The organism is Actinomadura luzonensis, from assembly GCF_022664455.2.
In the GTDB taxonomy this organism is placed as follows: Bacteria; Actinomycetota; Actinomycetes; order Streptosporangiales; family Streptosporangiaceae; genus Nonomuraea; species Nonomuraea luzonensis.
The window spans coordinates 680656-738326 of record NZ_JAKRKC020000003.1 but is presented as its reverse complement, the minus strand read 5'-3'; the positions used below and the strand labels follow the sequence as shown (position 1 = coordinate 738326).

Genomic DNA, 57671 nt, shown 5'->3' with positions numbered 1-57671 from the left:
TCGATCCCGGACGAGGAGATGGCCCTGCTCACCCCCGAGCAGGAGGCCATCATGCAGCTCTGCAGGACGTTCCGGTCGGTCGCCGAGATCTCGGCCCTGCTCCGCGTCCCGCTGGGCGTGGCGAGGGTGCTCGTGGCGGACATGTCCGACGAAGGACTCGTCCGCCTGCACCAGCCACGCCTCCAGCAGGGACAGCCAGACCTAACCATGCTCGAAAGGGTGCTCAGTGGACTACGCAGGCTCTAGCCCCGGCCTCACCTCGACGAAGATCGTGGTGGCCGGGGGGTTCGGCGTCGGTAAGACCACGTTCGTGGGGGCGGTGTCCGAGATTCTCCCGCTCACCACGGAAGCGGTCATGACCGACGCGTCCGCGGGCATCGACGACCTGGGGATGACCCCCAACAAGCAGACCACGACCGTGGCGATGGACTTCGGCCGGCTCTCGCTGGACCGGGACCTCATCCTGTACCTGTTCGGCACGCCCGGGCAGCACCGGTTCTGGTTCATGTGGGACGACCTGGTCCGCGGCGCGATCGGCGCGGTGGTGCTGGTGGACACCCGCCGGCTGGCCGACAGCTTCCCGGCCATCGACTACTTCGAAGAGGCCAAGCTGCCGTTCGTCATCGGCATCAACGGCTGGGACGGCCAGTTCCTGCACTCCGACCAGGAGGTCAGGGAGGCGCTGGCGCTCTCGCCGCACACGCCGATCGTGCGCACCGACGCCCGCAGCCGCGAGTCGGTGAAGGCGACGCTGATCGCGCTCGTCGAGCACGTCGTACGCCTGCGCGCCGCCCCGGTCCACTAGCCGCCGTCAGCGGTCGAGCCGCTGGTAGCGGCGGACCGACAGGGTGAGGAACACGGCGGTGATCGCCAGCGGCCACGCCACGGCCAGGAGCACCGGGTGCTGGGCCGCCCAGGAGTCGCCGCCCCAGCCCGGGTTGCCGAAGAGCTGCCGGGCCGCCGCCGCCGTCGACGACAGCGGGTTCCACTCGGCGATCGCGCCGAGCCAGCCCGGCATGGTGTCCGGGGCGACGAAGGCGTTCGACAGGAAGCCGATCGGGAACTCCAGCGTCTGGACGGCCACCACCGCGCCGGGGTCCCGGGTCAGCAGCCCCAGGTACATCCCGGCCCAGAGCAGCGAGAAGCGCAGGAGCAGCAGCAGACCGGCCGCGCCGAGCGCCCCGCCCGCCGAGGCCGGTCGCCAGCCGACCGCGAGGCCGCAGGCCATCAGCCCGGCCAGGACGAGCACCGAGTGCAGCAGGTCGGCGACCGCGCGGCCGGCGAGCACGGCCCCGGGCGTCATGGGCAACGAGCGGAAGCGGTCGGTGACGCCCTTGGCGGCGTCCGTGGCCACGGCGATCATGGTGGCGCTCAGGCCGAAGAGCATGGTCATGCCGTACATGCCGGGCATGAGGAAGGCGAAGTAGTCCGCGCCCTCCGGCACCTTCACCGCGCCGCCGAACAGGTAGCCGAAGGCCAGCGTGATCATGATCGGGAAGGCGATCCCGAACACCACCGTCATCGGCTGGTTGCGCCAGTGGATCAGGTCGCGCCGGGCGACGCTCCATCCGTCGGCGAGGGCCCATCGCACCGTCGTCACGCCCGCTCTCCCTCGGTCAGGGTCAGGAAGACCTCGTCCAGCGTCGGCCGCCGCAGCGCGACGTCCTCGATCTCGATCCCGGCGGCCGCCAACGTCGCCAGCACGCCGGTGAGCGCCTTGACCCGCTCGCCCACCGGCGCGGAGACGCGGCGGGTGTCGGGGTCGGTCTCGACCGGGCCGGTGGCGGCGCGAGCGGCGATCGCGGCGGCCTCCGCCAGCCGCCCGTGGTCGTGGACCACCACGTCCAGCCGGTCGCCGCCGAGCTTGGTCTTCAGCTCGTCGGGCGTGCCCTCGGCCACCGCCCGGCCGGCGTCCACGACCGTGACGCGGTCGGCGAGCTGGTCGGCCTCCTCCAGGTACTGCGTGGTGAGCAGCACGGTGGTGCCGTCCGCGACCAGCTCGCGCACCGCGCGCCAGATCTCCGCGCGGCTGCGCGGGTCGAGGCCGGTGGTCGGCTCGTCGAGGAACAGCACGGGCGGCGCCAGGATCAGGCTCGCCGCGAGGTCGAGCCGGCGCCGCATGCCGCCGGAGTACTCCTTCGCCGGCCCCTCGTGCTCCAGCCCGAACCGCCGCAGCAGCTCCTCGGCCCGCCGCCGGGCCGCCGCCGCTGTCAGGTGGTGGAGGCGGCCGAACAGCTCCAGGTTCTGCCGGCCGGTCAGCAGCTCGTCCACGGCGGTGTGCTGGCCGACCAGGCCGAGGTTGCGGCGCGCCTCGCGGGGCCGCCGCGTCACGTCGTGCCCGGCCACCTCCGCCCGGCCGCCGTCCGGCCGCAGGAGCGTCGTGAGGATGCGCACGGCCGTGGTCTTGCCCGCGCCGTTCGGCCCGAGCAGGCCGCACACCGTGCCCTCGCCCACGTCCAGGTCGAGGCCGTCCAGCGCGGCCCTGCCGCCGTACGTCTTGCGCAGCCCGCGCGCGAGCACCGCCGTCATCCCGCTCTCCCTTCGAAACGTACGCCGTACCGTACACAATACGGGTCCAGTCGGCAACCGTACGGTGTACCGTACGAAGGTGACCGTCGAACACCCGGGCAAGGGCGACCCCGCGCGCAGCCTCGCCCTCCTCTGGCGCACCAGCGAGCGGGCCAGCCGCAAGGGCAAGCCGGAGCTGAGCGTCGAGCGCATCGTGCGCGCCGCGATCGAGGTGGCCGACGCCGAAGGGCTCCAGGCCCTGTCGATGCGGCGGGTGGCCGAGAAGCTGGGCGTCGGCACCATGTCGCTCTACACGTACGTCCCGGGCAAACCGGAGCTGTTCGACGTCATGCTCGACACCGTCTACGGCGAGACCGCCCGCCCCGAGGACGTCCCCGGCGGCTGGCGGGGCCGCCTGGAGCAGATCGCCCGCGAGAACCGGGCCCTCTACCTGCGCCACCCCTGGCTGCTCCAGGTGGCCGCCAGCCGCCCGGTGCTCGGCCCCAACGTCACCGCCAAGTACGACTACGAGCTGCGCGCCGTGGACGGCATCGGCCTGAGCGACCTGGAGATGGACGCCGTGATCACCCTGATCACCGGCTTCGTGCACGGCACGGCCCGGGGCGCGGTGGAGGCGGCCCAGGTCGAGAGCCAGAGCGGCCTGACCGACGAGCAGTGGTGGGCCGCGCACGCGCCCTTCTTCGCCCGCATCGCCGACGCCGAGCGCTGGCCGGTCGCCAGCCGCGTCGGGCAGGCCGCGGGCGAGGCCATGAACGCCGCCTACAGCCCCGAGCACGCCTTCGAGTTCGGCCTGCAACGTGTGCTCGACGGCATCGAGGCGCTCGTCGGGCGGCGCGCTAGGTAGCCCGGTAGAACTCCACCGGCTCGGGCGGCAGCGGGGTGTCGCCGCGGATGAGGTCGGCCGACTTCTCGGCCAGCATCATGACCGGCGCGTAGATGTTGCCGTTGGTGACGTAGGGCATGGCCGAGGCGTCCACCACGCGCAGCCCGTCGAGGCCGTGCACCCGCATCGTGTCCGGGTCCAGCACCGCGAGGTCGCCGGTGCCCATCCTGCACGTGCACGACGGGTGCAGGGCGGTCTCGGCGTCCCTCGCCACCCAGGCCAGGATCTCCTCGTCGGTCTCGACCCCGGGGCCGGGGGAGAGCTCGCCGCCGTCCAGGTCCGCCCAGGCGGGCTGGGCCAGGATGTGCCGGGCGTGCCTGATCGCCTCCACCCACTCGCGGCGGTCCTGGTCGGTGGACAGGTAGTTGAAGCGCAGGGCGGGCTTGACACGCGGGTCGGCCGAGGTGACCCGGACCGAGCCGCGCGCGTCGGAGTACATCGGGCCGATGTGCACCTGGTAGCCGTGCCCGCCGGCCGGGGCCGAGCCGTCGTAGCGGACGGCGAGCGGCAGGAAGTGGAACATGAGGTTGGGGTAGGCGACGTCGTCGTTGGAGCGGATGAAGCCGCCCGCCTCGAAGTGGTTGGTGGCGCCGGGGCCGCGCCGCAGGAACAGCCAGCTCGCGCCGATGAACGGCCGCCGCCACAGCGCCAGCGACGGCTGCTGCGAGACCGGCCGGGTGCAGGCGTGCTGCACGTAGACCTCCAGGTGGTCCTGGAGGTTCTCGCCCACGCCCGGCAGGTCGTGCACCACGTCGATGCCGAGGGGCTCCAGCAGGGCGCGCGGGCCGACGCCCGAGACCTGGAGGAGCTGCGGGGTGTTGATCGCGCCGCCGCACAGGATCACCTCCCCGGCCTCGATCCGCTCGCCGCCCGCCCGCACGCCGACCGCCCGGTTCCCGCGGAAGAGCACCTGCTCCACGAAGGTGCGGGTGCGGACGGTGAGGTTGCGGCGGTGGCGCACCGGGTGCAGGTACGCGCGGGCGGCGCTGAGCCGGCGGCCCCGGTGCACGTTGCGGTCGAAGGCGGCGAAGCCCTCCTGGCGGTAGCCGTTCACGTCGTCGGTGAGCGGGTGCCCGGCCTGCTGCACGGCGGCGAAGAACGCCTCGAACAGCGGCCCCTCGGCCGGCCCGCGCTCCAGCCTCAGCGGGCCGTCGCCGCCCCGGAAGTCCGTGCCGGGGCCGGCCAGGCAGGTCTCCATGCGCTTGAAGTAGGGCAGGCAGTGGGCGTAGTCCCAGTTCTTCATGCCAGGGTCGGCCGCCCACCGCTCGTAGTCCAGCGGGTTGCCCCGCTGGAAGATCATGCCGTTGATGCTGCTGGAGCCGCCGAGGACCTTGCCGCGCGCGTGGTAGACGCGCCGGCCGGCCAGGTGCGGCTCCGGCTCCGACTCGTACTTCCAGTCGTAGCGGGCGTTGCCGATGGGGAACATCAGCGCGGCCGGCATGTGGATGAAGACGTCCCACAGGCTGTCCGGCCGCCCGGCCTCCAGCACCAGCACCGACGTCGAGGGGTCGGCGCTGAGCCGGTTGGCCAGGGCGCAGCCGGCCGAGCCGCCGCCCACGATGACGAAGTCGAACCTCAACGGGGGATCCAGTCCTTCCACACGATCTTGTTGTCCGCCACCCACTCGGCGGCGGCCTGCTCGGCGCTCTTCCGGTCGTTGATCATGGCGCTGGCGACCCGGTTCTGGTCGTCGTTGGTCCAGGAGAAGTTGCGGACCAGCTCGTAGGCCTTGCCGCCCTTCTCCGCGAAGCTCCGGCTGACGATCTTGTCCAGCAGGTAAGGCGGATAGTCGCAGGCGACCTTGGCGGCGTCCGCGTCGCATCCGACGGCGTAGGCGGGCAGCGCGACCTTGACGAGTTTCACCTTGGTGAACAGCCATTGCGGCTCGTAGAAATACATGAGCAGCGGCGTCCGGTTCTTGGTGGCGTCCTCGGCCGCCTTGATCAACGCGTCCTCGCTGCCGGAGTAGACGACCTTGTAATTCAGGCCGAGGTTGCGCACCAGGGCCTCGTCATTCGTGACGAACGTCGGATCGCCGTCGAGGAGCTGCCCGGCGTTTCCGGTTTTGGCGGTCCGGAAGAGGCTCGCGTACTTATTGAGGTTTCGGTAGTCCGTAATGTCGGGATATTTCTTGGCCATCCACTCGGGGACGTACCAGCCGATCACGCCCTTGTTCCCGGTGAGCCCGGCCGACAACGCCACCTTCTTCTGCTCGATGAACTCCTTCTTCAGCTCGGGATGGCCCCAGTTCTCGATGATCACATCGACCTTGCCGGTGCCGAGGTCCCGCCAGGACTGGTCCTCCTTCATCTTCCGGGTGCGCACCGTGTAACCCAGCTCGTGCTCCAGCAGGTAGGCGAGCACGGCCGCCTGGGCCTCGTAGCCGACCCAGGCGTGGATGTCGAGGTTGACGGTCTTGCTGGCGCCGGTAGCGGCGCCGGGCTCCTCGGCGGAGCAGGCCGTCAGGAGCAGGGCGGCCGCGACCAGCGGCCCGACGAACGTCTTCAAGCGTCGCATGAGGGGTCTCCGGGGCCGCGGCCCGCGCGGGGGCCGCGGCCGAGAGGGGTCACTTGGGGATCCAGGCCTGCCATTTGGCGGTGTTGGCCTCGACCCACTTCTTGGCGGCCTGCTCACCGGTCATGCCGTTGTTGGTCATGTCGTCGGCGACGGCGTTCTGGTCCTCGTTCGTCCAGTTGAAGTTCTTCACCAGCTCGTACGCCTTGCCGCCGGTGTCCGCGAACCTCTTGCTGACGATCTTGTCGAGGTCCATCTCCGGGTAGTCGCAGGCGACCTTCTTCGGGTCGGCGTCGCAGCCCTCGGTGTACGGAGGCAGCTTCACGCGCACCAGCTCGGTCTTGCTGAACAGCCAGTGCGGGTCCCAGAAGTAGAACAGCAGCGGCTTCTGCTGCGCCTGCGCCTGCTGGGCGCCCTGGATGAGGGCCGCCTCGCTGCCGCCCACCACCACCTTGTAGTTCAGCTTGAGGTTCTTGATCAGGGCTTCCTCGTTGCTGACGTACGACGGGTCGCCGAACAGCAGCTGGCCCTTGCCGCCCGACTCGGAGGTCTTGAACAGGTCGGCGTACTTGTTGAGGTTCTTGTAGTCGGTGATGTCGGGGTACTTGTCGGCCATCCACTTCGGGATGTACCAGCCGATGACGCCCTTGTTGCCGGTGGAGCCGGCCTCGACCGCGACCTTCTTCTGCTCGATGAACTTCTTCTTCAGGTCGGGGTGACCCCAGTTCTCGATGATGACGTCCACGTCGCCGGTCTCGAAGCCCTCCCAGGCGAGCTGCTCCTTGATCTCGGGCAGCTCGACGGTGTAGCCGAGCTCGTTCTTCAGCAGGTACGCCACCACGTTCGCGCTGGCCTCGTACCCGACCCACGGGTTGATCGCGATCTTGACGGTGCCCGCCGCGCTGCCCGGGCCGCCGCTCTTCGGGGCGGCGGCCGAGGCGCTGGGCGAGGTCTCGACCTTGGCCCCGCCGCAGCCGGCGGCGGCGATGCCGAGCGCGAGCAGGCCTGCGAGCAGGCAAATCTTCATCTGGTCTTCCTTCTTCGGGGGGACGGGCGCCGGTCCGCGCCCTGCGTGATGCGGTCGAGCATGACTCCGAGCAGCACGGTCGCGACGCCGGCCACGAAGCCCAGCCCGAAGTCGGTGCGCTGGGAGAAGCCGACGACCACGTCGTAGCCGAGGGCCCCGGCCCCGACCAGGCCGCCGACGACCACCATGGCGAGCGTCATGACGATGCCCTGGTTGGCGGCCAGCAGGATGGCCCGGCGGGCCAGCGGGAGCTGCACCTTCCACAGGAGCTGCCCGGGGGTGGAGCCGGCCGACACGGCGGCCTCGACGACCTCGGCGGGCACGGCCCTGATGCCGTCCTCGACCAGCCGCACCACCGGCGGCACGGCGTAGATGACCGAGGCGAAGATCGCGGTGAACCTGGTGGTCTCGAACAGCGCCAGCGCCGGCAGCAGGTAGACGAAGGCCGGCATGGTCTGGGCGGCGTCCAGCAGCGGGCGCTGGACGGCCGCGTACCGCGGCGAGCGGGCCGCGGCCACCCCCAGCAGCAGCCCGATCACCATCGTGACCAGCACCGCGACGGCCACCGTGGTCATCGTCTGCATGGCGTGCTCCCAGGTGCCGAGCAGCGCGATCGCCAGCAGGCAGCCGAGCGCGGTCAGCGCCGGGCGCGGCCCGCTGACCCGCCAGGCGACGGCCAGCACGGTGAGCGCGACCAGCCACCAGGGGGCCGAGGTGAGCAGCGACTCCAGCGGATTGAGCAGCAGGTTCGAGGTGGTGTCCTTGACGAACGCGGTGACCGGGTACCAGGTCGTCTCGGCCCAGCGCACGGCGGCGTTGACCTCGGCCGCCACGTTGACGGTCCAGCCCTCCGGCCAGGCGCGCGGCAGCACGGGGACCAGCGCGAGGCCGGCCACGGCGAGCGCGGCCGCGGCGGCCAGGTCGAGCCGGCCCGGCCCGGTGTGCGGGCCCCTGCGGGACAGCGCGGTCGTCATCCGGTCGAGCACGATCGCCATGATCACGATGGCCACTCCGGCCGGGAGCATGATGCCGACCTGCGCCCGCGACAGGCCCCGGATGATGTCGCCGCCGAGCCCGGGGGCGGAGATCAGGTTCGCGATGACCACCATGGACAGCGCCATCATGATCGTCTGGTTGACCGCCAGCGCCATCGTGGGCCTGGCCAGCGGCAGGACGACCTTGACCAGCGTCTGCCGGCGGGTCGCGCCGAGCGAGGCCGACGCCTCGACGGCCGTGGGGGAGACCTCCGAGACGGCCAGGGCGGTGATGCGGATGGCCGGCGGGATCGAGTAGATCATCGTGGCGATGGCCCCGGCCGGCGCGCCGATGTGGAAGAACAGCGCGAGCGGCGCCAGGTAGGCGAACGTCGGCATGATCTGCATGACGTCCAGCGCCGGCGTGATGGCCCGCCGCACCCGCTCCGACCGTCCCGCCCAGACGCCGATCGGCACGCCGATCGCCAGCGACAGCAGCACCGCCACGGCGACCAGGGCGAGGGTGTCCACGCTCGACTGCCACAGGCCGAGCACGCCGAACGCGCTCACGCCCGCGACCGCGAGCAGCGCGACCCGCCACCCGCCCGCCAGCCAGGCGAGGCCGCCCAGCACGCCGGTGATGCCGGGCCAGCCGAGCGCCGTCAGCCCGGCCTCGGCCGCGTCGTACAGGGAGCCCACGAAGAGCCGGATGTAGTTGAGGAAGTACAGGAACAGCGGGTTGTCGTTGCGGTGCTCGTCGATCCATTCGCGCAGGTCGGTGACGGCGAGGAACTGCGGCGCCTCCTTGTCGTGCGGCAGCGTGCCGGTGCCGCGGAAGACCAGGTAGGCGGCGGTGACCAGCGCCGCGGCGGCGGCCGGGGCGACCCATCTCGGCAGGCGGAGCCCGGAGGGGGCGCCGACCGCCGTGGCGCTGCTCACGTGCCCGCCCTGACCGGCTCGCCCTGCCCGGACAGGAACGTCAGCAGGTCCACCCGGTCCACGACGCCGGCCAGCTCGCCGCCGTCCGTCACGCGGATGGGGCGGGCGGAGGCGGAGGCCACGCCGATCGCGTCCTTGACGAGCGTGGTCACCGGCAGCTCCGGCCCGTCCAGGGCCTCGCCGGGCTCGGGCTCGCGCAGGATCCAGCGCAGCGTCAGCACGTGGCTGCGGGGCACGTCCCGGACGAAGTCGGCCACGTAGTCGTCGGCGGGCGCGCCCACCAGCTCCTCGGCCGTGCCGAGCTGCACGATGGAGCCCGCCCGCATGATCGCGATCCGCTCGCCCAGCTTCAGCGCCTCGGACAGGTCGTGGGTGATGAACACCATGGTCTTGCCGACCTCGCGGTGCAGGCGCACCACCTCGGCCTGCATGTCGCGCCTGATGAGCGGGTCGAGGGCGCTGAACGGCTCGTCGAACAGCATCACCTGCGGGTCCACCGCGAGCGCCCGGGCCAGGCCGACGCGCTGCTGCATGCCGCCGGAGAGCTGGTCGGGGTAGGCGTCGGCGTAGCCGTCGAGGCCGACCAGGGACAGGATCTCGGCCGCGCGCCCGTGCCTGGCCGCCCTGGGCGTGCCCTGGATCTCCAGGCCGTAGGCGACGTTGTCGATCACCCGGCGGTGCGGCAGCAGGCCGAAGTGCTGGAAGACCATGCTGACCTGGTGGCGGCGGATCTCGCGGAGCCGGGCGGGGGAGGCCCGGCCGATGTCCTCGCCGCCGATCGTGACCGTGCCCGCGCTCGGCTCGACCAGTCGCGTCAGGCACCGGACCAGGGTGGACTTGCCGCTGCCCGACAGGCCCATCACCACGAAGACCTCGCCGGGGCGCACCTCGAAGCTGACGTCCCGGACAGCGGCGGTGCAGCCGGTCTTCTCGCGCAGCGCGGCGGGATCGAGGTGCCGGTCCTCGCTGTCCAGCACTTTCCGCGCCCTGGACCCGAAGATCTTCCAAAGGCCCGCGACGGTGATTGCCGCGCTGTCGGGAGAATCCCCCACACTCGCCTCCTCCGTTTGCCGTCGCTCAACATATGTGGTGTTTAACGACGATCTCAACGGTGTGACCGCGAGGAGACCGGGGCGCTTCCTGCGTGTTATTGCTTCGAAACGTTCAAATCACCCAATAGGTGACGGCGGGTGAGTCGGAGGAGCATTTCTGGCCCAATCGGTTGTTGACGTGGAGCCCCAGATCCGACCTCACGTATCACATAGATCGATTTTTGTCGCGATATGTTTGGGTAGCCTCCTCGCCAAGTGATGTGTTCCAATTACCCGCACTTGCTGATTTCCTCAGGGGACACTCCGGGGGACACAGGACCCTCTCATATACGCCGATTCGGGCGAGGTGCGTTCCGGTGACTACACAGCTGGGCCAGAGGAGGCAGGCCGGCGAGGGCAACTGGCGCCTGCGCAATTGGCGGGTGCGGGCGCGGCTGGTCGCGCTCATCCTCATCCCCACCGCCGCCGCCGTGCTCCTCGGCGGCATCCAGGTGCTCGCCTCGACCTCCGCCGCCGGCGACTACGCCAGGACCAGCCAGTTCGCCCGGCTGTCGGAAGAGCTCGGCGCCCTCACCCACGCCGTCTCCGGCGAGCGCGCCAGGATGTCCTGGTACATCGCGCGCAACCGGCCCGCCAGCGCCCTCAGCGACGTCCAGAACGCCATGGACGAGGCCGACCTGTCCGCCAGGGACGTGCGCGCCATCGCCAGGCAGCTCCTCGGCGAGGTCACCGGCCGCACCGCCGACCAGCTCGAACAGCTCCTCAACCGGCTCGACGACCTCGTCGCGCTGCGCAAGCAGGCCCTGGAGGCCAACCTCCTGCCCGGCCCGGCCGTCGAGCTCTACACCACGGTCGTCAGCGACCTGCTCTCCGTCCACAACGAGCTGATCAAGGGCAGCACCGACGACGAGCTGTTCCGCCAGACCCGCACCCTCGACGCGCTCGCCCGGCTCAAGGAGAGCATCGCCTACCAGCAGGCCCTCGTCACCGTCGTGCTCGCCGAAGGAGCCTTCGACCCCGACCAGCTCAAGCGTTTCCTCGGCGAGCAGTCCAGGGAGAGCGGCGAGCGCAAGGCGTTCGCCGCCGAGGCCACCGCCGCCGAGCGCCGCCTGTTCGACGAGACCGTCAACGGCAACACCGCCGAGCGCATGTTGTTCCTGCGCGAGCTGGTGCTCATCAGGGCCTCGGCCGGCCTGCCGCTGCGCGGCCTCGACCTCAGCAAGAAGGACGACGCCAGGGAGTGGTTCGAGGCGTCCAAGGCCGTCGTGGACGCCATGCGCACCGTCGAGCAGCGCCAGGCCGCCGGCATCCTCGCCCGCAGCGAGGCGCTGAGCGCCGACGAGCGGCAGCGCGCCCTCGTCACGGCCGGCGCCATCCTGGCCCTGATGGTGGCCGTGCTGCTGGTCACCACCGGCGTCGCCCGCTCGCTGGTGCGCCCGCTGCGCCGGCTGCGCGGCGAGGCCCTGGACATCGCCGGCAACCGGCTGCCCGCCTTCGTCCAGCACCTGCGCGAGTCCAGGGACGGCGCGGTCGACGCCGAGGTCCCGCCCATCGGCATCTTCACCAAGGACGAGGTGGGCGAGCTCGCCCGCGCCTTCGACGAGGTGCACCGCGAGGCCGTGCGGCTGGCCGGCGACGAGGCCAAGCTGCGCTCCAACGTCAACGCCATGTTCGTCAACCTCTCGCGGCGCAGCCAGACCCTGGTCGAGCGGCAGCTCACGCTCATCGAGAGGCTGGAGCGGGGCGAGCGCGACGACAACCGCCTCGCCGACCTGTTCAAGCTCGACCACCTGGCCACCCGCATGCGCCGCAACAGCGAGAACCTGCTGGTCCTCGCCGGGCAGGAGGCCGCGCGCAGGTGGAGCGAGCCGGTCGAGCTGATGGACATCGTGCGCGCCGCGCTCGGCGAGGTCGAGAGCTACGACCGGGTCAGCATCCAGGTGCAGTCGGACGTCGCGATCGCCGGGCAGGCCGTCACCGACGTCGTGCACCTGCTCGCCGAGCTGGTCGAGAACGCGGTGTCGTTCTCCTCGGGCGACACCAAGGTCGTCATCTCCAGCAGCCGCATCGACGGCGGCTCGCTGCTGCTGTCGGTCACCGACCACGGCATCGGCATGAGCCAGGACGAGCTGGGCGAGGCCAACTTCCGGCTGGCCCACCCGCCCGTCGTGGACGTGTCGGTCTCGCGGCGCATGGGCCTGTTCGTGGTCGGGCGGCTGGCGCTGCGGCACAACATCCGGGTGCAGCTCCGGCGGCAGGACGTGGGCGGGCTGACCGCGATGGTGCTGGTGCCGCCGATGCTGCTGACGGCGGTGCCGGGCGCCCTGCCCGGCCAGCAGCCCGCGCCGGCCGCCCCGCAGCCCGCCCAGTTCCCGCAACCCCCGCAGCCCCCGCAGACCGGCCAGTTCCCGTCATCGGGCCAGTTCCCCTCGGCGGGCCCGTTTCCCTCGTCCGGCCAGTTCCCGTCGTCCGGCCGGCCGGCGGAGCGGCCCGCGTCGGTGCCGCCCTTCTCCGGGCACCCGTCGTTCGACCCGCCGCCGCCCGAGCCGTCGTCCTGGTTCAGCTCGGCGCACACCGGCTCCTCGACGGCCGAGCCGCCGCCGGAGATGGGGTCGTACCCGTCCTTCGCCACGCCGCTGCCCGCCTACCCGGCCGAGCCGGCCAAGGACGAGTTCCTGCCGATCTTCGCCTCAGTGGAGGAGGAGAGCAGCTGGTTCTCCAAGCCCGCCCCGACCGCCGACCACCGCGCCCTTGACCACCGGGACCTTGACCACGTGAGTCCCGAGCCGGTCCCGCCGCCCCCCGCCCCCCGGCCCGCCGCGCCCGCGCCGCCCGCGCCGCCCGCGCGGCAGGAGGTCACCAACTCCGGCTTGCCGAAGCGCACGCCGCGCGCGAACCTGGTACCGGGAAGCGCGAACCCCCAACCGCCGCCCGCTCCCGCTCCTCCGCTGTCGCCCGACCGCTTACGCAGCCGGCTGGCCAGCTACCAGCAGGGCGTGCGCAAGGGCCGGTCCGAGCTTGAGGAGGACTCGTGAAAGAGCTGAGTCAAGCTGCCAGGGACATGAACTGGCTGGTCAGCAGTTTCGTCGACGAGGTGCCCGGCGTCGCGCACGCCGTGGTCGTCTCCGCCGACGGCCTGCCGATGGCCTTCTCCCGCGGCTTCCCGAAGGACCGCGCCGACCAGCTCGCCGCCATCGCCGCCGGCCTGGTCAGCCTCACGGCGGGCTCGGCCCGGGTGTTCGAGGGCGGCGGGGTCACCCAGACGCTGGTGGAGATGGAGCGCGGCCTGCTGCTGGTGATGTCGATCAGCGACGGCTCGTCGCTGGCCGTGCTGGCCGCCCCCGACTGCGACATGGGCCTGGTGGCGTACCAGATGACGATCCTGGTCGAGCGCGCGGGACAGGTGCTGACGCCCGCGGTGCGGGCGGAGCTGTCCGGCCGCCCGTGGTAGGGCCAGTGGCAGGCAGGGCCAGTGGCAGGAGGAGGCGAACGTGGCACCGTGGCATGACGGGGAGGCCGAGCCCGAGCGCAGCTCGCTGGTGCGGATGTACGCCGTCACGGGCGGCCGGACCGCCCCGCGCGGCGCTCTGGCGATGGAGGCGCTGGTGTCCTCGGCCACCTCGGCGCAGCTCGGACCGACCTACGCGCGCGAGTACCGCGCGATCAGCGAGCTGTGCCGCCAGGTGCGGTCGGTCGCGGAGATCTCCGCGCTGCTGAGCGTGCCGCTCGGCGTGGCGCGGGTGCTGGTCGCCGACATGGAGGCGGACGGGCTGGTCCGCGTCTACCAGCCGAAGCTTGAGGCGGGCCTGCCCGACCGCGGCCTGCTCGAAAGGGTTCTCAGTGGACTTCGCAGGCTCTAGCCGGCTCACCTCCACGAAGATCGTCGTGGCGGGCGGGTTCGGCGTCGGCAAGACCACGTTCGTCGGCGCGGTCTCCGAGATCATGCCGCTCACCACCGAGGCGGTGATGACCGAGGCCTCGCACGGCATCGACGACCTGGCGCACACGCCGGGCAAGACCACCACCACGGTGGCCATGGACTTCGGCCGGCTCACGCTCGAGCGCGACCTGATCCTGTACCTGTTCGGCACGCCCGGCCAGCACCGGTTCTGGTTCATGTGGGACGACATCGTGCGCGGCGCCATCGGGGCCGTCGTGCTGGTGGACTCGATGCGCCTGGCCGACAGCTTCCCCGCGGTCGACTACTTCGAGGACTCGGGGATCCCGTTCGTCGTCGGGCTGAACGGCTGGAACGGCGAGTTCCCGCACGTCGAGCACGAGGTGCGGGAGGCGCTGACGCTCTCGGCCCACGTGCCGGTCGTGCGCACCGACGCCCGCGACCGGCAGGCGGTCAAGAACACGCTGATCACGCTGGTCGAGCACGCCCTCGCCGCCCGCGCCCCCTAGCTCTGGGCGCTCCACCAGTAGGCCGCGACCAGCTCGGCCACCAGCGTCTCGGTGAGCAGGGCCACCTCCGGGTCGTCGTCGTGGGCGTACCGGACGGCCGCGGCGGCGTCCTTGACCTCCGCGCCGACGGTGACCACCGTGGAGCCGCGCTGCCGCACCCAGTCCATGGCCTGCTCGTCGTAGCGGGAGCCGGGGAAGAGCAGGGCGCGGTAGTCGAGGGTCTTGGTGAGGTAGACGTCCACGTGCGACCAGTCGCCGCTCTCGCAGGCGTCGGCCGCGCGGCGCGGCCCCTCGCGCAGCATCAGCGCCGACTGCTCGGCCGACGACAGCCGCTCGGCTGGGGCGATCGTGTGGACGCCGTGCGGGCCGTCCAGCAGCTCCATGGTCAGCGGCAGCCACTCGTCGCGGCGGTCCAGCAGGTCGGCGGTGGCCTCGGCGGTCCTGCGGAGCAGCGCGGGCAGGTCCTTGGACGCGCCGGTGAGCCGGCTCTCCAGGGCCAGCAGGAGCGCCAGGGTGTGCTGGAAGGTGCGGCAGGCCACGCCGCCGCGCTCCTCGCCCGCGCGCATGGGGATCGCGAGGGACGCCCGGCGGGCCAGCTCGGAGTCCAGGTCGTTGGTGAGGGCCGCGACGAAGGCCGGGCCGCCGGCGTAGCGGTCCACGGCGTCCAGGGTCTCGCGGCTGCCGCCGGTGGCCGAGATCGGGATCACCAGGGTGTCCGGCGTCGCCGGGTACGTGGCCGCCGCCGAGGCGTAGTCGGCGTAGGCGTCCACGCCCGCGGCGCGGAGGCGCAGCGCCGCCACCCCGGCCGCGTAACGGGAGCTGCCCATGCCGAGGAACAGCACCCGGCGCGGGCGCGCCGGCAGCTCCGCGAAGGGGTCCGCGACGGCCAGCGCGGCCGCCAGGTCCTCCAGGGCCGCGGGCTTGGACTCCAGGTCGGAGAGGTAGAGCTCAGAGTTCACGAATTGTTCTCCTCGGGGTACCAGGTGCGCAGGACGCCCATGGGGGCGTAGCGCCAGCGGGGCAGGTGGCGGGCGGCGTAGATCAGCTCACGGCACTCCTGCTCGACCTCGAACGGCCGGATCAGGCGCTCGTCCAGCAGGTCGGGGCGGCCGCGCGCGGCCAGGCGGGCGCGGTAGGCGGCCAGCAGGCCGGCGCGGGCGGCGGCGGCCCAGGCGGCGGCCCGGTCCGGCGGGACGCCTCGGCGCCTGATCGCCACCTGGGCCACGTGTTCCAGGCTCGTGGTGAGCTGGGCGACGTCGCGGGCGGCGGGCTGGCAGGGGTCGGCGTCCTGGACGGTGGGGTTGCCGTCGAAGTCGATGACCGCGTAGCCGTCGCGCCACTTGAGCACCTGGCCCACGTGCAGGTCGCCGTGGATGCGGATGACGGGCGAGACGACGGGGGCGTCGAGCGGTTCGAGCTCGTGCCTGAGCAGGTCGGCGCGGGCGGCGAGCCACGGCCCGTCCGCGTCTCCGGTGAGCTCCAGCGCCTCGGCCAGCGCGCCCGCCGCGCGCACGGCGGCCGGCGACGGCAGCCCGTCGCCGGGCCCCGCGGCGACCGGCAGGCCGGCGAGGGCGAGGTGCAGGTCGGCGGCCAGCCGGCCGAGGTCGGCGGCGAACCCGGTGGAGCCGGTCTCGGCGTCGTCCACGCACCACTCCCAGCCGTCCCTGGCCTCGGGCAGGTAGCCGGTGACGAGGGCGAGCAGGCACTCGCGGCCGTCCACGGGGCCTGTCAGGGCGGCGTAAGGAGGGGCTGTGTCGTTGAACCCGGCCTCAACGAGGTGGGCGAGCAGTTCAGGGGCCGGATGGGGCAGCGGGACGGGCGGGGTCAGCCACTTGACGACCACCTGCTCGGCCACGACGACCGAGTAGTTCGTCTGGTCCACGTGCGGCCCGAAGTCGCGTTCCCTCGGCACCCCGATGTGACGACGTCCAGGGTCGTGCGAGAGGGTGGGCAGCGGGAGGAAGCGGCGCACGCCGAAGGGCGGCGGCACCTCCCCTTCCAGCACCGTGAGGAGAGCCGCCGTGAGGCCGCGGTCTCGGGCGGTAAGGGGTTTCTCACCGAGAGAGACCAACCGCTGCGCTATTGAATCCCAATTCAACTGGTGGACCAAACTTCCAGGTAGCAATGTGGAGAAAAGTCTTGCTCATGTTGATTTCTGCTGCAACACTCCTGGTCTGGTCTGCTGTGTCCGGTAAGGTCGCGCGACCCCTCGTACATCGCACATTCAGAACAAGGAGTAGCGGCCGTGTCCCGTATCCGGTTCACCCGTCGTCTTCCGGCCGCCGTGGCGGTGGCCGGCCTCGCGCTCGCCGTCGCCGCGTGCGGCGGTGAGTCGTCGACCAGCTCAGACGGCGCGACCGCGGCGGCTGCGGAACAGCTCAAGCCCAACGCGGACCTGTCGCAGCAGTCGCTCCAGGTCACGGTGTGGGACGGTTACACACCCAAGGAGCTGCCCGAGAAGGCGAAGGCGAAGCTCAAGGTCAAGGAGGTGAAGATCGGCCTGCACGCCACCAACGAGGAGGCGATGGCCAAGCTCACCGCCTCCGGCGACAGCGGCATCGACGTGGCCTTCGTCTCCGGCCAGTACGCCCAGGCGCTCAACGAGCAGGGCCTGCTGGAGCCCATCCACGCCGAGCTGATCCCCAACCTGGCCAACCTCTACCCCGAGGCCACCCAGCTCTCCTACGACAAGGGCAACAAGTACTCCGTGCCCTACACCTGGGGCACCACCGGCATCTGCTACCGGACCGACCTCGCCAAGAGCACGCCGACGAGTTGGAACGATCTCCTGAAGCCCCCCGCCTGGGCCGACAAGAAGGTCACCATGATGACCACCGAGCGCTGGCTGGCCCTGCCCGCGCTCAAGTCCCTCGGCTACTCGGTCAACACCGACAAGGACGAGGAGATCGCCAAGGCCAAGGAGCTGCTGCTGGCCGCCAAGCCGCACCTGCTCTCCTACGACGACACCACCTTCGGCGACAAGCTCAAGTCCGGCGAGGCCGTGATGGTCGAGGCGTGGGACGGCTGGTGCCCGACGACCGAGAAGAACATCAAGTTCGTCGTGCCGAAGGAGGGCAGCGACCTCTGGGTGGACACCATGGTGATCATGAAGTCCTCCAAGAACAAGGAGGCCGCGCACGCCTTGATCAACTACATCCTCGACCCCGAGATCCACAGCTGGGCCGCCGAGAACATCAACTACAAGGTGCCGAACAAGGCCGCCATGGAGCGGGTCAAGGCCCCCGAGGGCTCGCTGCTCGGCATCAAGCCGGCCGAGCTGCTCAACGGTGAGTCGATCATCGACCTGGGCCAGGCGTCGACCAAGTACACGCGGCTGTCCAGCGAAGTCACGGCCCAGTCGTAAGCGAAGCGGTGAAGTCTGAGGCAAAGGCCCGGCCGGCGCCCCGCGTGCGGGGCCGCCGGCTGGGCGCGTTCGTTTTCCTGTCACCCGGGCTGACGTACCTGCTGGTGCTGCTGCTGGTGCCGCTGGCGCTCGTGCTGAGCTACACGGTCTTCCAGCGCGGGCGCTTCGGCGGCGTGGTCCACGAGTTCACGGCGGAGAACTTCACCCGCCTGATCGACCCGCTCTACCTCGGCGTGCTCGGCGGCTCGCTGCGCACCGCGGCCCTGACCACGCTGATCGCGCTGCTGGTCGGCTACCCGACGGCCTACCTGATCGCCCAGCTCCCCTCCAGGTGGAAGACGATCGCGCTGGTCGCGATCGTGCTGCCGTTCTGGACGAACTTCATCATCCGGGTCTACGCCTGGATCATGCTGCTCAGCGGGCCGGGGCTGGTCAACAGCGCGCTCGGCAAGCTGGGGCTCGGGCCGTACGAGCTGCTGTACAACCAGGGCACGATCGTCACCGGGCTGCTGTACTCGTACCTGCCGCTGATGGTGCTGCCGCTGTACTCGGCCGTCGAACGGCTGGACCCGCAGCTCCGCGAGGCCTCCGCCAACCTCGGGGCCTCGGCGTTCACCACGTTCCGCAAGGTCACGCTGCCGCTGACCGTGCCGGGCGTGCTGACCGGGTGCCTGTTCGTGTTCGTGCCGAGCTTCGGCAACTTCGTCATCCCCGAGATGCTCGGCGGGAGCAAGTCGACGATGGTGGGCAACCTCATCCGCGACCAGTTCCTCAAGGCGCGCGACTGGCCGTTCGGCTCGGCGCTGGCGCTGGCGCTCATCGCGGTGCTGGTGGCGCTGCTGGTCGTGCAGGCATGGGCGGCGCGCCGTGCGTAGGTCCAAGCTCCTGTACGTCCCGTTCTGGGCCACGTACGTCTTCCTGTACCTGCCGATCGCCGTGCTCGTCGTGATGTCGTTCAACTCCGGCGAGTCCGCCTACACCTACGAGGGCTTCAGCCTCAAGTGGTACGGCGAGCTGGCCGCCGACGAGCGCATCAGGACCGGCCTGGTCAACACGCTGATCGTGGCCGCCGGCTCCACCGCGATCGCCACCGTGCTCGGCACGCTGCTGGCCGTCGGCCTGGCCCGCCACACCCGCTCCAAGACGCTCGACGCGCTCGCGCTGATGCCGGCCGTGCTGCCGGACCTGGTGCTCGCGATCGGGCTGCTGGTCTTCTACAGCGCCATCCAGCTCACGCTCGGCCTGTACTCGGTGACGCTCGCGCACGCGCTGTTCTCCATGGCGTTCGTCGCGGCGGTGGTGCGCACCCGGCTGACCGGCGCGGACACCTCGCTGGAGGAGGCCTCGCGCGACCTCGGGGCCGGGCCGGTGGTCACCTTCATGAAGATCACGCTGCCGCAGCTCACGCCCGGCATCGTCGCGGGCGCGCTGCTGGCGTTCACGCTGTCGCTGGACGAGTTCGTGATCGCCTTCTTCACGATCGGGAACGCGGAGCCGACGCTGCCGATCGTCATCTACTCAATGGTTCGATTCGGGGTGACCCCGAAGATCAACGCGCTGGCCGCGATCCTGCTCCTGGTGAGCTTCACCGCGGTGATCGCCGGTCAGCGGATGACCAGGATCGGGGAGTCACGTGCTCAAGATTGACGGCGTCACCCGCAGGTTCGGGAACGTCACCGCGCTGGACGAGGTCTCGCTGCAGATCGAGCAGGGCGAGTTCTTCGCCCTGCTCGGCCCCTCGGGCTGCGGCAAGACCACGCTGCTGCGCATCATCGCCGGGTTCGAGACGCCCGACGGCGGCACGGTCACGCTCGACGGCGAGGACCTGCTGTCCAAGGCGCCCAACCGGCGGCCGATCAGCCTCATGTTCCAGTCGTACGCGCTGTTCCCGCACATGACCGTGGCCAAGAACGTGGCCTACGGCCTGGAGCGCGAGCGCCTGCCCAAGCAGGAGATCAAGCAGCGCGTCGGCGAGGTGCTGGAGACCGTCGGCCTGTCGGCGCACGCCGGCCGCAAGCCCGCCCAGCTCTCCGGCGGCCAGCGGCAGCGGGTGGCGCTGGCGCGTTCCATCGTCAAGCGGCCCCGGCTGCTGCTGCTGGACGAGCCGCTGTCGGCCCTGGACAAGAAGGTCCGCGCCGACATGCAGCTCGAACTGAAGCGGCTGCAGCACGAGGTCGGCATCACCTTCGTGGTCGTCACGCACGACCAGGAGGAGGCCATGTCGCTGGCCGACCGGATCGCGGTCTTCGACAGCGGCCGGGTGCGCCAGGTGGACCGGCCGGTCTCGCTCTACGAGCGGCCCGCGACGCCGTTCGTGGCCGACTTCGTCGGCGCCAACAACCTCTTCCGCGGCACGGCGAGCGGCCTCGACGCGCTGAAGAGCGAGGACTTCGGCATGCTGCCCGGCACCCCGCTCGGCGAGCCGGCGGCCGGCTCGCCGGCGCTGCTGGCCGTGCGGCCCGAGAAGGTCGAGCTGGCCGACGAGAGCGCCGTGCGCGGCCTGGCGGGCAGCGTCCTGGACGTCAGCTTCTACGGCGGCGTCTCGCACATCTCCGTGGACGTGCCGGGCCACCCCAAGCCCGTGCTGGTCGCCGTGCAGGGCGCCGGCTCGGTGCAGGCCGGCGCCAAGGTCAAGGTGCGCTGGAACGCCGCGGACGCCGTCATCATGGCGGACGATCAATGACCGAGGTCGTGCCCCGTCACCGCGCGCGCGTACGACAGGATCAGCTCCGCGGCCTCCTCCGGCCCGATCACCGGATGGCGGGCGGTGATGCGGTAGCCGTAGGCGTCCTCCAGGGCCACCAGGTTGCGCGCGATCGACAACGAGTCGGCGCCCAGCCGGAACACGCCGAGCGCCGCCCCGGTGTCCAGGATCGCCTGGTACATCGACACCTGGCGGTCGTAGAGCGAGGTGAGCAGGACGCCGTAGACGCGGTTGCGGCCGGCGGCGCCGCCCAGCTCGTTGAGCAGGCGCACGTCGGGGTCGAGCGGGCCGGTCGGCAGCCCCGAGCGGATCGTGACGACCAGCTTCTCGGCCGGGTCGGTGAAGTCGGCCAGGCGGCGGAGGCGCTGCTCGTAGAAGCGCTCCATCCCGGCGTGCTGCGCCTCGACCAGCAGCTCGGCGAGATCGGGGTAGTGGTAGAGCACGGCGCCGGAGGTCAGCCCGGCCTCCTCGGCGACGTGCGAGAGCTGCACGCCGTCGATGCCGTGGCGGATGATGGCTTTGCGCGCGGCCTCGATCAGATCGATGCGCCGGTCACTCCGGCTTTTACGCTGAGCCACCCTCACCACCTTCACTCGTTCGGCTGCCGTTCAGTTAGCCGTGACCATAGTGCCCGTAACTTGACCGTCACGCCAGCCGCGTTTTTGAATTGCCCTTCAACTCTTTGACTTCTTCCCCCGGAGTTCCGATGTCACTCACGTTCCTGTTCATGCCGGAGAGCGCGTACGGCCCGACCAACAACTGCATCGGCATCGGCGACATTCTGCGCCGCCGCGGCCACCGCGTCGTCTTCGCCGCGGAGGCGTCGTGGAAGGGCAAGCTGACGGCCCTCGGCTTCGAGGAGGACCTGGTCGACCTGGCCCCGCCGGCCGAGAACGCCGAGGAGCAGGACGCCGGCCAGTTCTGGAAGGACTTCATCCGCGAGACCGCCCCCGAGTACCGCAAGAGCACCAAGGAGCAGCTGGAGACGGTCACCGCGCCCATCTGGGCCGAGCTGATCGAGGGCGCGAAGTACTGCGAGCCGCAGCTCAAGGCCATCATCGAGCGGGTGGACCCGGACGTGATCATCGAGGACAACGTGATCACGTTCCCGGCGCTGCTGACGGCGGGCAAGAAGTTCGTGCGCATCGTCTCCTGCCAGCCGCTGGAGGTGCGCGGCGCGGACGTGCCGCCGGTCTTCTCCGGCCTGCCCGCCGACGACCGCGCCGAGTGGGACGACTTCCGCGCCGAGTACGACCGCACCCACCGCGAGCTGTGGACCGCCTTCAACGAGTGGTGCGTCGAGCAGGGCGCCGCCCCGCTGCCCGAGCTGGACTTCATCCACGAGGGCGACCTGAACCTCTACGTGTACCCGGAGATCCTCGACTACACCGACCGCCGCCCGCTCGGCCCGTCCTGGCACCGCCTCGACTCCTCGGTCCGCGAGACCGACGAGGACTTCGAGCTGCCCTTCGAACGCCGCCAGGACGCCGCGCTGATCTACTTCTCGCTCGGCTCGCTCGGCTCGGCCGACGTCGGCCTGATGCAGCGGGTGATCGACGTGCTGGCCACCACCCCGCATCAGTACATCGTCTCCAAGGGCCCGCTGCACGAGGAGATCAAGCTCGCCGCCAACATGTGGGGCGCGGAGTTCCTGCCGCAGACTAAGATCGTGCCTCAGTGCGATCTGGTCATCACCCACGGCGGCAACAACACGACCACGGAGGCTCTGCACTTCGGCAAGCCGATGATCGTGCTGCCGCTGTTCTGGGACCAGTACGACAACGCCCAGCGGGTCTCCGAGACCGGTTACGGTGTCAGGCTCTCCACCTACACCTTCACCGACGAGGAGCTGACGGGGGCGATCGCCCGCCTGCTCGGCGACGCCGGGCTGCGCGAGCGGCTCGCCGCCGCGGGCGCGGAGATCCGGCGCCGCGACGGCCTGCGCAAGGCCGCGGACCTGATCGAACAGCTCGGCCAGTGAGGACATGACCTTCCATGCGTGAACTGATCAACCCCGCCACCGGCCTTGCGTGTGCCGAAATTCCGGACACGCCGGTGGAGGGCGTGGCGTCGGCCGTGTCGGCCGCCCGGGCCGCGTACGCCGAGTGGTCGCAGACCACCCCGGCCGAGCGCGCCCGGCTGCTGCTGCGCCTGGCCGACCTCGTCGAGGCCGACGCCGAGGAGCTGACGAGGCTCGAGGTGGAGGAGACCGGCAAGCCGGCGGCCGTCTTCCGCGACGGCGAGCTGCCCTTCGCCGTCGACAACCTGCGCTTCTTCGCCGGCGCCGCCCGCTCGCTGGACGGCTCGGGCGCCGGGGTGTTCAGCCCCGGCTACACCTCGGTCATGCTGCGCCGCCCCGTCGGGGTGGTGGGGTCGATCGCGCCGTGGAACTTCCCGTTCGTCATGGCCGTGTGGAAGGTCGGCCCGGCGGTGGCCGCCGGCAACGCCGTGGTGATCAAGCCCGCGCCGCAGACGCCGCGCACGACCATGCGGCTGGCCGAGCTGTTCGCCAAGGCGGGCGCCCCCGACGGGCTCGTGCAGGCCGTCACCGGCGACGCCGCGGTGGGCCAGGCGCTGGTCGGCGACCCCGGCGTGGACATGGTCAGCGTGACCGGCTCGACCGTAACCGGCCGGGCGGTGATGACCGGCGCGGCGGCCACGCTGAAGCGGGTGCACCTGGAGCTCGGCGGCAAGGCGCCGGCGCTGGTCTTCCCCGACGCCGACCTGGCTGAGATGGCGCACGGCGTGGCGTTGGGGGCGACGTACAACACCGGGCAGGACTGCACGGCGGCCACCCGCGTGTACCTCGCCAGGGAGATCTACGACGACGCCGTCGAGGCGCTCCGGGCAACTCTTGCCGAAATCACGTTCGGCGACCCCTGGGACCCGGCGACGGACATCGGCCCGCTGATCTCGGCGGGCCACCGCGAGCGGGTGCACGGGTTCGTGGCGCGCTCCGGCGGGCGGGTGCTGCACGGCGGCGCCCCGGCCGAGGGGCCCGGGTTCTTCTACCCGCCGACCCTGGTGACCGGGGTCGCGCAGGACAGTGAGATCGTGCAGGGTGAGCTGTTCGGGCCGGTTCTCGTGGCGCTGCCGTTCGACGGCGAGGACGAGGCGGTCCGGCTGGCCAACGACACCCGCTACGGTCTCGCCTCGTCGGTGTGGTCGCGGGACGTGGCGCGGGCCATGCGCGTCGCGCACCGCCTCGACGTGGGGGTGACCTGGGTCAACGACCATCTGCCCATCGCCAGCGAGGCGCCGCACGGCGGGGTGAAGGGCAGCGGGTTCGGCAAGGACATGAGCCAGGAGGCGGTCCTGGAGTACTCGGTCACGCGGCACCTGATGGTGAAGCACGCGGCACCGGCCGAACGGGATTCGTTCCGGCCTGCCTGAGAACGTGTACGGCGAAATTCACCCGAAAGCTCTGCTTTGGGCGTGTTTGATGGGATATGTTCGGTTGGCCGATCTGGTACGGACTGTGTTCCAATTACCCAGCCGGACGGAATCCCATGCGCCACACGCGTGTCTGATTTCTTTCGAGCACGTACCGGCGAGAGGTTGCGAGAGTCAGTGAGGACGGAAAACCCCAGGCATACGAAGTCGGGGGAGTACACAGGCGGCAGGTTCCGGCTGGCTAACTGGCGTGTGCGCTCCAGGCTGGTCGCGCTGATCCTCATCCCCACGGTCGTGGGCGTGCTCCTCGCCGGCATCCAGCTGGCCGACGCCATCGGCACCAGCGCGGAGTACCGGCGCCTGACGCAGGTCGCCGAGCTGGTCCAGAAGGTCGGCGCGCTCAACCACGAGCTGGCCAAGGAGCGCACGCTCACCGCGTGGTCGGTCGCCACCGGCAACCGCGCCGGGCGCACGGTCCAGCTCAAGACCCAGCGGCAGGCCACCGACAAGGTCAAGGCGCAGGTGCTCACCGCCGCGCAGGCCATCGACGAGTCCCACACCAACCGCGTCCGCGAGGGCGTGGCGGAGATGCGCCGCTGGCTCGACGGCCTCGACAGCCTGCGCACCTCCATGGTCGGGAACGTTCCGCCGCAGGCCGCCATCACCACCTACTCGACCATGATCGGCATCTTCTCGTCGATCCAGGCGGGTCTGGCCGACGGCGTCAACGACGACCGGCTCCAGCGGGACATCGCCGCGCTCGGCTCGCTCCAGGCCATGAAGGAGGAGGTCTCCCGCCAGCAGATCATCCTCATCGTCGCGCTGGCCGAGCGCGAGCTGGACGGCGAGGCCCTGACCGAGTTCCTCGGCTCCTGGAACAAGCAGCAGGCCGAGCAGGCGTCGTTCGAGGCGGAGGCCGCGGCCGACGACCTCAAGGCCTACCAGCAGGGCGTGCGCGGCCAGCAGATCGACCGCGCCGACGCCATGCGCCAGCGCGCCCTGGCCCAGGTCCGCGAGTACAACCGCCTGCGCGACCTCGACATCACGACGCAGCGCGACCTCAACAACTGGTACGACAGCACCACGCTGACCGCCAACGCGATGCGCAAGGTCGAGGACGGCCTCGCCACGAAGATCGTGACGACCACCCGCGACCTGAGCGACAGCGAGCAGCGCGCCGCCATCGTCTCCGGCGCGATGATCCTCGTCCTGCTGCTGCTCGTCCTGATCATCACCACCCGCGTGGCCGGTTCGCTGGTCCGCCCGCTGCGCCGGCTGCGCGCCGAGGCCCTGCAGGTGGCCACCACCCGGCTGCCCGAGACGGTCCGCGTGCTGCGCGAGTCCGGCGAGGGCGCGCAGGTGCCCGAGGTGCCCTCCATCGGCATCAACACCCGCGACGAGATCGGGGAAGTGGCCCGGGCCTTCGACGAGGTCCACCGCGAGGCGATCCGGCTGGCCGGCGACGAGGCCAAGCTGCGCGCCAACGTCAACTCCATGTTCGTCAACCTCTCCCGCCGCAGCCAGACGCTGGTCGAACGGCAGCTCCAGCTCATCGAGGGCCTGGAGCAGGGCGAGGAGGACGAGCAGCGGCTCGCCAACCTCTTCCGCCTCGACCACCTGGCCACCCGCATGCGGCGCAACAGCGAGAACCTCCTGGTCCTCGCCGGCCAGGAGGCCGCCCGCAAGTGGAGCGAGCCGGTGCCGCTGGTCGACATCGCCCGCGCCTCGCTGTCGGAGGTCGAGAACTACGAGCGGGTCCAGATCCAGATCCCGTCCGGCACGCTGATCGTCGGCCCGGCCGTCACCGACGCCGTCCACCTGCTGGCCGAGCTGATCGAGAACGCCATCTCCTTCTCGCCGCGCGAGAGCAAGGTCACCGTGACCAGCACCCCCGCCGAGGGCGGCGTCCTGGTCACGATCAACGACCTCGGCATCGGCATGAGCCAGGAGGAGCTGGGCGAGGCCAACTGGCGCCTGGCCAACCCGCCGGTCGTGGACGTGTCGGTCTCGCGGCGCATGGGCCTGTTCGTGGTCGGCCGCCTGGCCCTGCGCCACGGCATCCGGGTGCAGCTCAGCCAGCGCGAGACCGGCGGGCTGAGCGCGCTGGTCATGATGCCCGACATGCTCATCTCCAACGGCGCCGGGCCGCAGCAGGGCGGCCAGTACGAGGCGTTCACCTCGTTCGACCCGAGCACCTTCAACCAGAGCTCCGCCAACGGCGCCGGGCCGCACACGGCCGACCCGATCAACACCGAGTGGCCCTCGATCGGGGGCGGCACGGGCAACTGGCCGTCGTTCGGCGAGCAGCCCGCCTCCGGTGAGCAGCCGGCGTTCGGGGGGCAGCCCGCCTCCTTCGGCGAGCAGCCGTCCTTCGGCGGCGCCCCGGGTCACGGCGAGCAGCAGCAGCCGTCGTTCGGCGACCGGCCCGCCTACGGCGAGCAGCAGCCGGCGGCCTTCGGCGGCGACCGGCCCGCGCCCTTCGGCCAGCCCGGCTTCGACCAGCCCGGATTCGATCGGCAGGGCTTCGACCAGCCCGGTTTCGACCAGCAGGGCTTCGACCAGCCCGGATTCGATCGGCAGGGCTTCGACCAGCCCGGTTTCGACCAGCCGCCCGCCACCCACGGCGGCCGGGGCGTGGACGAGCAGCGCTGGCCGTCCTTCGCCGAGGAGCCGCCGGCGCAGCGCCAGGACGAGCAGCGCTGGTTCGGCGAGGACACCGGCCGCTGGCCGTCCTTCGCGGAGGAGCCGCCCGCGGCCCAGCAGCCGCCCGCCCAGCCCCCGGCCCAGCCCGCGCAGCCGTTCGCGGAGAACCGGTGGCCGTCGTTCGCCGAGCAGCCGCCGCCCCTCCAGGACGACGAGCCGCGCTGGCCGTCCTTCGCCACCGAGCCGCCGAAGGACCCGTCCGAGGACTCCTCGCGCTGGTCGTCCTTCGCCGACCCGCTGCCGCGCAGGGGCCTGTTCGAGTCGCTGGACCGGGCGCGCCCGCAGTTCGGCCCCGACTACGCCTCGCCGTTCGCCGAGGAGCCCAAGCCCGCCGACCCCTTCGGCCAGAGCCAGAACGGGCACTCCGGCTTCGGCGCGTTCAGCGCCGGCAACTACGCCTCGCAGGACATGACCGGCCCGCTGCCGGCCGTGCGCAACTCCCCGCTGGAGGAGCAGGGCGAGGAGTTCCTGCCGATCTTCTCGTCGGTCGGCTCCGACTGGTTCCGCCGGCCCGAACCCGAGCCGGCGCCGGCGCACGCCGAGCAGGCCGAGGAGGAGCCGGAGATCACCGCGGTGCACCCGGCCATCCCGGCGGACGCGACCGCGCCGCCGCCTCCGCTGCCGCAGCAGGCCCCGAAGCCGCCCGCCGCGGCGCCGTCGCCGCTCACGTCCTCCGGGCTGCCGCAGCGCCGGCCGGGGGCGTCGGGCGCGGGCGCGACCTGGTCCTCGCCCGCGGACTCCGGTTTCCAGGCCGCGCAGGCCGCCGCGAACCCGCAGCAGTCCGGCACCACGCCGTCCGGTCTGCCGCGCCGCGTCCCCAAGGCCAACCTGGTGCCCGGCACGGCCAGCCTCGCCGAGCCGATGCCGACCTCTCCGGCGCCGCAGATCTCGCCCGAGCGGTTGCGCAGCAGGCTCTCCAGCTTCCAGCAGGGTGTCCGGCAAGGCCGAGCGTTCACCCGCGGAGAAGAGAATGAGGAGGACAAATGAGAGAGATGAGCCAGGGAGCGCGCGGCATCAGCTGGCTGATCACGGACTTCGTGAACAATGTGCCAGGGGTGGCGCACACGGTCGTGGTCTCGTCCGACGGGCTGCCGCTCGCCTACTCCGAGGGCTTCCCGAAGGACCGGGCCGACCAGCTCGCGGCCGTCGCCTCCGGCGTCATCAGCTTGACCCAGGGCGCTGCGCGGGTCTTCGAGGGCGGTATGGTGACCCAGACCGTCATCGAGATGCAGCGCGGGCTCTTGATGATCATGTCGATCAGCGATGGGTCCTGCTTGGCGGTCCTGGCCGCCCCCGACTGCGACATGGGTCTGGTGGCTTACCAGATGACCCTGCTGGTCGATCGGGCCGGGCAGGTGCTGACGCCCGCCGTACGCGCTGAGCTGCAGGCGGCACGTCCCCGCTAGCCTGGGGGCGTCGACAGGAGATCATGGTGACAGGTCAGGGTTGGGCTGGTGATAGCACTCCGCCGCATCCGGCGGCGCCACATCCGCGTAAGCAGAGCTCCCTGGTGCGGCCGTATGCCGTGACCGGGGGGCGCACTGCGCCACGGATGAAGTTCGCCATGGAGGCACTGGTGTCCTCCGTGACGTCGGAATACCAAGACATTTCTCTACTCAGTCCGGAGTATCAGGCGATCATCCAACTGACCCGGAACGTCCGGTCGGTTGCCGAGATCTCCGCCCTTTTACGCCAGCCGCTAGGTGTGGTCCGGGTGCTGATCGCCGACATGGCGTCGGAGGGCCTGATCCGCGTGCACCAGCCTGCGCTGGACGCGGGAAAGCCGGACCTCAACTTGCTCGAAAGGGTGCTCAGTGGACTTCGCAGGCTCTAGCCCCGGCCTAACCTCGACGAAGATCGTCGTGGCCGGGGGCTTCGGCGTTGGCAAGACGACGTTCGTGGGTGCGGTCTCGGAGATCCTCCCCCTCACCACGGAAGCCGTCATGACGGACGCGTCCGCGCACGTGGACGACGTCTCGCTGACGCCGAACAAGACGACCACGACCGTCGCCATGGACTTCGGCCGCGTCTCGCTCGACCGTGACCTCATCCTGTACCTGTTCGGCACCCCGGGCCAGCACCGGTTCTGGTTCATGTGGGACGACCTGGTGCGGGGCGCGATCGGGGCGGTGGTGCTCGTCGACACCCGCCGCCTGGCCGACAGTTTCCCGGCCATCGACTACTTCGAAGAGGCGAAGCTGCCGTTCGTCATCGGGATCAACGGCTGGGACGGGCACTTCGCCCACCAGGAGGAGGAGATCCGCGAGGCGCTGTCCATCGGCGGCCACATCCCGATCGTGCGGCTGGACGCCCGGCAGCGCGAGTCGGTCAAGGCGACCCTGATCACCCTCGTGGAGCACGCCCTGACCCGCCACATGCACACGCCCGTATAACGCGGCGCGTCCCCGGGTGCCGCCCGGCACACGTCCCCGCGGCGGCACCCGGCCGGTGTTCCGGTGGTTCTGCTCACCGGCGCCCTTGACCGGAGTCGGAACGGTCAGTGATGATCAACGGCGTTACCCGCCGAAAGGTGATCACGTGCGCTTACGAGCAGGCGGATCCACCGCCCTGGCCGCCGTCCTGACCGGTCTCCTCCTCACCCCCGCAGCCCCCGCCGAGGCCGCGACGCAACTCGTCGCGAACGGCGCCTTCACCTCCTCCGTCAGCCCCTGGGCCGCGATCGGCCAGGCGGCGGCGAGCGCCGAGTCCGGCCGGATGCGGGTGGACGTCACGTCCGTCGTCGCCGCTCCGTGGGACGCCATGGTGGCCACGCCCACGGCGGCCCCGCTCACCCCCGGCAGGAGCTACACCCTGTCGTTCGACGCCTACGCCACCACCGCCCTCACGGCGCGGGCCACCGTGCAGTACGCCGCCACCCCGAGCACGAACCAGTCCCTCGCCACCGACGTGCGGCTCACCACGTCGAGCCGGCGCTACAGCATCCCGTTCACGGCGGCCGCCGCCTCCAGCACGGCCGCCGAGGTGACCTTCCAGCTCGGCGGCTCGGGCGGCACGCCGACCGTGCGCCTCGACAACGTCTCGCTGCTGGAGACGCAGGCCACCCGTCCCACCGCGCTGTACGCCTCCCGCCTGTCCAACCCCGCCGTGTGGGTGGACACGCACCCGGACGCGCCGCAGGCCGCGGCCATCGAGGCGGGCATCGCGAGCCGGCCGATCTTCCAGTGGTTCGGCGGCTGGAACAGCGACCTGACGCTCGCCGTGGACGACTACGTCGGCAGGGCGCAGGCGGCCGACCGGCTGGCGATGCTGGTCGCCTACAACATCCCCAACCGCGACGCGTGCGCCGGGCACTCCGGCGGCGGCGCGGGCGACGCGGCCGGCTACCACGCGTGGATCACCGAGTTCGCCCGCGCGATCGGCACCCGGCACGCGCTCGTGGTGCTGGAGCCGGACGCGGTGGCGGCCGCCGGCTGCGTGACGAAGGTCGGCAAGGACCCCGAGGACCAGTACCGCATGCTGCTGGACGCCACCCAGGTGCTGCGGGCGCAGGCCCCCAACGCCTGGGTCTACCTCGACGCCGGCAACGCCACCTGGATCAGGGCCGTGGACCTGGCGCCCCTGCTGGTCAGATCGGGCATCGCGAACACCCGCGGCTTCTCGGTGAACGTCTCCAACTACATCACCACGGCCGACAGCGAGACCTACGCGAGCGCGGTCAACGGCCACCTGGCCGGCACGGTGGGGGCGAAGAAGTACGTCATCGACACCAGCAGGAACGGCAACGGGCCGTACACGGACGCGACCCCCGACGACAACTGGTGCAACCCGCCCGGCCGCAAGCTCGGCGTCACGCCGCGGCAGCAGGCGAGCGGGGCGGAGTACCTGCTGTGGGTGAAGGTGCCGGGCGACTCCGACGGGCCGTGCGGCATCGCGCCGGCGACCCCGGCCGGCACGTTCAGCCCGGAGCTGGCGCTGGCGCTGGTCAACGGCACGTCCTGAGCGCCCGCCGCCCGGTCACGGGCGGCGCAGCAGCAGCAGCGTGACGAAGCCGAGCACGTCCCGGTAGCCGGTGAGCCACAGCTCGCGGTGCTCCCGCATCACCCGCAGGACGTGCTCGGCGTCGGGGCCCGGATGCTCGGCGGCCCAGCGCGCCAGGCCGCCCGTCCAGGAGAACTCGTAGTCGTCCCATTCGGCCCGGTCGCTGACGTGGGCGTGGACGGTGAGCCAGCCGCCGGCCTCGGCGCTGTCCACCGTCCCCGCCAGATCGGGGTAGCCGCCGATCGCCGCCTCCAGCTCCGGCCCCGGCGGGCGCTCCCAGAACCCCTCGCCCACCAGGGCCAGCCCGCCGGGGCGGAGGTGCCGGGCGGCGGCCCGCAGCGTGCCCTTCAGCCCGCCGAAGGCGTGCGTGGAGCCCACGGCGAGCACCAGGTCGTACGGCTCGGCGGCCGGGAAGGCGGTGGCGTCGCCGAGGTGCGCGGTGAAACGGCCGCTCAGGCCGCGCGCCGCCGCCGCGCGCCCGGCGGCGGACACGGCGTGCGGGGAGAGGTCCACGCCGTCGGCGGTGGCCGACGGGACCAGCTCCAGCGCGCGCAGCGCCCACTCTCCCGGGCCGCAGCCCAGGTCGAGCAGGCGCGCTCCGTCCGGCAGCTTCGCCCGGCGCAGCAGGCGCTCGACGGCGGTGTCGGAGACGGGCGCGGCCACGGGATGGTCCAGGTGCGCGATCGCGCTGATCAGTTCTCGGTCCACCTCGCCATCCTCCCCGGCCGCGCAACCCGTTTTCGGCGTCGCGGGCAGGACCTTCGCCGCGCCGGGCGGCCCTTTCGACTCTGGGGCCGGGAGTGGCCGGGCGCGGAGGATGGCAGCGGTGAGGACTCGGGCGACAACCGGTCACACCGGCTGAGGCCCGGCACATGGGGCCGCCAGGCCCGGCGCCGCCGTGGTCGATCCAGGGGAATCACGGCGGCGCCCCCGGCACCGGAGACAGGGGCGATCATGGTGAGCGATCGGGCGGCCGGCACGGCCCGGCAGCCGGACGACGTCGTCATCGACGTCGCCCACCTGCGCAAGCGCTACCACGACCTGGTCGCCGTGGACGACGTGTCGTTCACGGTGGCGGAGGGCGAGATCCTCGGCATCGTCGGCCCCAACGGCGCCGGCAAGACCACCACCGTCGAGTGCCTGGCCGGCCTGCGCGCCCGCGACGGGGGCGAGATCGCCGTCTGCGGCTTCGACCCCGCCCGCGACCGCGACGAGCTGCGCCTCCGCGTCGGCATGCAGCTCCAGGCCGCCACCCTGCCCGACCGGCTCAAGGTCTGGGAGGCCGTCGACCTGTACGGCTCCTACTACGGCTGGCCGGTGGACGGCGAGGCGCTGCTCACCGAGGTCGGGCTGCACGACCTGCGCGGCCGGCGGTTCGGCAGGCTGTCCGGCGGCGAGAAGCAGCGCCTGTCGCTGGCCCTCGCCCTGGTCGGCGCCCCCCGCGTCGCGATACTCGACGAGCTGACCACCGGCCTGGACCCGCAGGCCCGCCGCGACACCTGGGACCTCATCGAGCACATCCGCGCGGCCGGGACCACGATCGTGCTGGTCACCCACTACATGGAGGAGGCCGAGCGGCTGTGCGACCGGGTCGCCGTCATCGACCGCGGCCGCCTGGTCGCCCTGGACACCCCCGAGGGCCTGGTCAAGCTGGCCGGCGACGCGGCCAGGATGGAGTTCCGGCCGACCGCGCCGGTCCCCGACGACGTGCTGGCCGGGCTGCCGGGCGTGCGCGCCGTCACCCGCGACCGGGGCCGGGTCGTCGTGACCGGCACCGGCGACATGGCCGTCACGGTCATCGAGGCGCTGTCCGCCCGGCACGTCAGGCCGCGGGAGCTGCGCGTGGAGCACCCCACCCTCGACGACGCCTTCCTCACCCTGACCGGCCACCCGCCGGGCGAACCGGGAGGACCCTCATGACCACCGCCGCCCAGGCTCCGTCACGCCGCAGGTCGCCCCTCGCCGTGATGGTGTGGACCGAGGTCAAGCTGCTGCTCCGCGAGCCGCCCGCGATCGCCTTCCCGCTGCTCATGCCGCTCGCGCTACTGCTCGTCCTCGGGCTGAGCATCCCGGACATGAGCCGGCCCTCGCCGGTCCTGGGCGGGCAGAGCTACCTCGACTCCCAGCTCCCCGCCACGATGACGCTCATGTCGGCGGCGATCACCGCGTTCACGGTGCTGCCGATCTCGGTGGCGGGCTACCGCGACAGCGGGGTGCTGCGCCGGATGTCGACCACGCCGGTGCCGCCCCGGCGGCTGCTCGCCGTGCAGCTCACGATCTACCTGGCCCTCGTGTTCGCGGCCACCGCGATCATGGTGGCCTGCGGCGCGCTGGTGCTCGGCATCGCCGTCCCGCGGCAGCTCGCCGGGTTCGTCCTGGTGCTGCTGCTCGGCACGGCGTCGCTGATGGCGCTCGGGCTGCTGGTCGCGGTGCTGTCGCCGTCGGCGAAGTCCGCGCCCGGGCTCGGGACGCTGCTGATGTTCCCGCTGCTGTTCCTCGGCGGCGTGTGGGTGCCGCGCGAGTCCCTGCCCGCGCCGGTGCGGGTGATCGGCGACCTGACGCCGGCCGGCTCGTTCGGCCGGGCGCTGCGCGACACCTGGTACGGCGCGGCCCCGTCCCTGGCGGCGGTCGTGGTCATGGCCGTCTGGCTGGTGGCCGTGGGGCTGCTGGCCGTGCGGCTGTTCCGCTGGGAGTGAGCGACCCGAAGACACCTTCCGGGGGCGGGCGGTGCGGCAGGATCGGGGGCATGCCGATTCCCCGAGCGGTCGCGGTCGTCCTCGACGGCCCCCGCGTCCTGGTCATCAAGCGTTTCCGGCGCGACCCCGGCTTCGCGAGCTGCAACCTGTGCCGGGAGGCGGCCGCGCCGGGCCCGCTCTGCCCCGGCCACCGCTACGCCGTCCTGCCCGGCGGCCACGTCGAGGAGGGCGAGAGCGCCGAGACGGCGGCGCTGCGCGAACTGACGGAGGAGACCACGCTGACCGGCCGGATCGAGCGGCTGCTGTGGACCGGCCGGCACGGCGCGCGCCCGGCCTCCTACTTCCTCATGACCGGCGTGACGGGCACGTCGGTGCTGGCGGGGGAGGAGGCCGTGGAGCATCGTCCGGACAACAGCTTCGAGCTGGCGTGGGCCACGACCGCCGACTTCGAGCGGCTCAACCTGGTGCCCAGCGAGCTCCGCGGGCCGCTCGCGGCCCTGCTCGACGCCCGGTAGGGGCCGTCAGACGACGGCGGCGTGCCCGCGCACCAGCCGGCCGACCTCGGCCCGCAGGTGCACGAAGTCGGGGTGCTCGCGGGTGGTGATCTGGTCGCGCGGCCCCGGCAGGTCGACCTTGAGGTCGCCGACCACGTGCGCGGGCGCCTTCGACAGCACGACGACGCGGTCGCCCACGTACACGCTCTCGTCGATGTCGTGGGTGATGAGCACGATCGTCATCTGGTGGTGGCCGCGCACCTTCAGCACGAGGTCCTCGAGGTCCTCCCTGGTCTGCGCGTCCACCGAGCCGAACGGCTCGTCCATCAGCATCAGCGTCGGCCGGTAGGCCAGCGCCCGCGCGATCGCCACCCGCTGCTGCATGCCGCCGGAGAGCTGGAACGGGTACTTGCGCTCCGCCCCCGCGAGGCCGACCGACTCCAGCGCCTCCATGGCGGCCTCGCGCCGGGCCTTCTTGTCCATGTCCTTGCGGCGCAGCGGCAGCGCGACGTTGTCGGCGACCGACATCCAGGGGAACAGTGAGCGGCTGTAGTCCTGGAACACCACGGCCAGGTTGTCCGGCGTCCGGCGCACCACGTTGCCCTCGACCTTGACCTGACCGCCGGTCGGGCTGATGAGCCCGGCGATCGAGCGCAGCAGCGTGGACTTCCCGCAGCCCGACGGCCCCACGATGCACAGCAGCTCGCCCGCGGCGACGCTCAGGTTGAGGCCTTCGATGGCGCGGTGCTCGTTCGGGCTGCCGGCGCCGTACACGTGGGAGAGATTGTCTATCTCTAGCAATGCGCTTCCTAGGGGGGCGAGACCGCGGAGGGTGGCCGCGACTCCGGGGAAGGGTCAGAACAAGACTCTAGCGGAGCGGGTGAAGCTGGACATGTCGGTCAGGTAAACCTCTTCAGGGCGCGATCTTACTCCGCCAACCTGGGAAAGTCATGGCACGCTCCACGACTCCCGCTCGTTGAGCGCCCGGACGTCGGCGTCGGAGATGTGCCGCTGCGCGGCGGCCATGGCGGCCAGCTCGGCCTCCGTCAGCACCTCCGCGATGTCGCCGAAGCCGCCGGGCGCCCGCTCGGTCACCAGGCGGATGGTCTCGTCGATGGGCAGCGCCCGGTGCGCCAGCACCAGCTCCGAGGTGGGCGGGCGCCGCTCGTCCTCGTACGCCCGCAGCGCCTTGACCGGGTCGTCGCAGGTGGCCAGGCAGCGGGCCAGCACGCGGGCGTCGAGCACGGCCTGCGAGCCGCCGTTCGAGCCGATCGGGTACATCGGGTGGGCGGCGTCGCCGAGCAGCGTCACCCGGCCCTCGCCCCAGTGCGGCAGCGGGTCGCGGTCGACCATCGGGTACTCCAGGATGCGCTCGGTGGCGGCCAGCAGCCCCCGGATGTCGGCGAGGGCGTACCTCCACCCGGCGAAGTGCGCCGCCACCTCCGCCCGGTCGCCCTCCCGGTACCAGTCGGCGGCCGTGACCGGGCCGGGCCCGGCCACCTTGACCTCGGCCACCCAGTTGACCAGCCGGGGGTCGGCGGCCGAGATGTGGTAGGTGACGAACTTACCGGCCGCGTTGGAGCCGCCGACCAGCACCGTCGCGCCGTCGAGGATGCGGTCGGACTCGGCGACGCCGCGCCACATCCGGATGCCGGCCCACAGCAGCGGGTCGCCGGACGGGTGCAGCCGGGCGCGCACGGCCGACTGCACGCCGTCGGCGCCGACCAGCACGTCCACCCGCTCCCGCAGCACCCGCCCGTCGTGGCCGCGCAGCGTGACGGACACCCCGTCGCCGTCCTGCGCGAAGCCCTCGAAGCGCAGCCCGGTGCGGACCGGGACCCCGCGTTCCTCGACGGCGGCCAGCATCGCGAGCTGCAGCTCGCCGCGGTGGATGCTGTACTGCGGCCACCGGTAGCCGGCCGACCGGCCGCGCGGCAGCGCCAGGATGACGTTGCCGTGCCGGTCGGCGAAGGTCATGTAGCTGGTCTCGACGCCGAGCGCCGCGAGGGCGCCGGCCAGGCCCAGCTCGGTCAGCTCGCGCACGGCGTGCGGCTGCAAATTGATGCCGACGCCGAGCGGCCTGATCTTTCGCGCGGCCTCCACGACCACGCACTCCAGCCCGGCCGCGGCCAGGCTCAACGCGGCGGCGAGACCTCCGATGCCGCCCCCCACGACCATGGTCCTCACCGCCCGAACCCTAGCCGACCGGCTCCTGCGCCGCGCGGTGCCAGGCCAGCACGCGCCGCTCGGCCACCAGGAACAGCTCGTTCAGCAGGTAGCCCAGCACCCCGAGCAGCACGATCCCGGCCCACATGGCGGTCAGGTCGAACATCGAGTATGCCTCGGTGAGCTGGAAGCCGATCCCGTTGGTCGTCCCGGGCAGCAGCTCGGAGAAGACCATGACGATCAGCGACAGCGACAGCGCCAGCCGCAGCCCGGCGAACATCTTGGGCAGCGCCGACGGCAGGATCACCCGCCACAGCCGCTCGGCCCGCGACAGCCGGAACACCTGGCAGGTCTGCAGGTGCAGCGGCTCCACCGAGCGGGCGCCGTCGGCGGTGTTGAGCAGCACCGGCCACACGATGCTGAACACGATGAACGCGAGCTGCATGCGCAGCCCGAACCCGAACACCACGAGGAACACGGTGACCAGCGCGGGCGGCGGCACGGCCCGCAGGAACTGCAGCACCCCGTCGAGGTAGTCGTAGACGCGCGCCGACAGCCCCACCGCCAGCCCGAGCACGACCCCGGCCAGCGCGCCTCCGGCGAACCCGGCGGCCATCCGGCCGAGGCTGGGCAGGATGTTCCGGACGGCGACGTCGGTCAGGAACAACCGCTGCGGCGGCCCGGAGAACCACATCTCCCGCATCCTGACCACGATGGCGCTCGGCGCGGGGAAGAACGCGCTGCCCGCCGCCCGGGTCGCCGCCTCCCACAGCAGGAGCAGCACCGCGAGCACCAGCCAGCGGAACGCGGCCCTCCGCAGGCCCGCGGCGCGGGGAGCGCGGGCGGGCAGCACCTCGACCGGCGCCGGCGCCTCCGCCGCGACGTCTGCGGCGACCTTCATGTCCGCTCCTCCAACCGGGCGTGGTGCCAGCGGAACGCCCGCCGCTCGAAGGCGACCAGCAGCGCGTTCACCGCCACGCCGAACAGCCCGACCCAGCACACCCCGGCCAGGATGTCGGTCATCCTGGCGGGCACCGCGAGGCCGGCGAAGTAGATGAACACGCCCACGCCCTCGCCCCGCCCGGCCACGATCTCCGTGCTGACGGTGAGGATCAGCGCGACCCCGGCGGCCAGCCGGACGCCGGTCGAGATGAAGGGCGCGGCCGAGGGCAGCGAGACGCGCAGCAGCACCGGCAGCGGGCCGAAGCCGTAGGACCGAAGCGACTCCTTGGCCAGCGGGTCCACGCCGCGCAGGCCGTACATGGTGTTGTAGAGGATCGGCCACAACGCGGCGTAGACCACCAGCGAGATCCGCAGTTGCAGGCCGGTGCCGATGACGAGGGCCACCAGCGGGATCAGCGCGACCGACGGGATCGGCCGCAGGAACTCCACGACCGAGCGGGTGGCGGCGTCCACGACCGGGACGCTGCCGAGCAGCAGCCCGAGCGGCACCGCCGCGGCCGTGGCGAGCCCGAGCCCGGCGGCCCAGGCGAGCAGGCTGGTCAGGGCGTGCGCGCGGAAGGCGGGGTCGAGGGCGAGGGTCCCCATGCGCGCGGCGATCTCCGTCGCGGGCGGCAGGAACTCGCGGTCGGCCAGGCCGGTCCGGCTGACCAGCTCGATCAGGGCGGCGAAGGCGAGGGCCCCGGCCGCCCGCCGGGACCACCGGGTGGTGGTGCCGGCCGGGCGGGCGGGGGCCAGTGCGGAAGCGCTCACGTCTACCCGGACGTGGTCGGCGACATCAGCGACTTCACGTCGATCGCCTTGTTCAGCCAGTGGGCCTCCAGCATCCAGTCGGCCACCCGTTGCAGCCGCACCGGGTTGTCGTTGCCGGAGAAGTAGGGGAAGGTCACGGTGGCGGCGGTGGCCGCGTCGATCTGCGTGAAGGTCGGCAGCACCTTGGAGACCACCTCGCGGTTGTTCTCCATCAGCTTGGCCGCGTTGTGGATGGCGCGCTGGAAGGCCGCCGCGACGTGCGGGTTCTTGTCGTACCACTCCTGCGTGCTGACGTAGCCGGAGATGGGGAACTCCGCGGCGGGCCCCGAGGCGGGGTCGAGGATCTTGCGGGCGCCCATGGTGGAGGTGGCGGCGGTGACCATCGGCTCGCCGAGGTAGGCGGCGTCGATCTGGCCGCTCTTCCACGAGGGCATGATGTTCTGGAACGTCACCTGGACGTACTTGATGGAGGCGGGGTCGACGTTGTTGGCCTTGAGCACCTGCGTCAGGGCCAGCTCCTGGAAGTTGTGCAGGACGTTGACGTTGATCGTCTTGCCTTCGAGGTCCTTGGGCGTCTTGATGGGGGAGGTGGGCAGCACCATGATGCTCAGGGAGTCGGGGGCGGCTCGTGAGCCCTCCGCCAGGATGCGCAGCTTGAGCGTTCCCTTGTCCTGGGCCTGGAACATCGACACGTAGTTGCCGAACATGGCGTCGATCTCGCCGTTCAGCAGCATGGGGATGGCCTCGGGCGCGGCCTGGACGACCTGCGGGGTGACCTCCAGACCTTCCTTCTCGAACAGCCCCTGGTCGATGGCGACGTAGAGGGCGGCGCTGTCGATGGCCGGCAGGGTGGCGACCTTGATCTTGGTCTTCTCCAGGCCGCCGTTGGACGCGGCCGGTGGTGCGCTTGCGGTCGTCGCGCCGCCGCCGGAGCTGCAGGCGGCGGCGAGGGTCAAAGCGAATCCGATGATGGCGGCCCTGGCGGGACGGCCAAGCCTCATGTCAGGGACTCCCTTCAGATGGAGCCAGGGGGGACCGGGCGGCTTTCTGCTGCCGGCGGCGATGCGCCTGACGCGCAACAGGGCTCGACCGTAGCACCAAATTGGTGGTCATTATCGCGAAGATAACACTTGCGGTTGCAATGTCTGCTTGTCGCTATATCGTGAAAATTTGACGACCGGTAAGTACGTGGGCGTTTGTCCAGTTTGGGAATGGAGGTACTGGGGGGACTCAGGTAGCTGGCGAGGCCATTCTGGCGATGCATTCTGCGGGTGAGGAAGTGGCTCGCGGAGCGATCTTTCACACCTCGTTTCCGCAGATAGACGGTTGTTTACCGATTCTGGCGTAATTTTCGGACAGTAGGGGACAAACGCCTCGATGGGGCACGATCAGTGGTTGGCCGCCGTTGGCCCTTGTGCTCAAATGGCGCTTATCTGGACGTACAAATTGCCCCACCGCGCATTTACCTGCAGGGTCACCGAGAATTCCCCTCCCGGGGCGAGAGGTTGCGAAGGCAAGTGAGAACGCAGAGCGCTGAAGCTTCCGCCGACCGCGAGCCGCACGCGCACCAGAAGCAGCAGCCGTCCAAACCCTCCTCGCGCAGGTTCGGACTGGGCAACTGGCACGTGCGATCCCGCCTCATCGCGCTGATCGTCGTGCCCACGGCCGTGGCCGTCGGGCTCGGCGGCCTGAGCGTGATCACCTCACTCAACGACGCCCACACCTACCAGACCCTCCGGCAGGTCGCCGAGTTCAGCGAGCAGCTCGGGGCCGTCACCCACGAGCTGGCCTTCGAACGTGACCAGACCGCTCTGTTCATCGCCCAGGGCCGCCCCCGCGAGCGCGAGGCCCAGCTGCAGACCACCTACAGCGGCGTGGACGCCCTGATCGACGGCGCCAAGCAGCGCGGACAGGTGATCGGCGACACCCACGGCGACGCCGTGCGGCCGGTGCTGCGCCGCCTGGAGGAGATCCCGACGCTGCGCGCCACCGCGGTCAAGGGCAAGATCCAGCCGCTGCCGATGATCGACAAGTACTCCCAGATCATCGCCGCGCTCCTGCAGTTCCACGACCAGGTCGGCCAGGTCGCCGTGGACGACGAGGTCAACCACAGCGCCAGCGCCATGGCCGCCATCGCCCGGGCCAAGGAGCAGGCGTCCAAGCAGCGCGGCATCCTGGCCAGCGCCCTGGACAAGAAGAGCTTCGACAGCGGCGAGCTGGAGGCGCTCACCGACGCCAAGGCCCGCGAGGAGAGCGAGGAGACCCTCTTCGCCACGCTGGCCAACCTCGACCAGCTCGAGCTCTACCGCAACACGGTGGTCGGCCGTGACGTGGACCAGACCGACCTGTTCCGGCTGCGCGCGATGGCGCAGGCGTCGGAGAGCAAGCCGCTCGGCATCGGCGTCCCCGTCAGCAAGGACGTCACCACGTGGTTCGAGGTCAGCACCGGCAAGATCGACGCCCTGCGCAGCGTGGAGAAGGACCTCGCCTCCTCGGTGATCCTGCGGGCCCGCGGCCTGGAGGAGGGCGCCAACCGCTCGGCGATGATCTCCGGCGGCCTCATCCTGCTCCTGCTGCTCGTCGTGATCTCGATCATCTCGCTCATCGCCCGCTCGCTCATCCGGCCGCTGCGCCGGCTGCGCCGCGAGGCCCTCGACATCGCCGGGCAGCGCCTGCCCGAGACCGTCAAGGCGCTGCGCGAGAGCACCGACGGCAGCCCCGGCCCGGTCGCCCCGATCAGCGTCGACACCCACGACGAGATCGGCGAGGTCGCCCGCGCCTTCGACGAGGTGCACCGCGAGGCGGTCCGGCTGGCCGGCGAGGAGGCCCGCCTCCGCAGCAACGTCAACGCGATGTTCGTGAACCTGTCGCGGCGCAGCCAGACGCTGGTCGAGCGGCAGATCACCCTGATCGACGGGCTGGAGCAGGGCGAGCAGGACGAGCAGCGCCTCGGCAACCTGTTCAAGCTGGACCACCTGGCCACCCGTATGCGGCGCAACAGCGAGAACCTGCTGGTGCTCGCCGGCCAGGAGCCGCCGCGCCGCTGGAGCCAGCCGGTCAAGCTGGTGGACGTGGCCCGCGCCTCGCTGTCGGAGGTCGAGAACTACGAGCGGGTGGTGCTCCAGGTGCCCGATGGCGTCTCGGTCGCCGGGCAGGCCGTCAACGACGTCATCCACCTGCTGGCCGAGCTGGTGGAGAACGCGCTGTCGTTCTCTCCGCGCGAGACCCGCGTGACCGTCTCCGGCAGCCGCATCGACGGCGGCGGCGTCATGCTGTCGATCACCGACAACGGCATCGGCATGACCCAGGACGAGCTGGCCCAGGCCAACGACCGGCTGACCGAGGCGCCGTCCGTGGACGTGTCGGTCTCCCGCCGCATGGGCCTGTTCGTGGTCGCCCGCCTGGCGCACCGCCACGGCATCCGGGTGCAGCTCCGCCCGCACGCCTCCGGCGGGCTGACCGCCATGGTGCTCATCCCGGAGAACATGCTGGGCGGGCAGGCTCCCGCGCACGTCGCGGGCATGCCGTCGTTCTCCGGCAACCAGCCCCCCTCGTACAACCCGTCCGTCAACCCGTCGTACAGCCCGCCGCCCGTGTTCGACCAGCCGTCCGCGCCGGCCATGGGCCAGCATTCGGGCCCGCCTCTGGGGCAGCCGCCGTACGGGCAGCCGTTCACGCAACCGCCCGCCTTCGCCGGCGACACCCCGATGGCCGCCTTCTCCGGCGCCGGCGGGGGAGGGGACGAGCCCTACGCGGGCCCGCACCCCGCGCCGCCCGCCCTCGACTGGCCGCAGCCGCCCGCCCAGCTCGGCCCCGGCCACCCGTCCTTCCCCTCGAACCCGGAGGCGAACGGCTGGCCGCAGCCGCCCGGCTGGCAGCCCGACGCCGCCTCCTGGACCCCGGAGCCGCGCGGCTTCGACGGCTCCGACGTCTGGTCGCCGCCCCGCACCTCCGCCTGGAACGGCGGCAGCCTGCCCAAACGGCCGGTGGCGCCCGAGCCGCCGCCCGGCGGCTGGAGCGGCGACACGATGCCGCCGCAGCGCCCGGGGTTCGAGTACACCGACGACGCCGGGGACACCGGCCCCATACCGGCGGTCCCGCCCGCCTCCGCCGGTGACGACTACCTGCCGATCTTCGCCGCCGTAGAGTCCGCCTGGTTCGGGCGCGACAAGAGCTGGAACCCCAGCAAGGCGGACGAGGGATGGAGCGCCGCGGAGGCCGTGGTGGAGCCGGTACGTGACGGATCGACGGCCGCCGGGCTGCCCAAACGGGTGCCGAAGGCCAACCTGGTGCCGGGCTCGGCAGGCACGGCGGCCGCGCCCAAGGGCGTGACGCCGATGCCGTCGGTCTCGCCGGACCGGGTCCGCAACCGCCTGTCCAGCTTCCAGCAGGGCTTCCGCGCGGCGCGCGACGACATCAGCGAGGGCAGGGCGTTCTCCGCTGGCCCGCGGAACGACGAAAGGGAGGAGGGCGCATGAACGAGCTGAGCCACGCGGCACGCGGGGTGGATTGGTTGATCACCGACTTCGTCAGCACGGTCCCGGGTGTCGCGCACGCGGTGGTCGTCTCATCGGACGGACTGCCGCTGGCCGCCTCTTCGGGCTTCCCGGCCGACCGCGCCGACCAGCTGGCCGCCATCGCGTCCGGGCTGGTCAGCCTGACCCAGGGCGCGGCCAGGGTGTTCGAGGGAGGGGCGGTCAACCAGACGATCGTGGAGATGCAACGCGGGCTCATGCTGATCATGTCGATCAGCGACGGCTCGTGCCTGGCGGTCCTGGCCGCCCCTGACTGCGACATGGGCCTGGTGGCCTACCAGATGACGCTGATGGTCGAGCGCGCCGGGCAGGTGCTGACCCCCGCTGTGCGCGCGGAGCTGCGTGCCAGCCAGACCAGGTGATGGAATGACGGACCCCAGATGGAACAGCGGCGGTTGGGCGCCCGAGTCGCAGCCTCAGCCCCAGTCCCAACCCCAGCCGCAGCTGAACCCGGACCCCGCATCGCCCGTCCGCCCCTACGCCGTGACCGGTGGACGGACGGCGCCGCGGGTCAAGCTGGCGATGGAGGCCCTGGTGTCCTCGGCGACGGCCGAGCACCGGGAGTTCTCGCATATCACGCCGGAGTACCAGGCGATCAGCCAACTCTGCCGGCAGGTCCGGTCCGTCGCGGAGGTCTCCGCCCTTCTCCGGATCCCCCTCGGCGTGGTCCGCGTGCTGATCGCTGACATGGCGGCCGAGGGCCTGGTCCGCGTGCACCAGCCACAGCTGGAGGACGCCGGCCGGCCCGATGTGAATTTGCTCGAAAGGGTGCTCAGTGGACTTCGCAGGCTCTAGCCCCGGACTCACCTCGACGAAGATCGTCGTGGCCGGCGGTTTCGGGGTGGGCAAGACGACGTTCGTCGGCGCGGTGTCGGAGATCATGCCGTTGACCACGGAGGCGGTGATGACCGACGCCTCCGCGGGGATCGACGACCTGGGCATGACGCCGCTGAAGTCGACGACGACCGTGGCCATGGACTTCGGCCGCGTCTCGCTGGACCGTGACCTGATCCTCTATCTGTTCGGCACGCCCGGGCAGCACCGGTTCTGGTTCATGTGGGACGACCTCGTGCGCGGCGCGATCGGTGCGGTGGTGCTGGTGGACACCCGCCGGCTGGCCGACAGCTTCCCGGCCATCGACTACTTCGAGGAGGCGCAGCTGCCGTTCATCGTCGGCATCAACGGCTGGGACGGGCAGTACCCGCACAGCGACGGCGAGGTGCGCGACGCGCTCACCCTGGCCCCGCACATTCCGATGGTGCGGCTGGACGCGCGCAAGAAGGACTCCGTCAAGAACACGCTGATCGAGCTGGTCGAGCACGCCCTCTCGGTGCGGATGGCCGTGCCGGGCTGGGGCGGCTGACCGGCCGCGTCGGCCTCCCTGGCCCGCTGCCCCCGCTCTCCGCTGCGTCCTGCCGCCGGGACGGAGGGCGGGGGCAGAGGTCACCGGGAGGGCCTACCGGGGCACGGCCTCGATGAGGCTCGCGCCGGAGCCCAGCTCGACGACGTCGGCGAGGGCCAGGTCCGCCCGGCGGAGCAGGGCGGCGTACTCCTCCCGGGTGCGCTCGGCGCCCCCGTTGAAGATCGCCAGCATCCGCAGGTCGATGTCCTTGCCCAGGTGCGGCGCCGCGTCGTCGGGCAGCACCGCCTCCAGCACCAGCACCCGGCCGGCCGGGTGCATGGCGCGGCGGACGTTGCCGAGGACGGTGACGGCGTCGGCGTCGTCCCAGTTGTGCAGGACGCTGGCCAGCAGGTAGACGTCGCCCCCGGCCGGGACCTCGGCGAAGATGTCGCCGGCGACGACCTCCGCCCGCCCGCTCAGGCCCTCCTCGGCGAAGGTCCGCTCCGCCTGCGGGGTCACGTGGGGCAGGTCCAGCAGGATGCCGCGCATCCGCGGGTTGGCGTGCAGGACCGAGGCCAGGATGTGGCCCTTGCCGCCGGCCACGTCCACCATCGTCGCGGTGGGCGGGAAGGCGTACGCCTTGACCAGGCCCTCGGTGAAGGGCAGGGCGCGGCGCCTCATGTAGTCGTCGAACATGGCGCTGACCGCCGGGTCGGCGGCCAGGTGGTCGTACAGGTGGCCGTAGCGCTTGACGAAGGCCGAGCTGCCCTCGCGCACGGTGGCGGGCAGCAGGCCCATGGCGGTCCAGAAGCTCTCCTCGCCGAGCATCCTGATCGACGAGCGGACCGAGTCGGGCACGTCCGAGCGCAGCGCGGTGCCCCTCGGGGCGAGGTCCCAGGAGTCCCCGCCGGCCGCGCGGACCAGATCCATCGCGGCCAGCTCGCGCAGCACCCGGCGCAGCGCGGCCGCGTCGGCCCCGCAGCGCCGGGCCAGCTCCGCCGTGCCGAGCGGGCCGTCCGCCAGGTGGTCGGCCACGCCCAGCTCCGCCATGGTGAGCAGGGCCGCCAGCCGGGAGATGTCGCCTACGGCTCCCCAGAGGAGCTCGTCGGAGTGCGGCATACGTCCTTCCAGGTCAGGTGGCTTCCAGGTCAGGTGGCTTCCAGGTCAGGTGGCTTCCAGGTCAGGTGGCTTCCAGGTCAGGTGGCGTTGCGGGTGGCCTGCCGGTGCCAGACGAGCAGACGCCGCTCGGCCAGCACGAACAGGGAGTTCACCAGGTAACCGAGCACGCCGAGCAGGGCGATCGTGGCCCACACCCCGGCGCCGTCGAAGCTGCGCTGCGCCTGGAGCAACTGGTAGCCGATGCCGTTGGTGCTGCCGAACAGCTCCGAGATGACCATGAGGATCAGCGCCAGCGACAGGCTCAGCCGCAGCCCGGCGAAGATCTTCGGCGAGGCCGCGGGCAGCAGCACCAGCCTCAGGTACTGCTCCTTCGACAGGTTGAAGACGACGGCCGTCTCGGTGTAGGTGCGGTCCACCGTCCGCACGCCGTCGATCGAGTTGAGCAGCACCGGCCAGATCACGCCGAACACGATCGCCGCCAGCATCATCGGCAGCCCCGCCTGGAACAGCACGATGAAGACCGGCAGCAGCAGCGGCGGCGGGATGGCCCGGCCGAACTCGATCAGCGGGTCCACGTAGTCGGTCGCCGTGCGCGAGCGGCCGAGCAGCACGCCCAGCAGGATGCCCGCCACGGCGGCCAGGACCCAGCCGGTGAACATGCGGCCGAGGCTCGGCAGCAGGTTGTCCACCGCGTCGTCGGTCAGGAAGAGCCGGGAGACCGGGCCGGAGAACCACAGCTCGTACATGCGGGTGACGATCGTCGTCGGCGGCGGGAAGTCGGTGTCCTCCAGCGCGCGGCCGATCAGCTCCCACACGACGAGCACGACCGGGATCACCCAGAACCGGGCGAGTGCCTTCACGAGTGCGCTCCCGTCCGCATGCGGTGCCAGTGGAACAGGCGGCGCTCGCCGGCCAGCAGGACCAGGTTGGCGGCCACGCCGAACAGCCCGGCCCAGACGGTCGCCGCCATCATGAGGTCCACCCGGTTGCCGCTGCTGGCCTGGACGACGTACACGCCGAGCCCGGCGGCGCCGCCCGCGACCAGCTCGGCGCTGACCGCGAGGACCAGCGCGATGCCGGCCGCGATCCGCACGCCGGTGGCCACGAACGGGGCCGCGCTCGGCAGGCTCACCCGGGCCAGCACCGCGAGCGGGCCGAAGCCGAAGCTGCGCAGCGACTCCTTGGCCAGGGGGTCGACGTCGTGCATGCCGTAGAGGGTGTTGATGAGGATCGGCCACATCGAGGCGTACACGATGACGGAGACCTTCATCATCCCGTCCACCGGGATGAGCAGGATGGCCAGCGGGATGATGGCCACCGAGGGGATCGGGCGCAGGAACTCCAGCACGGGCCGGATGGCCCGCTCCACCGGCGGCAGCGAGCCCAGCAGCACGCCGAGCGGCACCGCCACGCAGATCGCGATCAGCATGCCGAGCGCCCAGTTGGTGAGGGTCGTGCCGATCCCGGCGAGGAAGTCGGCGTCCACCAGCAGGCGCACGGTTTCGAGCAGGATGGTCGACGGGGGAGGGAAGCTCAGGTCGTCGGGCACGACGAAGCGGAGGACCAGCTCCCCGGCGACGATGAACCCCGCGGCGCCGACGGCGCCGCGGAGCAGCCGGGCACCGGTCATCCGCTCGACGCGGGAGCCGCGATCACGGACTTCACGTCGATCGGGCTCTTCAGGTACTTGTACTCGAGCATGAGGTCGGCCACCTTCTGGAGGCGGTTGGCGTTCAGCTCACTCGGGTACGTGCCGAGCGTGATCACCGAGGCCGTCTTGGCGTCGATCTTGGTGTACTTCGGCAGCATGGCCTCGATCTCCTTGCGGTCGCTGGAGGCGAGCTGCTGCGCCTTGGCGATCGCCCGCTGGAAGGCGGCCAGGGTCTTCGGGTACTTCTGCACCCACTCCTCGGTGGCCATCCAACCGGCGATCGGCAGGTCCTCGGTCTGGCCGGTCATGGTGTCGGCCAGCTTGCGGAAGCCGTTGGCGCTCTGGTTCGCGGTGATGAAGGGCTCGGTGATCCAGCCGGCGTCGGCCTGGCCCGCCTTGATCGCGTTGCCCATCTCGGGGAACGGCTTCTCGGCGAACTTCACGTCGTCCTTGGTGAGGCCCGCGACCTTGAGCTGCGTCTCCACCGCGAGGGTGGCGACGTTGTTCAGGTTGTTGACGAGGACCGTCTTGCCCTTGAGGTCCGCCACCGTCTTGATGGGCGAGTCGGCGGGGACCATGATGACGAAGCAGTTGGCGCCGGCCTGGTACATGTCGGCGACCAGCTTGATCTTCTTGCCCTTCTCGACCGCGGCGAAGGTCGAGACGTAGTTGGTCTGCGAGATGTCGAGCTGGCCGCTCTCGATCATCGGGACGGCCACGGCGCCACCGGTGATGGTCTGCGGCTCCACCGTCAGGCCCTCTTCTTTGAAGAAGCCCTTGGCCTGCGCGATGTAGAGCGATACAGGGTCAGGGATCGGAAGAGCGCCGACCTTAATGGTGGTTTTCTCCAAGCCCTTGCTGTTGGCTGACGTGGTGCCGCCGTCGTCGGATCCGCCGCAGCCGGCAAGCGTCAGAGCGACTGTGACGCCGAGTGCGACGGCGTAACAGCGCAGTTTGCGTGTCATGGGGGGTTCTCCTACCAGGGGGAAGCTTCTGGAGATCGGCACAGGATACCGGGCGTGAAGCGTAGCGGAAGGGGATGGTGGAACGTCAGCGCAATGCCGCGTATATGCCGTCTATCTGTCAAAGATGACTGTAAGGGGCCATAGATGTAAATATGTGGATAAAGACCGGTTCTGCACCGAATGTCCGGATTGGGATGATGGTTGCGCTCCGTGGCCAAGAGCTTGCCATGTGAACAATGTGTGATTTGGAGCGTTTGAAAACCGGCGATACGTTGGCTGAAGTATGAGGTTTGTGCTCAAATTGGGCCTCGAACTTGCCTGCGATCAATCGTCCGAGAGACGAAGCCGCTGAGACCCCCCTAAAGCAGGCCATGGCGAGAGGTTGCCACCAGTGAGGACAACAACGACCGACGCCGGTCGTGGTAGGGCCCCGGACGTGCCCGAAAAGTCAGCGGGCGGCGAGGTGCCAGAGGTTCAGCTGCCCAAGGCGGGCAGCTCGCTCGCGCTGCGCAACTGGCGTGTACGAACCCGCCTCATCGCCCTCATCGCCATCCCCACGATCGTGGCCGTCGTGCTGGGCGCGCTCCGCGTCACGAGCTCGATCGCCAGCGCGCAGCAGTACCAGATCGTGGGCGAGGTCAACACGCTCATCACCCAGGTCGCCGAGCTGTCGCGCGACCTCGGCCTCGAACGCGACCTGGCCAGCCGCTACGTCGCCTCCGGCCGCTCCGGCTCCGAGCTCGACCGGCTCACCGGCCAGCAGGGCATCGTGGACGTCAGCGTCAACCGGGTGCTCTCCAGCGCCAAGACCACCGAGTCGTCGTTGTCCGACATCGGCCGCAGGTCCTTGGACCGCATCAGGGTCCGCCTCTCGCAGCTCCGCTCGCTGCGCGAGACGGTGACCAAGACGCAGCTCCCGCCGCTGCCCACGATGGAGAAGTACTCCGAGACCATCGCCGAGCTGCTGCAGCTCTACGACGAGCTGGCCCAGGGCGCGACGGACGAGCAGCTCATCTCCACCGCCGCCGCCCTCCGCTCCATCGCCCGCGCCGAGGAGGAGGCCTCCAAGCAGCGCGCGCTGCTGGCCATCGCGCTGGCCCGCGGCTCGTTCGAGGAGACCGAGTTCAACGCGTTCCTCGACGCCGGGTCCAAGCGCAACAGCGAGCGGGCGGCCTTCCGCTCCGCCGCCACCCTCCAGCAGCGCCAGATGTTCGACGACACGGTCGCGAACCTCAAGATCGGCCGCGCCGAGTTCTTCATCGACCGCGCCGTCCTGCTGCACAACAACGCGGTCGGCGTGGCCGCCAGCAACAACGTCACCGGCACCCGCTACCTGCGCCGCCTCGACGCCGGCAACGACGACGCCAACCTCTGGTTCGACTCCATCGGCGAGACCGTCAACCGCCTCCACCAGGTCCAGAAGACCCTGGGCGTGCAGGTCGCCACCCGGAGCACCGACGTCGCGGGCGCCGACCGGCAGCTCGCCGCGATCAACATCGCGATCGTCGTCGGCCTGCTGATCCTGGTCCTCGCGATCACCGCCGTCATGGCCGGCTCGCTGGTCCGCCCGCTGCGCCGGCTGCGCGGCGACGCCCTGAAGATCGCCGGCCAGACGCTGCCCGACCTGGTCCGCCAGCTCCGCGAGAGCGACGTCAGCCCCGAGCAGCTCCGCGTGCCGCCCATCGAGATCAACTCCAGGGACGAGATCGGTGAAGTGGCGCGGGCCTTCGACGAGGTCCACCGCGAGGCGGTCCGCCTGGCGGGCGAGGAGTCCAAGCTGCGGGCCAACGTCAACGCGATGTTCGTGAACCTGTCGCGGCGCAGCCAGACGCTGGTGGAGCGGCAGATCACCCTGATCGACGGGCTGGAGCAGGGCGAGCAGGACGAGCAGCGGCTCAGCAACCTGTTCAAGCTGGACCACCTGGCCACCCGTATGCGGCGCAACAGCGAGAACCTGCTGGTGCTCGCCGGCCAGGAGCCGCCGCGCCGCTGGAGCCAGCCGGTCAAGCTGGTGGACGTGGCCCGCGCCTCGCTGTCGGAGGTCGAGAACTACGAGCGGGTCGTGCTGGAGGTGCCCGAGGGCGTCGCCATCGCCGGCCAGGCCGTCAACGACGTCATCCACCTGCTGGCCGAGCTGATCGAGAACGCGCTGTCGTTCTCGCCCCGCGAGACCCGCGTCCCCGTCTCCGGCAGCCGGATCGACGGCGGCGGCATCATGCTCTCCATCAGCGACTCCGGCATCGGCATGACCGCCGAGGAGCTGGCTCAGGCCAACGACCGGCTGGCCAGCGCCCCCACCGTGGACGTGTCGGTGTCCCGCCGCATGGGCCTGTTCGTGGTCGCCCGCCTGGCGCACCGCCACGGCATCCGGGTGCAGCTCCGCCCGCACGGCTCGGGCGGCCTGACCGCCATGGTGCTCATCCCCGAGTCGCTGCTCGGCGCGCAGGCGCCGTCGTACTCCGGCTCCACCCCCGCGGGGGCGGGCGCCGGGCCGGCGTCGCAGGAGTTCCCCTCGCCGCAGCCCGCGGCCGCCGGCGGCGGCTGGCCGCCGTCGTCCTACCAGCTCGGCCCTGGGCATCCGTCCTACCCGTCGTACCCGTCGGCGGAGCCCGCCGCGGCCGGCTCCCCGTGGTCGTCGGCCCCGCAGTGGCCCTCGGACAACGGCATGGGCAACGGCATGGGCGGCGGCATGGGCGGCGGCATGGGCGGCGGCATGGGCGGCGGCATGGGGCCGGGCGGCGGCAACGGCGTCGGCGCTGGTGCCGGGACCGGCAACTGGATGGCCGGCAACTCCGCCCCCTCCTCGGACGTGTGGGTCTCCTCGCGCGGCCCGGTGACCGGCGAGACCACGGCGCTGCCGCGCCGGGGCGCCGTGCCGGAGGAGCCGTCGCCCTGGACCCGCGCCCCCGCCGAGGAGCCCAGCCCGTGGACGCGCGGCCCCGCGCAGCAGCAGGCGGGCCCCGCGCCGCGTTTCGACTTCCCCGAGACCGAGTCGGCCGCCACGGGCCCGATCCCCGTGGTCAAGCCGGCCACGTCGGGGGACGAGTACCTGCCGATCTTCGCCTCGGTCGAGTCGGCCTGGTTCGAGCACGGCTCCGACGCCGCCGCCGCCACCTGGGGCTCCAGCAAGGCGGACGAGGGCTGGAGCGCGGCCAAGGCCGTGGTCGAGCCGGTCCGCGACGGGGCGACGGCCGCCGGGCTGCCCAAGCGGGTGCCCAAGGCCAACCTGGTGCCCGGCTCGGCCGACACCGTCTCGGCCCCGAAGGGCGTCGCGCCCATGCCGGCCGTCTCCCCGGACCGGGTGCGCAGCCGCCTGTCCAGCTTCCAGCAGGGCTTCCGGGCGGCACGCGATGACATCAGCGAGGGCAGGACGTACGGGTCCGGCCCCAGGAGTGACAGCAGGGAGGAGGGCGCGTGAACGACCTGAGCCACGCGGCACGCGGGGTTGACTGGTTGATCACCGACTTCGTCAGTACCGTTCCCGGGGTCGCGCACGCGGTGGTGGTTTCGTCCGACGGGCTGCCGCTCGCGGCCTCGGCCGGATTCCCGCCCGACCGGGCCGACCAGCTGGCCGCCATCGCCTCCGGCCTGGTGAGCCTGACGCAGGGCGCGGCCAGGGTCTTCGAGGGCGGAGCCGTCAATCAGACGATCGTGGAGATGCACCGGGGCCTGATGCTGATCATGTCGATCAGCGACGGCTCGTGCCTGGCGGTCCTGGCCGCCCCCGACTGTGACATGGGTCTGGTGGCGTACCAGATGACGCTCATGGTTGACCGCGCCGGGCAGGTGCTGACCCCGGCTGTGCGCGCGGAGCTGCGTGCCAGCCAGACCAGGTGATGGAATGACGAACCCCACGTGGAACAGCGGAGGCTGGAACAGCGGCGGATGGGAGCCCCCGCCGCCGCCCCAGCCCACCGCCGCCGACCCCGCCTCGCCGGTGCGGCCCTACGCCGTCACCGGCGGGCGCACCGCGCCCAAGGTCAAGCTGGCGATGGAGGCCCTGGTGTCCTCGGCGACCGCCGAGCACCGGGAGTTCTCCCACATCACGCCGGAGTACAAGGCGATCAGCCAGCTCTGCCTGCAGGTCAGGTCGGTGGCGGAGGTGTCGGCGCTGCTGCGGATACCGCTCGGCGTGGTGCGTGTTCTGATCGCGGACATGGCGGCCGAGGGCCTCGTACGAGTGCACCAGCCGCAGCTGGAATCGGGTGGTAGACCGGACGTCAGCCTCCTGGAAAGGGTGCTCAGTGGACTTCGCAGGCTCTAGCCCCGGCCTGACCTCGACGAAGATCGTCGTGGCCGGGGGCTTCGGCGTCGGCAAGACGACGTTCGTCGGCGCGGTGTCGGAGATCATGCCGTTGACCACGGAGGCGGTCATGACCGACGCCTCCGCCGGCATCGACGACCTGGGCATGACGCCGCTGAAGTCGACGACGACCGTGGCCATGGACTTCGGCCGCGTCTCGCTGGACCGTGACCTGATCCTGTACCTGTTCGGCACGCCCGGGCAGCACCGGTTCTGGTTCATGTGGGACGACCTCGTGCGCGGCGCGATCGGCGCGGTGGTGCTGGTGGACACCCGCCGGCTGGCCGACAGCTTCCCGGCCATCGACTACTTCGAAGAGGCGCAGCTGCCGTTCATCGTCGGCATCAACGGCTGGGACGGGCAGTACCCGCACAGCGACGGCGAGGTGCGCGACGCGCTCACCCTGGCCCCGCACATCCCGATGGTCCGGCTGGACGCCCGCTCCAAGGACTCCGTCAAGGGCGCTCTGATCAACCTGGTCGAGCACGCTCTCACGGTTCGCATGGCCGTGCCAGGCTGGAGCGGCTAGGGAAGCGGCTAGGCTGGAGTCTTAGACGTTCATTCGCTTCGAGGACTGGCCAACCACGTGTTCGAGACGCTTTCCGACCGCCTCACATCGGTATTCTCCTCCCTCCGATCCAAGGGCCGGCTGTCCGATGCCGACATCGACGCCACCACCCGGGAGATCCGCATCGCCCTGCTGGAGGCCGATGTCGCGCTCCCGGTGGTCAAGGCGTTCGTCGCCCAGGTCAAGGAGCGCGCCCGCGGGGCCGAGGTCTCCCAGGCGCTCAACCCGGCGCAGCAGGTCGTCAAGATCGTCAATGACGAGCTGATCGAGATCCTCGGCGGCGAGACCCGCAGGCTCCGCCTGGCCAAGACGCCGCCGACCGTCATCATGCTGGCGGGCCTGCAGGGCGCCGGCAAGACGACCCTGGCGGGCAAGCTGGCCAAGTGGCTGCGCGAGCAGGGCCACGCGCCCATGCTGGTCGCCGCCGACCTCCAGCGGCCCAACGCCGTCCAGCAGCTCCAGGTCGTCGGCGAGCGGGCCCAGGTCGCCGTCTACGCGCCCGAGCCGGGCAACGGCGTCGGCGACCCGATCGGCGTGGCCCGCCGCTCCATCGACGAGGCCAGGCGGCTGCAGCACGACATCGTCATCATCGACACCGCCGGCCGCCTCGGCATCGACCAGGAGATGATGAAGCAGGCCGCCGACATCCGCGACGCGGTGCGGCCCGACGAGGTCCTGTTCGTCGTCGACGCCATGATCGGCCAGGACGCCGTCACCACGGCGCAGGCGTTCATGGAGGGCGTCGGCTTCGACGGCGTCGTGCTCACCAAGCTCGACGGCGACGCCCGCGGCGGCGCGGCCCTGTCGGTGCGGCACATCACCGGCCGGCCGATCATGTTCGCCTCCACCGGCGAGAAGCTGGAAGACTTCGACGCCTTCCACCCCGACCGCATGGCCTCCCGCATCCTCGACATGGGTGACATCCTCACCCTGATCGAGCAGGCCCAGAAGACGTTCGACGAGGAGCAGGCCGCCAAGATGGCGGGCAAGCTCACCTCGGGCGAGAACTTCACGCTGGACGACTTCCTCGAGCAGATGATGATGGTCCAGAAGATGGGCCCCATCAAGAACCTGCTCGGCATGATGCCCGGCATGGGCCAGATGCGCGACCAGCTCAACGCCATCGACGACCGCGACCTCGACCGCATCGCCGCGATCATCCGCTCGATGACCCCGGCCGAGCGCCAGGACCCGAAGATCATCAACGGCTCCCGCCGCGCCCGCATCGCGGCCGGCTCCGGCGTCACGGTCAGCGCGGTCAGCAACCTCGTCACCCGCTTCTTCGAGGCCCAGAAGATGATGAAGCGGGTCGCGGGCGGCATGGGCATCCCCGGCATGCCGGGCGGCCGGGGCAAGGCGGCCAAGCAGCAGAAGAAGAACAAGAAGGGCCGGCGCGTCAGCGGCGACCCGCGCAAGGCGGCGCTGGAGAAGTCGGCGGCCGGCGCGGGCTCCGGAGACGGCGAGGCGCAGGCGCCCAAGCCGGGGGGCATGCTGGGCAACCTGCACGGCAAGCTGCCGCCGGGGCTGGAGCTGCCGCCCGGCTTCGACCCGTCCAAGCTCAAGCTGCCCGGCCAGAAGTAGCCGCCCGGCCGGGCCGCCGGCCCGGCCGCGGGCTTCCTCCCGCCGCCACCGCCTCCCTTTCGGCTGCCGCCTCGATCGTTGCCGGGGCTTTGCGCGTCCTTCCGCGTGTGGTCGTGGGCAGTGACGGCGATCTGGCACAATGGCATGTTGGAACACCGTGACCAGGTGGGCGCCCTCTCACCGTCTCGCCGGCCACGCCTGTCCCTGGAGCGTCGTCCTGTCGTGCCCCACTCGGCGCGGCGCCGCTCACCCACGCTCGAATGCAGGAGAGACCACACCCGTGGCAGTCAAGATCAAGCTCAAGCGGCTCGGCATGATCCGCAACGCGCAGTACCGTATCGTCGTCGCCGACAGCCGCACCAAGCGTGACGGCCGGGCGATCGAGGAGATCGGCCTGTACCACCCGAAGGAAGAGCCTTCGCGCATCGAGGTCGACGCCGAGCGTGCGGCTTACTGGCTGGGGGTCGGCGCCCAGCCGACCGAGCCGGTGCTGAAGCTGCTCAAGCTCACCGGCGACTGGCAGAAGTTCAAGGGCGAGGCCGCCCCGGCGCCGCTCAAGGTCGCCGAGCCCAAGGCCGACCGGCACGCCCTCTACGAGGCCGCGGCCAAGGAGGCCCTGTCCGGTGGCGACACCGGCACGGCCGCCACCACGCCGCGCAGGTCCAAGAAGAAGGACGAGTCCGAGGCCCCCGCCGAGACCCCGACCGAGGGCGAGGCCTGACGTGCTCGAGGAGGCTCTCGAGCACCTCGTGAAGGGCATCGTCGAACATCCCGACGATGTCCGGGTCCGCGCACGCCGCATCCGCAGCGGGCGCGTCCTGGAGGTCCGGGTGCACCCCGAGGACCTGGGCAAGGTCATCGGTCGCGGCGGGCGCACCGCCAAGGCGCTGCGCACGGTCGTGAACGCCCTGGCCGACGGGAAGTACGTGCGGGTCGATCTGCTCGACCTGAACGAAGCAGTCCGTTAGCGTCAGGTTTTCCGCGCCCTCATCGGTCCGCCGACCGGTGGGGGCGCGCCGCGTTGGAGACGTTGGAAAGGGCACATTCGTGCAGTTGGTCGTCGGCCGGATAGGCCGCCCGCACGGCGTTCGGGGCGAGGTCACCGTCGAGGTGCGCACGGACGAGCCCGAGCGGCGCTTCGCCGCCGGCGCGTCCCTCGCCACCGACCCCGCAGGCCGGGGCCCCCTCGTGGTCGCCGGCCGCCGCTGGCACAAGGACATCCTGCTGCTGTCGTTCGAAGGCGTGATCGGCCGCGACGCCGCCGAGGAGCTGCGGGGCACCATGCTCGTCATCGACTCGGCCGAGGTCGAGCCCTCCGACGACCCCGACGAGTTCCACGACCACCAGCTCATCGGCCTCGCCGTCGAGACCGTCTCCGGCGAGCCCGTGGGGGAGGTGGAGGACGTCCTGCACCACGGCCAGGACCTCCTCGTGGTGCGCCGCAAGGGGCAGGAGGACGCGCTGATCCCGTTCGTCAAGGCGCTGGTGCCCGAGGTGGACGTGGCGGGCGGCCGGCTGGTCGTGGACCCGCCGGAGGGCCTGCTCTGATGCGGCTCGACATCATCTCGATCTTCCCCGAGTACTTCGCGCCGCTGGACGTCTCCCTCATCGGCAAGGCGCGCGGGCGCGGCACCCTCGACGTGCGGGTCCACCAGCTGCGCGACTGGGCGCACGACGTGCACAAGACGGTGGACGACACGCCCTACGGGGGCGGTCCCGGCATGGTGATGAAGCCCGAGGTGTGGGGCGAGGCCATCGACGACGTCCTCGCCTCGGGCGACGGCTCACCCAGGTTCGTCGTGCCGACGCCGAGCGGGCGGCCCTTCACCCAGGAGCTGGCGCAGGAACTGGCGGCCGAGCCGTGGCTGCTGTTCGCCTGCGGCCGCTACGAGGGCATCGACGCGCGCGTCATGGCCGAGTACGGCGGCCGGCTGCGCGTGGACGAGGTCAGCATCGGCGACTACGTGCTGGCCGGCGGCGAGGTCGCGGTGCTGGTCATGGTGGAGGCGGTGGGGCGGCTGCTGCCCGGCGTGCTGGGCAACGCGCAGTCGGCCGTCGACGACTCCTTCGCGCCCGGCTCCATGCGGAACCTCGTCGAGGGCCCCGTCTACACCAAGCCGCCGGTCTGGCGCGGCCACGAGGTGCCGGCCGTGCTGCTGTCCGGGCACCACGGCAAGGTGGCCCGGTGGCGGCGCGACGAGGCGCTGCGGCGCACCGTCCGCAACCGGCCCGACCTGGCCGCGGCGCTCGACCCGGACACGCTCGACAAACACGACAGGAAGCTGCTCGATGAGCTGTCGTTTCGCGTCGAACGGGAAGATGTGGCAAACTGAATCGCTGCCTCTCATCATGAGGTTGGTGGCGCATGCCCGGAAGTGACCCGGGCCTGACGACAGCAAGCGCGTCCGCTTCGCTGCTGCGCTCTCTCGACAGAGCTCGGCCGAGTGGACCTCCGCATGCCCCCGACTTTGAGGAATGACTCTCATGCACACGAAGATCCAGGAGCTCGAGAAGGCGACCCTGCGCAGCGACGTCCCGGGCTTCCGTCCCGGTGACACGCTCGAGGTCCACGTACGCGTCGTCGAGGGCAACCGCTCCCGTATCCAGGTCTTCAAGGGCTTCGTGCTGCGCCGGCAGGGCAGCGGCGCCCGCGAGACCTTCACCGTCCGCAAGGTCAGCTACGGCGTCGGCGTCGAGCGCACCTTCCCCGTGCACAGCCCGGTGATCGAGAAGATCGTGCTCGCCACCCGTGGCGACGTCCGCCGCGCCAAGCTCTACTACATGCGTGACCTGCGCGGCAAGGCCGCCCGCATCCGCGAGAAGCGCGAGACGACGGCCGCCAAGTGAGCCTTTGACTCGTCTTTCCGAAACGACCCGTGCCCGGGTGGCGCGGGTCGTTTCGGTTTTACGGCGGCGTTTCTTTTATGTGGAGCGACCCGTGCATGGGTGTAACGTCGGTCGAGGCTTGTCGAGCCGGTGCATCATCTAGGCTCGTCAGCGATGACTAGCGAGAGCCAGGAGCACGGCGCGACGCGCCGCCCTGTCGAGGACGAGGTGGACGTGGTCGCGGAAGAGACTCAGAAGCCGGCCAAGGGCGGAAAGAAGGAAAAGAAGGGGTCGTTCTGGAAAGAACTTCCCGTTCTGATCGTGGTGGCCGTGGTGCTCGCCCTGATCATCAAGACGTTCGTGGTCCAGGCGTTCTACATCCCGTCCGAGTCGATGGAGAACACCCTGCTGAAGAACGACAGGGTGCTGGTCAACAAGCTCGTCTACCACACGCGCGACATCGAGCGCGGCGACGTGGTGGTCTTCTCGGGCGTCGACTCCTGGGACGGCGAGTTCCAGCTCGAGGAGCCGTCCAACCCGGTCGAGGGCTTCTTCCGGTGGGTCGGCACGGCGTTCGGCATCGTCCCCGGCGAGAAGGACTACATCAAGCGCGTCATCGGGGTCGGCGGCGACCACGTCAAGTGTTGCGACTCCAAGGGCCGCATCACGGTCAACGGCACGCCCATCGACGAGGAGAGCTACCTCTACCCGGGCAACGTGCCCTCCGACCGCTTCTTCGACATCACCGTCCCGTCTGGGCGGCTGTGGGTGATGGGCGACCACCGGTCGGTGTCGCTCGACTCGCGCTCCCACACCGGTGACCCGGGCGGCGGCTCCATTCCTGTGGGCCAGGTCATCGGGCGCGCCTTCGTCATCGTCTGGCCGTTCGACCGGGCCACTGTGCTGGACATTCCCGACACCTTCGCGCAGCCGGCGCTCCAGGCCCTCGGCGGGTCGGTGCCGCTGGTCGCCGGGTTCGGGCTGGCCGTACCCTTGGTCCTGGTCCGTCGGCGCCGGCGCATGAGGAGGCGTTGATGGCCGTCACCAAGAAGGCGGAGGGCGTGGGCAAAGAGAAGAAGAAGGGCGGCTTCCGGGAGACGCTGCTGCTCCTGGTCCTCGGCGTGGGCATCGCGCTGCTGCTGCAGGCCTTCGTGGTCGGCTCGTTCTACATCCCGTCCGTGTCCATGGAGAACACCCTGCTCGTCAACGATCGCGTGTTCGTCA

Annotated in this window: 57 protein-coding genes (2 of these 57 only partly in view); 37 read left to right on the top strand and 20 right to left on the bottom strand. The window is 71.2% G+C overall.

The annotated features are described in order from the left end of the window. On the top strand, positions 1-246 hold the 3' portion of the coding sequence (locus tag MF672_RS48440) for a DUF742 domain-containing protein (protein WP_242373265.1). Its footprint begins 117 nt before the window's first position; only the last 246 of its 363 coding nucleotides appear in the window; its start codon lies off the left edge, out of view; its stop codon occupies positions 244-246. After that, the gene (locus tag MF672_RS48435; RefSeq protein WP_242373267.1) at positions 227-805 is read left to right on the top strand and encodes a GTP-binding protein; all 579 of its coding nucleotides are present in this window, start codon (positions 227-229) and stop codon (positions 803-805) included. Before MF672_RS48440 ends, MF672_RS48435 begins: the two co-directional genes overlap by 20 nt. A 6-nt stretch (positions 806-811) precedes the next feature. On the opposite strand, the gene MF672_RS48430 is transcribed toward MF672_RS48435, so the two are convergent. Both MF672_RS48430 and MF672_RS48425 read right to left on the bottom strand, forming a co-directional pair. Continuing rightward, a complete protein-coding gene (locus MF672_RS48430; protein WP_242373269.1) occupies positions 812-1600 on the bottom strand; it encodes an ABC transporter permease in 789 nt (262 codons plus the stop codon). Then, positions 1597-2529 carry an ATP-binding cassette domain-containing protein gene (locus MF672_RS48425; protein ID WP_242373271.1) on the bottom strand — a complete coding sequence of 311 codons (933 nt, stop codon included), beginning with the start codon at positions 2527-2529 and terminating at the stop codon, positions 1597-1599. The genes MF672_RS48430 and MF672_RS48425 overlap by 4 nt, the downstream gene beginning before the upstream one ends. 79 nt (positions 2530-2608) lie before the next feature. On the opposite strand from MF672_RS48425, the gene MF672_RS48420 reads away from it, so the two are divergent. Then, positions 2609-3373 carry a TetR/AcrR family transcriptional regulator gene (locus MF672_RS48420; RefSeq protein WP_242373273.1) on the top strand — a complete coding sequence of 255 codons (765 nt, stop codon included), beginning with the start codon at positions 2609-2611 and terminating at the stop codon, positions 3371-3373. Here MF672_RS48420 and betA read toward each other — a convergent pair. The 5 genes from betA to MF672_RS48395 are packed head-to-tail and all read right to left on the bottom strand — an operon-like array spanning position 3366 to position 9843. Then, complete coding sequence (gene betA / locus MF672_RS48415) at positions 3366-4991, bottom strand: choline dehydrogenase (RefSeq protein ID WP_242373275.1); 1626 nt, start codon at positions 4989-4991, stop codon at positions 3366-3368. The genes MF672_RS48420 and betA overlap by 8 nt on opposite strands. Then, on the bottom strand, positions 4988-5929 hold the full coding sequence (locus MF672_RS48410; RefSeq protein ID WP_242373277.1) for an ABC transporter substrate-binding protein: 942 nt from the start codon (positions 5927-5929) through the stop codon (positions 4988-4990). The genes betA and MF672_RS48410 overlap by 4 nt, the downstream gene beginning before the upstream one ends. A 49-nt stretch (positions 5930-5978) precedes the next feature. After that, complete coding sequence (locus MF672_RS48405; protein ID WP_242373278.1) at positions 5979-6953, bottom strand: ABC transporter substrate-binding protein; 975 nt, start codon at positions 6951-6953, stop codon at positions 5979-5981. Continuing rightward, complete coding sequence (locus MF672_RS48400) at positions 6950-8866, bottom strand: ABC transporter permease (protein ID WP_242373280.1); 1917 nt, start codon at positions 8864-8866, stop codon at positions 6950-6952. Before MF672_RS48400 ends, MF672_RS48405 begins: the two co-directional genes overlap by 4 nt. Continuing rightward, complete coding sequence (locus MF672_RS48395) at positions 8863-9843, bottom strand: quaternary amine ABC transporter ATP-binding protein (RefSeq protein WP_308210680.1); 981 nt, start codon at positions 9841-9843, stop codon at positions 8863-8865. Before MF672_RS48395 ends, MF672_RS48400 begins: the two co-directional genes overlap by 4 nt. 431 nt (positions 9844-10274) lie before the next feature. On the opposite strand from MF672_RS48395, the gene MF672_RS51720 reads away from it, so the two are divergent. Genes MF672_RS51720 through MF672_RS48375 form a run of 4 tightly spaced genes read left to right on the top strand, consistent with a single transcriptional unit; the run spans position 10275 to position 14325 of the window. Continuing rightward, complete coding sequence (locus tag MF672_RS51720) at positions 10275-12953, top strand: sensor histidine kinase (RefSeq protein WP_302893427.1); 2679 nt, start codon at positions 10275-10277, stop codon at positions 12951-12953. Next, on the top strand, positions 12950-13369 hold the full coding sequence (locus MF672_RS48385; RefSeq protein ID WP_091093434.1) for a roadblock/LC7 domain-containing protein: 420 nt from the start codon (positions 12950-12952) through the stop codon (positions 13367-13369). Before MF672_RS51720 ends, MF672_RS48385 begins: the two co-directional genes overlap by 4 nt. Before the next feature lie 40 nt (positions 13370-13409). Beyond that, positions 13410-13778, top strand: coding sequence for a DUF742 domain-containing protein (locus MF672_RS48380; RefSeq protein WP_407654821.1), 369 nt, complete (start codon positions 13410-13412; stop codon positions 13776-13778). Then, a complete protein-coding gene (locus MF672_RS48375; RefSeq protein ID WP_242373285.1) occupies positions 13759-14325 on the top strand; it encodes a GTP-binding protein in 567 nt (188 codons plus the stop codon). The genes MF672_RS48380 and MF672_RS48375 overlap by 20 nt, the downstream gene beginning before the upstream one ends. Here the strand turns inward: MF672_RS48375 and MF672_RS48370 are convergent. Beyond that, on the bottom strand, positions 14322-15284 hold the full coding sequence (locus MF672_RS48370) for an SIS domain-containing protein (protein WP_242373287.1): 963 nt from the start codon (positions 15282-15284) through the stop codon (positions 14322-14324). The genes MF672_RS48375 and MF672_RS48370 overlap by 4 nt on opposite strands. Then, complete coding sequence (locus MF672_RS48365) at positions 15281-16330, bottom strand: hypothetical protein (RefSeq protein ID WP_242373288.1); 1050 nt, start codon at positions 16328-16330, stop codon at positions 15281-15283. Before MF672_RS48365 ends, MF672_RS48370 begins: the two co-directional genes overlap by 4 nt. A 240-nt stretch (positions 16331-16570) precedes the next feature. Between MF672_RS48365 and MF672_RS48360 the strand changes: the two genes are divergently transcribed. Genes MF672_RS48360 through MF672_RS48345 form a run of 4 tightly spaced genes read left to right on the top strand, consistent with a single transcriptional unit; the run spans position 16571 to position 20372 of the window. Further along, complete coding sequence (locus tag MF672_RS48360) at positions 16571-17689, top strand: polyamine ABC transporter substrate-binding protein (RefSeq protein ID WP_242373289.1); 1119 nt, start codon at positions 16571-16573, stop codon at positions 17687-17689. An 8-nt stretch (positions 17690-17697) separates the two neighbouring features. Continuing rightward, complete coding sequence (locus MF672_RS48355; protein WP_242373290.1) at positions 17698-18564, top strand: ABC transporter permease; 867 nt, start codon at positions 17698-17700, stop codon at positions 18562-18564. Next, complete coding sequence (locus MF672_RS48350; RefSeq protein ID WP_242373291.1) at positions 18557-19336, top strand: ABC transporter permease; 780 nt, start codon at positions 18557-18559, stop codon at positions 19334-19336. Before MF672_RS48355 ends, MF672_RS48350 begins: the two co-directional genes overlap by 8 nt. Then, on the top strand, positions 19323-20372 hold the full coding sequence (locus MF672_RS48345) for an ABC transporter ATP-binding protein (RefSeq protein WP_242373292.1): 1050 nt from the start codon (positions 19323-19325) through the stop codon (positions 20370-20372). The genes MF672_RS48350 and MF672_RS48345 overlap by 14 nt, the downstream gene beginning before the upstream one ends. Here the strand turns inward: MF672_RS48345 and MF672_RS48340 are convergent. Further along, positions 20366-20971: a TetR/AcrR family transcriptional regulator gene (locus tag MF672_RS48340; protein ID WP_242373293.1), complete on the bottom strand. Its 606-nt coding sequence runs from the start codon at positions 20969-20971 to the stop codon at positions 20366-20368. The two genes, MF672_RS48345 and MF672_RS48340, sit on opposite strands and share 7 nt — an antisense overlap. A gap of 128 nt (positions 20972-21099) precedes the next feature. Between MF672_RS48340 and MF672_RS48335 the strand changes: the two genes are divergently transcribed. The 7 genes from MF672_RS48335 to MF672_RS48305 all read left to right on the top strand — a co-directional run bounded on the left by MF672_RS48335 (position 21100) and on the right by MF672_RS48305 (position 30449). After that, positions 21100-22374 (top strand): glycosyltransferase, encoded by a 1275-nt coding sequence (locus MF672_RS48335; RefSeq protein ID WP_242373294.1) that lies wholly within the window; start codon positions 21100-21102, stop codon positions 22372-22374. Between the two features lie 14 nt (positions 22375-22388). Beyond that, positions 22389-23786, top strand: coding sequence for an aminobutyraldehyde dehydrogenase (locus MF672_RS48330; RefSeq protein WP_242373295.1), 1398 nt, complete (start codon positions 22389-22391; stop codon positions 23784-23786). A gap of 252 nt (positions 23787-24038) precedes the next feature. After that, positions 24039-27476 (top strand): sensor histidine kinase, encoded by a 3438-nt coding sequence (locus MF672_RS48325; protein WP_242373296.1) that lies wholly within the window; start codon positions 24039-24041, stop codon positions 27474-27476. After that, a complete protein-coding gene (locus tag MF672_RS48320; protein ID WP_242373297.1) occupies positions 27473-27895 on the top strand; it encodes a roadblock/LC7 domain-containing protein in 423 nt (140 codons plus the stop codon). Before MF672_RS48325 ends, MF672_RS48320 begins: the two co-directional genes overlap by 4 nt. A gap of 23 nt (positions 27896-27918) precedes the next feature. Beyond that, positions 27919-28323 (top strand): DUF742 domain-containing protein, encoded by a 405-nt coding sequence (locus MF672_RS48315; RefSeq protein ID WP_242373298.1) that lies wholly within the window; start codon positions 27919-27921, stop codon positions 28321-28323. Further along, positions 28304-28882 carry a GTP-binding protein gene (locus MF672_RS48310; RefSeq protein ID WP_242373299.1) on the top strand — a complete coding sequence of 193 codons (579 nt, stop codon included), beginning with the start codon at positions 28304-28306 and terminating at the stop codon, positions 28880-28882. Before MF672_RS48315 ends, MF672_RS48310 begins: the two co-directional genes overlap by 20 nt. Before the next feature lie 145 nt (positions 28883-29027). Further along, positions 29028-30449, top strand: a complete 1422-nt coding sequence (locus tag MF672_RS48305; RefSeq protein ID WP_242373300.1) for a glycoside hydrolase family 6 protein — start codon at positions 29028-29030, stop codon at positions 30447-30449. Between the two features lie 15 nt (positions 30450-30464). Here the strand turns inward: MF672_RS48305 and MF672_RS48300 are convergent, their stop codons facing one another. Further along, complete coding sequence (locus MF672_RS48300) at positions 30465-31196, bottom strand: SAM-dependent methyltransferase (RefSeq protein WP_242373301.1); 732 nt, start codon at positions 31194-31196, stop codon at positions 30465-30467. 246 nt (positions 31197-31442) lie between these two features. Between MF672_RS48300 and MF672_RS48295 the strand changes: the two genes are divergently transcribed. Genes MF672_RS48295 through MF672_RS48285 form a run of 3 tightly spaced genes read left to right on the top strand, consistent with a single transcriptional unit; the run spans position 31443 to position 33699 of the window. Beyond that, complete coding sequence (locus MF672_RS48295) at positions 31443-32408, top strand: ABC transporter ATP-binding protein (RefSeq protein WP_242373302.1); 966 nt, start codon at positions 31443-31445, stop codon at positions 32406-32408. Then, a complete protein-coding gene (locus MF672_RS48290) occupies positions 32405-33184 on the top strand; it encodes an ABC transporter permease (RefSeq protein ID WP_242373303.1) in 780 nt (259 codons plus the stop codon). Before MF672_RS48295 ends, MF672_RS48290 begins: the two co-directional genes overlap by 4 nt. 50 nt (positions 33185-33234) lie before the next feature. Continuing rightward, on the top strand, positions 33235-33699 hold the full coding sequence (locus MF672_RS48285; RefSeq protein ID WP_242373304.1) for an NUDIX domain-containing protein: 465 nt from the start codon (positions 33235-33237) through the stop codon (positions 33697-33699). A gap of 6 nt (positions 33700-33705) precedes the next feature. Here MF672_RS48285 and MF672_RS48280 read toward each other — a convergent pair whose 3' ends face one another. The 5 genes from MF672_RS48280 to MF672_RS48260 form a co-directional block, all read right to left on the bottom strand. Further along, positions 33706-34452, bottom strand: a complete 747-nt coding sequence (locus MF672_RS48280; protein ID WP_242373305.1) for an ABC transporter ATP-binding protein — start codon at positions 34450-34452, stop codon at positions 33706-33708. A gap of 174 nt (positions 34453-34626) precedes the next feature. Beyond that, entirely contained in the window at positions 34627-35856 is a 1230-nt protein-coding gene (locus tag MF672_RS48275; RefSeq protein ID WP_242373315.1) for an FAD-dependent monooxygenase, read from the bottom strand. Positions 35857-35875: 19 nt separating this feature from the next. Beyond that, positions 35876-36745, bottom strand: coding sequence for an ABC transporter permease (locus MF672_RS48270; protein WP_242373306.1), 870 nt, complete (start codon positions 36743-36745; stop codon positions 35876-35878). Continuing rightward, positions 36742-37557 carry an ABC transporter permease gene (locus tag MF672_RS48265; protein ID WP_302893426.1) on the bottom strand — a complete coding sequence of 272 codons (816 nt, stop codon included), beginning with the start codon at positions 37555-37557 and terminating at the stop codon, positions 36742-36744. Before MF672_RS48265 ends, MF672_RS48270 begins: the two co-directional genes overlap by 4 nt. Before the next feature lie 2 nt (positions 37558-37559). After that, positions 37560-38558, bottom strand: a complete 999-nt coding sequence (locus MF672_RS48260; protein ID WP_242373307.1) for an ABC transporter substrate-binding protein — start codon at positions 38556-38558, stop codon at positions 37560-37562. A gap of 516 nt (positions 38559-39074) precedes the next feature. On the opposite strand from MF672_RS48260, the gene MF672_RS48255 reads away from it, so the two are divergent. Genes MF672_RS48255 through MF672_RS48240 form a run of 4 tightly spaced genes read left to right on the top strand, consistent with a single transcriptional unit; the run spans position 39075 to position 43455 of the window. After that, on the top strand, positions 39075-42035 hold the full coding sequence (locus tag MF672_RS48255; RefSeq protein ID WP_247815803.1) for a nitrate- and nitrite sensing domain-containing protein: 2961 nt from the start codon (positions 39075-39077) through the stop codon (positions 42033-42035). Next, complete coding sequence (locus MF672_RS48250; protein ID WP_242383526.1) at positions 42032-42454, top strand: roadblock/LC7 domain-containing protein; 423 nt, start codon at positions 42032-42034, stop codon at positions 42452-42454. Before MF672_RS48255 ends, MF672_RS48250 begins: the two co-directional genes overlap by 4 nt. Before the next feature lie 4 nt (positions 42455-42458). Then, positions 42459-42887, top strand: a complete 429-nt coding sequence (locus tag MF672_RS48245; protein WP_242383525.1) for a DUF742 domain-containing protein — start codon at positions 42459-42461, stop codon at positions 42885-42887. Then, positions 42868-43455 carry a GTP-binding protein gene (locus MF672_RS48240; protein WP_091093469.1) on the top strand — a complete coding sequence of 196 codons (588 nt, stop codon included), beginning with the start codon at positions 42868-42870 and terminating at the stop codon, positions 43453-43455. Before MF672_RS48245 ends, MF672_RS48240 begins: the two co-directional genes overlap by 20 nt. Before the next feature lie 93 nt (positions 43456-43548). Here MF672_RS48240 and MF672_RS48235 read toward each other — a convergent pair whose 3' ends face one another. The 4 genes from MF672_RS48235 to MF672_RS48220 form a co-directional block, all read right to left on the bottom strand. Next, positions 43549-44553 carry a methyltransferase gene (locus MF672_RS48235; RefSeq protein ID WP_242383524.1) on the bottom strand — a complete coding sequence of 335 codons (1005 nt, stop codon included), beginning with the start codon at positions 44551-44553 and terminating at the stop codon, positions 43549-43551. Between the two features lie 77 nt (positions 44554-44630). Then, positions 44631-45413: an ABC transporter permease gene (locus MF672_RS48230; protein WP_242383523.1), complete on the bottom strand. Its 783-nt coding sequence runs from the start codon at positions 45411-45413 to the stop codon at positions 44631-44633. Further along, positions 45410-46183 carry an ABC transporter permease gene (locus tag MF672_RS48225; protein ID WP_242383522.1) on the bottom strand — a complete coding sequence of 258 codons (774 nt, stop codon included), beginning with the start codon at positions 46181-46183 and terminating at the stop codon, positions 45410-45412. The genes MF672_RS48230 and MF672_RS48225 overlap by 4 nt, the downstream gene beginning before the upstream one ends. Continuing rightward, on the bottom strand, positions 46180-47055 hold the full coding sequence (locus MF672_RS48220; RefSeq protein ID WP_242383521.1) for an ABC transporter substrate-binding protein: 876 nt from the start codon (positions 47053-47055) through the stop codon (positions 46180-46182). The genes MF672_RS48225 and MF672_RS48220 overlap by 4 nt, the downstream gene beginning before the upstream one ends. Before the next feature lie 550 nt (positions 47056-47605). Between MF672_RS48220 and MF672_RS48215 the strand changes: the two genes are divergently transcribed. The 12 genes from MF672_RS48215 to lepB (MF672_RS48160) form a co-directional block, all read left to right on the top strand. After that, positions 47606-50587, top strand: a complete 2982-nt coding sequence (locus MF672_RS48215; RefSeq protein WP_247815802.1) for a sensor histidine kinase — start codon at positions 47606-47608, stop codon at positions 50585-50587. After that, positions 50584-51006, top strand: coding sequence for a roadblock/LC7 domain-containing protein (locus tag MF672_RS48210; protein WP_242384156.1), 423 nt, complete (start codon positions 50584-50586; stop codon positions 51004-51006). The genes MF672_RS48215 and MF672_RS48210 overlap by 4 nt, the downstream gene beginning before the upstream one ends. A gap of 4 nt (positions 51007-51010) precedes the next feature. Next, positions 51011-51433, top strand: a complete 423-nt coding sequence (locus tag MF672_RS48205; RefSeq protein WP_242384157.1) for a DUF742 domain-containing protein — start codon at positions 51011-51013, stop codon at positions 51431-51433. 7 nt (positions 51434-51440) lie between these two features. Further along, complete coding sequence (locus tag MF672_RS48200) at positions 51441-52001, top strand: GTP-binding protein (RefSeq protein ID WP_219495644.1); 561 nt, start codon at positions 51441-51443, stop codon at positions 51999-52001. 57 nt (positions 52002-52058) lie between these two features. After that, the gene (gene ffh, locus MF672_RS48195; RefSeq protein ID WP_242374530.1) at positions 52059-53621 is read left to right on the top strand and encodes a signal recognition particle protein; all 1563 of its coding nucleotides are present in this window, start codon (positions 52059-52061) and stop codon (positions 53619-53621) included. A gap of 280 nt (positions 53622-53901) precedes the next feature. Beyond that, the gene (gene rpsP / locus MF672_RS48190; RefSeq protein ID WP_242374529.1) at positions 53902-54342 is read left to right on the top strand and encodes a 30S ribosomal protein S16; all 441 of its coding nucleotides are present in this window, start codon (positions 53902-53904) and stop codon (positions 54340-54342) included. Position 54343: 1 nt separating this feature from the next. Further along, positions 54344-54589: an RNA-binding protein gene (locus MF672_RS48185; RefSeq protein ID WP_125631367.1), complete on the top strand. Its 246-nt coding sequence runs from the start codon at positions 54344-54346 to the stop codon at positions 54587-54589. A 79-nt stretch (positions 54590-54668) separates the two neighbouring features. Continuing rightward, positions 54669-55169 (top strand): ribosome maturation factor RimM, encoded by a 501-nt coding sequence (rimM, locus tag MF672_RS48180; RefSeq protein ID WP_242374528.1) that lies wholly within the window; start codon positions 54669-54671, stop codon positions 55167-55169. Next, positions 55169-55954: a tRNA (guanosine(37)-N1)-methyltransferase TrmD gene (gene trmD, locus MF672_RS48175; protein ID WP_242374527.1), complete on the top strand. Its 786-nt coding sequence runs from the start codon at positions 55169-55171 to the stop codon at positions 55952-55954. The genes rimM and trmD overlap by 1 nt, the downstream gene beginning before the upstream one ends. Before the next feature lie 151 nt (positions 55955-56105). Then, on the top strand, positions 56106-56468 hold the full coding sequence (gene rplS, locus MF672_RS48170) for a 50S ribosomal protein L19 (RefSeq protein ID WP_242374525.1): 363 nt from the start codon (positions 56106-56108) through the stop codon (positions 56466-56468). 153 nt (positions 56469-56621) lie between these two features. After that, positions 56622-57482 (top strand): signal peptidase I, encoded by an 861-nt coding sequence (gene lepB, locus MF672_RS48165; RefSeq protein ID WP_247815801.1) that lies wholly within the window; start codon positions 56622-56624, stop codon positions 57480-57482. Further along, positions 57482-57671 carry the start of a signal peptidase I gene (lepB, locus tag MF672_RS48160; RefSeq protein WP_242374523.1) on the top strand. Its footprint extends 404 nt past the window's final position, so 190 of the gene's 594 nt are visible here — the first part of the coding sequence; the start codon lies at positions 57482-57484; the stop codon falls past the right edge of the window. Before lepB (MF672_RS48165) ends, lepB (MF672_RS48160) begins: the two co-directional genes overlap by 1 nt.

Coding starts and splice junctions, on each gene's coding strand:
- MF672_RS48425 (WP_242373271.1), bottom strand. CDS start 2,529: ATGACGGCGGTGCTCGCGCGCGGGCTGCGCAAGACGTACGGCGGCAGG.
- MF672_RS48410 (WP_242373277.1), bottom strand. CDS start 5,929: ATGCGACGCTTGAAGACGTTCGTCGGGCCGCTGGTCGCGGCCGCCCTG.
- MF672_RS48405 (WP_242373278.1), bottom strand. CDS start 6,953: ATGAAGATTTGCCTGCTCGCAGGCCTGCTCGCGCTCGGCATCGCCGCC.
- MF672_RS48335 (WP_242373294.1), top strand. CDS start 21,100: ATGTCACTCACGTTCCTGTTCATGCCGGAGAGCGCGTACGGCCCGACC.
- MF672_RS48330 (WP_242373295.1), top strand. CDS start 22,389: ATGCGTGAACTGATCAACCCCGCCACCGGCCTTGCGTGTGCCGAAATT.
- MF672_RS48320 (WP_242373297.1), top strand. CDS start 27,473: ATGAGAGAGATGAGCCAGGGAGCGCGCGGCATCAGCTGGCTGATCACG.
- MF672_RS48315 (WP_242373298.1), top strand. CDS start 27,919: ATGGTGACAGGTCAGGGTTGGGCTGGTGATAGCACTCCGCCGCATCCG.
- MF672_RS48295 (WP_242373302.1), top strand. CDS start 31,443: ATGGTGAGCGATCGGGCGGCCGGCACGGCCCGGCAGCCGGACGACGTC.
- MF672_RS48290 (WP_242373303.1), top strand. CDS start 32,405: ATGACCACCGCCGCCCAGGCTCCGTCACGCCGCAGGTCGCCCCTCGCC.
- MF672_RS48285 (WP_242373304.1), top strand. CDS start 33,235: ATGCCGATTCCCCGAGCGGTCGCGGTCGTCCTCGACGGCCCCCGCGTC.
- MF672_RS48275 (WP_242373315.1), bottom strand. CDS start 35,856: ATGGTCGTGGGGGGCGGCATCGGAGGTCTCGCCGCCGCGTTGAGCCTG.
- MF672_RS48270 (WP_242373306.1), bottom strand. CDS start 36,745: ATGAAGGTCGCCGCAGACGTCGCGGCGGAGGCGCCGGCGCCGGTCGAG.
- MF672_RS48260 (WP_242373307.1), bottom strand. CDS start 38,558: ATGAGGCTTGGCCGTCCCGCCAGGGCCGCCATCATCGGATTCGCTTTG.
- MF672_RS48250 (WP_242383526.1), top strand. CDS start 42,032: ATGAACGAGCTGAGCCACGCGGCACGCGGGGTGGATTGGTTGATCACC.
- MF672_RS48245 (WP_242383525.1), top strand. CDS start 42,459: ATGACGGACCCCAGATGGAACAGCGGCGGTTGGGCGCCCGAGTCGCAG.
- MF672_RS48235 (WP_242383524.1), bottom strand. CDS start 44,553: ATGCCGCACTCCGACGAGCTCCTCTGGGGAGCCGTAGGCGACATCTCC.
- MF672_RS48225 (WP_242383522.1), bottom strand. CDS start 46,183: ATGACCGGTGCCCGGCTGCTCCGCGGCGCCGTCGGCGCCGCGGGGTTC.
- MF672_RS48205 (WP_242384157.1), top strand. CDS start 51,011: ATGACGAACCCCACGTGGAACAGCGGAGGCTGGAACAGCGGCGGATGG.
- trmD (WP_242374527.1), top strand. CDS start 55,169: ATGCGGCTCGACATCATCTCGATCTTCCCCGAGTACTTCGCGCCGCTG.
- rplS (WP_242374525.1), top strand. CDS start 56,106: ATGCACACGAAGATCCAGGAGCTCGAGAAGGCGACCCTGCGCAGCGAC.
- lepB (WP_247815801.1), top strand. CDS start 56,622: ATGACTAGCGAGAGCCAGGAGCACGGCGCGACGCGCCGCCCTGTCGAG.